Raw genomic sequence first — 54,803 nt, forward strand, 5'->3', positions numbered from 1 at the left:
GGCTTGAAGCCCTGTCACAACTGCGCCCGCGTGCCCGGCCCGCCGACCTCACCGAACAGGTGGAACGGGCGCAACTGGGCGGGCGCAGCCGCGCCGAACTGGCCAGCCTGCGCCCGCGCATCCGCCCGGCCTCGCTGAAGACCGAAGAACAGGAAAGCCAGCCTGCCACCGCACTGGCTGTTGCCACCTCTGTCACCCCGCGGGCGCGGCCGACGAATTTCTCCAATATCGTTGACCGGGCGCAGCGCAGCACCTCGGCAGTGGCCACCGCCGCAGCCGTGCCTGCCACCGTTACCCCGCGCCTGCCCAGCTCGGCCTCGGTGTCGCGGCAGGCCACCATCACCAATGCGATCAACCTGCGCCGCCTGAACCTGATCGGCGTCTATGGCACCTCTGCCGACCGTCGCGCACTGGTGCGCCTGCCGAGTGGCCGCTATCGCAAGGTCCAAGTCGGCGACCGTTTGGATGGTGGCCGTGTCGTCGCCATCGGCGATGCCCGGCTGCAATACCAGAAAAGCGGCCGCAACCACACGCTGGAAATGCCCGAGTAATACTGGCCTGCAGCCGGTTCTTTCCGCCGTTCCTCCCTGCCCCCCCACAAACTCCTCACGAAGGCATGCAAGAGCCAGTGTTGCGCTGACCACCTGGCATCATGTCCTCTACCGCACATTCACATGCGCTCCCGACATGAAAAAACCGGCTCCCAAACAGGAGCCGGTCCAATCACTCTTTACACAATCAGACCAGACCGCGAGACCACCAAAGGCAGCCCCGGATCCGCGCCAGATTACTCGGCGGCCTGGATTTCGCCGTTGTTGATCTGCTCCTGCTCGATGGATTCGAACAGCGCCTTGAAGTTGCCCTCGCCAAAGCCATCGTCGCCCTTGCGCTGGATGAATTCGAAGAAGATCGGGCCGATCACGGTCTTGGAGAAGATCTGCAGCAGGATCTTGGTCTCACCGCCATCCACGACGCCTTCGCCATCGATCAGGATACCGTGTTTTTTCATGCGCTCGATCGGCTCTTCGTGGCCCACGACGCGGTCATGGCTGAGGTCATAGTAGGTTTCCGGCGGGGCCGGCATGAAGTTGATGCCACGCTCGGAAATCTCGTCGGTGGAGTCGTAGATATTCTCGGTGCCCACGGCGATGTGCTGGATGCCTTCGCCCTTGTACTTTTTCAGGTAGGCGACGATCTGGCCGGTCTCGCCACGATCCTCGTTGATCGGGATACGGATACGGCCGCAAGGCGAGGTCAGCGCGCGGCTCAGAAGACCGGTGAATTTGCCTTCGATGTCGAAAAAGCGGATTTCCTTGAAGTTGAACAACTCGCCGTAGAACTTGAACCACTTGTCCATGTTGCCCTTGTAGACATTGTGGGTCAGGTGATCGAGATAATAGAACCCCACGCCGCGCGGCTTGGATTGTTTCAGCCACTCGAATTCCTCGTTGTAGGGCGAGGTCTCATAGTACTGGTCGATGAAGTAGATCAGCGAGCCGCCGATGCCCTTGATCGCGGGCACATCCATGGTCTTGTCATCGCCTTCATAAGGCTCGGCGCCCTTGGCAACAGCGTGATCAAATGCCTTTTGCGCATCCACAACGCGCCAGCCCATCGAAGGGGCGCAGGGGCCGTGCTCTTCGACGAACTTCTCGGCAAAGCTGCCCTTTTCGGCGTTCAGGATATAGGTGATATCGCCCTGCTGCCACAGTTCGATCCCCGGCTTGGTCTTGTGGCGCCCCACCAGCTCGTAGCCCATCTTGGTGAAAAGGTCGCGCAGCTCCTGCGGCTCCGGACTGGCGAATTCGACGAATTCAAAACCATCGGTGCCTGCGGGGTTCTCTTCGCTGATGACGGATTTCGGGGCATTATGCGGGAACGGACCCATGGGTGCTCCTCCTGATTGCGCGTTTCAATTCTGCCATAAAGATAGCGCGTTCGATACGCAGTGTTTGCGCATTCATTGGCCTCCTGCTAGGATTTCATGCGCACTTTCCGCATACTTTCCAGTCTTTCCGGAAATACCACGCATATGCTCGATTCTACCGACACCCGCCTTCTGGCCGCGTTGCAGAAGAACGCCCACCTCACGGCGCAGGAGCTGGGGGAGCTTTTGAACCTGTCACCCAGTCAGGCCGGACGGCGGCGGCAAAGGCTGGAGGCCGAAGGGTATATCCAGGGTTACGCGGCGCGGCTGGATGCGGCGAAACTGGGGCTGGCGGTGCAAGGATTTGTACAGGTGCATCTTGGCAGCCACGGCCCGGAACAATCGGCCAGCTTTGCCCGGCTGGTCAGCACCCGGGCCGAAATCACTTCAGCCTGGACCATGACCGGCGAGGCCGACTACCTGCTGAGGGTCTATTGCCGCGACCTTGAGGCGCTGAACACGCTGATCCACGATGTTCTGCTGACACACCCAGCCGTTGCACGGGTGCAAAGCCAGATCGTAATGGCTCAGTTAAAACGCGATGCGCCCCTGCCGACTTAACGATACGGGAAGATTCTCACGCTAAAGATGCATTGCGCATGCCTAAAGCTGGGAACACCTAATGTCATTTGTCGACCGCCGTATTGAAACCCGCCCGTCCAGCGGAGAAGCCCCGTTCAAATTGAACGAAGTGTTTTTCTCTCGCACCGATAAGCGCGGAGTTATTGAGGCCGGAAACTATATTTTCCGGCGGGTTGCCGATTACGATTGGCCTGAACTGATCGGCGCACCGCACAAGGTGATCCGCCACCCGGATATGCCACGTGGCGTGTTCAAGCTGTTCTGGGACACCATCAAGGCCGACAAAACCATCGGCGCCTATGTCAAGAACCTGGCCAAGGACGGCCTGTACTATTGGGTCTTCGCCGTCGTGGTGCCCCACAAGGATGGCTATCTCTCCGCCCGGATCAAGCCGACCAGCCCGGTCTTTGAGGAGGTGCAAACCATCTACGAGACGATGCGCCTGGCGGAAGAGCAGGAAGGCCTCTCCCCCGACGAAAGCGCCGAAATCATGATGGAATGGGTGCGCAGCAAAGGGTTTGAAGACTACGATCAATTCGCAGCCCATGCTCTGTGCGAGGAATTCAAGGCCCGCGATGCGGCCCTCGGGAACCCGGTGGACGAAACGCTGCTGGCGCTTGCCCGAATGCTCGACAACGCCCAGGTCCTGGTTGATCAGACCGAAGGTCTGGTCAAGGATTTCGACGCTATGCACACGATCCCCCACAATCTGCGGGTCATCGCATCGCGTATCGAGCCCGCCGGCGGTCCAGTCACCGTCCTGTCCCAGAACTACGGTTCCATGTCGCGCGAGATGTCCGATTGGTTCGCCGCCCATGTGATGGGCGAAAACAGCACCTTTGCCACCATCAAATCCACCGTCAACACCAGCCTGATGGTGCAATGCATCACCCGCATGCTGCAGGAGTGCGACCAACAGCTGAGCATGGAACGCCGCGCCCTGGGCGAGATCGATATGGCGCATGAGCGCGCCGTTCTGAAGCAGATCGTGAATGACCAGCTGGACCGCAAACGCGTCGGCCAGGAAGACGTCAACCGCGAAGCAGACAGAATCATGCACGCCTGCCAGGTCATGCACCGCCAGTTCCTTGGCCTCAGCTCGACCCGGGTGCTGTGCAAGATCGAAAGCGCGCGCCTCCCGGAATCGGGCGAAACCCTTTCGGACATCATCGACCAGCTTGGCGTCTTCCAGCGCCGGATTTCCGAGCGGCTGGAGCGGATCGAGAAACTGTCCGGCGACATCCGCATCCACGAGAAATAACACCATGCCCGGGCCTGTCGCGGAACAGGCGCAATAGGCCCGGCCTACATCCCCAAGTCGCCCTAACCCGTTGCCAAGGCGGCTGTCGCTTGCCATACCTTCGGCATGGACGCGTTTCTCTACCAAGCCTCGATTTACCTCGCCGCCGCCGTCATCGCGGTCCCCATCGCAGCGCGCTTGGGGCTCGGTTCGGTGCTGGGATACCTTGCAGCCGGCATCCTAATCGGACCAGTCTTCGGCTTTGTCGGCTCTGAAACCCAGGACCTGCAGCATTTTGCCGAATTTGGCGTCGTGATGATGCTGTTCCTGATCGGCCTGGAGCTTGAGCCGCGGGCACTCTGGGCCATGCGGCACAAGCTATTGGGTCTTGGCGGTTTGCAAGTCCTGTTCAGTACCCTGGCCCTGATGGGCGCTGCCATGGCCGCCGGGGAGCCTTGGCAGGTGAGCCTTGCAATCGGCCTCGCGCTATCGCTTTCCTCGACCGCGATCGTGCTGCAGACCCTGTCAGAAAAGGGCCTGATGCAGACCGGCGGCGGGCGGGCCAGCTTCTCGGTGCTGCTGACGCAGGATATCGCCGTCATTCCGATCCTTGCTTTCCTACCGCTGCTGGCGACCACCGGTGGCCCGCAAATCGGCTCCGACGGGTCGATCCAGCGCGCCGCCGAGGCCGGTCACAACGGTGGGCATGGCTCGCTGTCTCTGGTCGAAGGCATGCCCGGCTGGGCCGTGACCCTGATCACCATTGCCGCTGTTGCCTTTATCATCCTGGCCGGGATCTATCTGACCCGACCGCTGTTCCGCTTTATTCATGCCTCCAACCTGCGGGAAATGTATACCGCGCTGGCGCTGCTGATCGTTGTCGGGATCTCCTTCCTGATGACGCTGGTCGGCCTGTCCCCGGCGCTTGGTGCCTTTCTGGCCGGTGTGGTTCTGGCCAACTCCGAGTTCCGGCACGAGCTGGAAAGCGACCTCAACCCTTTCAAAGGACTGCTTCTGGGGTTGTTCTTCATCACCGTCGGCGCCGGGATCAACTACCGCCTGTTCCTCGCCAGCCCCGGCGATCTGATCGGCCTCGCGCTGCTGGTGATCGTCGCCAAGGGGCTGGTGCTCTATTTCGTCGGCCGCGCCTTCGGCCTGCGCCGCCGGGCACATTGGCTGTTCACGCTGGGGCTGGCGCAGGCAGGTGAATTCGGCTTCGTGCTGCTTGCCTTTTCCCGGCAGCTCAACGTTATCCCGCCCGCCCTGTCGGAAAAACTGTTACTGATCATCGCCCTGTCGATGCTGATCACGCCGCTGCTGTTCATTGCCTATGACCTGTTGTCCAAACGGTTGGGCGAGGCGCGGGTGGAGCATGCCCCGGATGAAATCGACGAGGAAGGCCCCGTGATCATTGCCGGCATCGGCCGATTTGGCCAAATCGTCAACCGGCTTGTCCGCGCCAGCGGCTTCAAGACGGTGCTGCTCGACAACGACATGGAAGCCGTTCAACTGATGCGCCGTTTCGGCGTCAAAAGCTTTCTTGGCGATCCGACCCGGCCCGAGCTGCTGAAGGCCGCCGGCATTGCAAAGGCCAAGATCCTTGTGGTCGCGCTGGATGATCCGGAGAACACCGTGAAACTGGTGGACTATGTGCGGCGCAACTACCCCGGTATCCACATCATCGCCCGGGCCTATGACCGGCATCACGTTTTCGATCTGTATCAGGCTGGTGCCAATGACATCGTGCGGGAAATGTTCGATAGCTCCCTGCGTGCCGGGCGTTACGTGCTGGAGCGGATTGGCCTCAGCGAATATGAGGCCGCGCAGGCCGAACAGACCTTCTATGCCCATGATCGCCTGACCATCCGCGAGCTGGCAAAGCACTGGGTCCCCGGCACTCCGGCCAGTGAAAACAAGGCCTATATCGCCCGTGCGCGCGAGCTGGAAAAAGATCTGGAGACGGCCCTCTTGGAACTGGCCGAGCAGAAGGACCAAAAGTCCTCCTGATCCCGGCCAGATGGGTTTTCAGAAGCGCGCTCAGCCGTCGGTAACGCCCGCCTCGGCAAAGGTCGCCATGCCGCTGTGGCAGGCGATGGCGCCTTTCAGGATCTGAATCGCCAGAGCCGCACCAGAGCCTTCGCCAAGGCGCAGTCCCAAGGTCAGCAGCGGCTCCTTGCCCAGCTTTTCAAGCAACATCACATGTGCGGCCTCTGCGCCCTTGTGGCCGGCCACCGCGTGATCGAGCGCGCCCTCATGCGTTTTCAGCAGGCAGGCTGCTGCGGAACAGCAGATATAGCCATCCAGGATCACCGGAATGCGCAGCATCCGGGCCGCCGCGATGGCACCGGCCATGGCGGCAATCTCACGCCCGCCAAGACATGCCAGCGCATCGAGACCATCCTTGATCTGGGGGCCGTGCAGGGCGACGCCCTCGGCCACCACCCGGCTCTTGTTGGCCAGCCCGGCATCATCGACGCCGGTGCCGCGCCCGGTCCAGTCGGCTGCAGCGCCGCCGAACAACGCGCAGGACAGGGCCGCCGCAGCGGTGGTGTTGCCGATGCCCATTTCGCCCACCACCAGCAGATCCGCCGTGGGGTCCACCGCCTCCCAACCCGCCTGCAAGGCGCTGAGCAGCTCAGCCTCGCTCATCGCGGGGGCCTTGGTGAAATCCTGCGTTGGCCGGTCAAGGTCCAGCGCATGCACATCCATGCGCGCTCCGGCGAATTCGGCGAGCTGATTGATCGCCGCCCCGCCATGTTCGAAATTCAGAACCATCTGGGCGGTCACCTCGGCCGGAAAGGCCGACACACCCTGCGCCGTCACGCCGTGATTACCGGCAAAGACGATCACCTGCGGCGCGGTAATGGCTGGTCGGTCGCTGCCGCGCCAGCCCGCATACCAGATCGCAAGATCCTCCAGCCGACCCAGTGCCCCGGGTGGTTTGGTCAGCTGCCCATTGCGCGCTTCGGCGCCCTGCGTTGCGGAGGCATCTGCTGCCGGTGCCGCACCAAGCTGGGCACGAAAGTCATCAAGAGAAGATATCTGGGGCAGCATGGATCAGCCTCGTTGCATAGGGTTACGGTACGCGGGTAAAGCGATTGGGCACCTGTTTAACCGCTCGCCCCCCCGCTGCAAGTCCCGCAAGAGGCCCGCAAATGCGAAAAACCGACATCCGCGCAGCCGACATTCCCCTGGCGCTGGTTTTGCTGACCCGCCTGCCCCTGCCGCACCTGTCGGCAGAGACGTTCAAACGGCAATCGGCAGCGGTCTGGGCCTTTCCGCTGGCGGGCGTCACTGTCGCCTTGCCCGCCGCGATTGCGGCCAGCCTGGCCCTCACGCTTGGCCTGCCGCCGTTGGTTGCCGCCGGGCTGGCGCTGGCAGTGCAGATCCTGCTCACCGGCGCCATGCACGAGGATGGCCTAGCCGACACCGCCGATGGGCTGTGGGGCGGGTTCGAGCCTGCGCGTCGGCTGGAGATCATGAAGGACAGCCAGATCGGCACCTATGGGGTGCTGGCGCTTATCCTCGGGCTGGGGCTGCGCTGGGTGGCGCTGGCCGCCCTTTTGGAGACCGCAGGCCCCTGGCCGCTGCTGGCGCTGGCCATGCTCAGCCGGGCTGCCATGCCGGTTCTGATGTACGCCCAGCCCCATGCGCGCGCCGATGGCCTGTCCCGCAGCGTCGGACGCCCCCGCGCCCTGCCCGTTGTGCTGGGCGGGGTTCTGGCACTGGGTCTGGCGCTGCCATTCATCGCCTTGTCGCAGCTCTTGGCCGTGGCCGTGATCATGGCGCTGGTCACGGCAGGTCTTGGCGCGCTGTCGCGGGCCAAGATCGGCGGTCAGACCGGCGATATTCTGGGCGCGACCCAGCAACTGTGCGAGCTTACGGGCCTGCTGGTCTTGCTGGCGCTCTGAGGGGTCACTCGACGCCGGTGGTCAGGATCTTCAGCTGTTCGCCGCAATGCTTGCAGTGGACCGCGTCGATATCGTGCCGCGTCAGGCCACAGGTAGGACAGGTATAACGCACCTTCTGCGGCTGAAAGATCGCCTGCGCCAGCCGCACGAACAGCGCCACCCCCACCACCATGACAAAGACCGAAAACATCTTGCCCGCCGGAGAGGCCATGGTGATATCGCCAAACCCGGTGGTGGTCAGCGTCGCAACGGTGAAATAGAGCGCATCCACATAGGGCGACTGGGTCTGGGTCTCATCGATAAAGAAGATCAGCACCGCCATGGCGGTGGCAAAGATGAACACGAAGAGGTTGACCCCGGCCAGAAGCGCATCCTCGTTACGGCGGAAGAATTCGCTGTCGCGGCGCAGGTCGCGGAGCAGATGGTAGGAATGGATAAGCCGCAGCGCCCGCAGGATCCGCAAAAAAGCCAGGCTGCCGGAGAACAACGGATCCAGCAGCAGGGTCACGATCACCGTCACATCGGCCAGCGTATAGATCTGCCACAGGAAGGCCTTGCGGTTACGGGCGATCCACAGCCGCGCCGCCAGATCCAGCCCGATGATAACGCCGAGCAGCTGGCTGATCGCGATCAGCATCGGGCCATGATCGACATGCGCCGTGGCAATGAAGAACAGGATCGACAGCGCATCAAAGATAATGATGCCATAGCGGAACCGCACCGCACCGGGCGAGGCGCCCTCGTAAAGGGTGTTGATGCGTTTCTTCAGGTTCTGCATGCCCGCTGTGCCCCTGCTCTACCCCAATCCCGGCTCAACAGAACATCCGGAAAAACAAAGGGCCGCGCAACCCGGCGCGGCCCTTTGTTTTTGCATGTGTCTTTCGGTGTCCGGCTGTTTCCGGCAGCCTCAGGCCGCAGCAGCGCGTGAGGTCAGAACCTCATCCACCTGTTTGGCGGCCGAGATTTCGTCACCATCGGCAACCGCAGCCACTTCGCGGGTCAGACGCTCCAGCGCCGCCTCGTACAGCTGACGCTCGGAATAGCTTTGTTCACGCTGATCGTCGGTGCGGTGCAGGTCGCGGACCACTTCGGCGATGGCGATCAGATCGCCGGAGTTGATCTTCTGTTCGTATTCCTGCGCGCGGCGGGACCACATGGCCCGCTTGACCTTGGCCTTGCCCTTGAGGGTCTTCATGGCCTGGTTGATCACATCGGGAGAGCTGAGCGAGCGCATGCCCACTTCGACCGCCTTGTTGGTCGGCACCCGCAGGGTCATCTTGTCCTTTTCAAAGGTGATTACGAAAAGCTCCAGCGCAAAGCCGGCCACTTCCTGCTCCTCGATCGAGATGATCTGGCCGACACCATGCGCCGGGTAAACCACATACTCATTGGGGCGGAATTCGAGCTTCTTCGATTTTGTCATACAGGTCTTTCCTCGCAATAAGCCGGATGCATGTTCCGGCACGACAACGACAAAGAGTGGTCACCGGCTCACTTACAGTGATCCGCGCGCCACGCGATAGTCGCAGAAAATCTGCCCGTAATGCATGAATGGGCATTCAAACAGTCGGACAACATCTCGTGTTCTGTTCATCTCAGAGACAGATCATACCACAAAATCGGGGTATTCGGAAGGCACCCTTACAACGCCGGGCAAACACCTGCGTGTTATAGGCGATTCGGACCTAATCTATGCGTTTCACACGCCGCCACACCCAAATGAGGCAAAAACCCGCGAATCGCGTGAAAACCAGAGGATCAACTGGCAGAGCTCAGCTGCTCAGCCGCCCTCGCCAGGAGCTTCGGAGAAGTATTTCTCCATCTTGCCCTCTTCGCCGTCGCGGTCTTCTGCGCCGGGCATCGGGTCTTTCTTGGAGACGATCACCGGCCACATCTCGGAATACTTGCGGTTGAACTCAACCCATTTGTCCATGTCCGGCTCGGTATCCGGGCGGATCGCGTCGGCGGGGCATTCTGGTTCACAGACACCGCAGTCAATGCATTCATCCGGGTGGATGACTAGCGTGTTCTCGCCTTCGTAGAAACAGTCTACAGGGCAGACCTCAACACAATCGGTGTATTTGCAGGCGATGCAGTTTTCCGTAACGACATAGGTCATAGTGCCAGGTCCCGTTTTCTGTTTGGCGTCTAGCTAATCCAGAGCGGCGCCATCTTCAAGATGTCAATGGATGTCGCCCCTGCGGGTAAGATCAAGCGCCCTGCGAGATTTCTTATCAGGGCGGCCCTTTCCCTCAAAGCGCGGATTGGCCGGAACGCTTTCCTGTTTTTCGGTCATGTCGAAATACAGGGTTTGTGCTTCAGGCGCCGGTCCGCGCCGTTCGCCGATTGCTTCGACACGGACAACCCGAATCTGCCGCCCCTGCGGAAAGGTCAGAACGTCACCCGGGGTGACGTTCTGAGCCGGTTTCGAGATCTTGTCGGCATTCAGGCGGACGTGACCGGCGCTGACCTGTTTCGCGGCCAGGCTACGGGTTTTGAAAAACCGCGCATGCCATAGCCATTTATCGATACGGATCTTTGCCGCGCCCTCCTGCATGGCCGGATCAGTCGCCCTGTTTCAGCCCCATCAGCGCCGCGGCGAAGGGGTTGTCGGGATCGATCTTCTTTTCCTTCTTCGGCGGGCGGGCCGAATAGGTCTTACCGCCCTGCTGCTGAGGACGTCCGCCTTTCTTGCCACCGGGTTTGCCGCCACCAGCGCCGCCTTTGGCACCGCGGGGTTTGCCCTTGCCGCCACCGGCATTGCCACGGGCGTCCTGGCCTTGCTGGCCACGGCGCTGACCGCGGTTGCCGCCCTGACGGGCACGACCGCCCCAGGTGAAAGTATAGAAGACCTCGACTTCAGGCGCCTCAACAGAGGCATCTGCCGCTTCGCCCACCGGGGTTTCATTCTCGGCGACCTCAGGCACGGGTTCTTCCGCTGCAGCATCCGAACCGGTTTCCGCAATCGGCGCCACGCCTTCGTCTGCGATGGCGGCAGCTTCAGGCACCACATCTGCGGCAGGCGCAGCGCCCTCACCCGCAGGCGTAGCGGCCGGGGTGTTTTCCGCGTCCGCCGCGGCATCCATGACAGGCTGACCTGCCGCGGGCGTGCCGGTTTCAGCGACAACTGCATCCGCCGGTTTGACCTTTTCGCGTTCGCCCTTTTCGGCGCGATAGCCAAGGCCCTGCATCAGGTCCGCGAATTGCTCCAGCGTCATACCGGTAATCGACAGCATGTCGGGCTTGGCTTCGAAACCGCCGCGGCTGTCTTCGGCGCGCAGCATGTCGGCCAGCCGTTCCAGCATATCGATGCGGATCATCCGCTCACCCGCTTCGCGGTAGCCGGACATTGTGTCATAGCCCTGCGGTGCGTCTTTCAGCGCGGGCACGGTCACCAGACCCGGAGGCGGTGCCTCGGGGAAGTCCTGCAGCCCGTTTGCCAGCGACCACAGCACCAGACGCAGACGAGTCGGCGCCGGTTTCAGCAGCAGCGGCATGAAGATGGTGAACTGGCCGAACCGCACACCGTGCTTGCGCAGCGCGCCACGGGCGTCCTGGTCCAGATCCTTGACCTCCTGCGCGACGGTGTGGCGGGGCAGCAGGCCCAGCGCCTCGACCATGCGGAAGGCAAAACCACGGGCCAGCCCGTTCAGTTCCTCGTCCTTTTGCAGGTTCAGCAGCGGTTCAAACAGCGACTGGACCTTGCGGGAGATGAAATGCTGCAGGCGGCGTTCGACCTTTTGCGCAACCTCGGTCCCGGCTGCATCGTCGACAAAGACCTGCACGCCAGGGGTCAGCGGATCTGCACCGGCGACCAATTTGCCGATGGCGCTATCGCCCCACATGAGGCCACCCTGTTCGGTAAAATCAATTTCGGTATCGGGCGCATTGTAGAACCGGTCTGCCCGCAGATGAAAATGCGGAGCGAGCGCCTGCAAAGACGCGGATTTCAACGCCTTCGCTTCAGCACCTTCTGCGCCCTTGTCAGGCGAGAACCGGAACCCTTCGAGCCGTCCGACGAATTCGCCTTCGACGGTCACTTCACCCTTGTCATTCACTTCGGCCAAAAGGGCCTCCTTCTGCTTGAGCCGGCGCAAGAGCACGGATGTGCGCCGGTCCACAAATTTTTCAGTCAGACGTTCGTGCAATGCGTCCGACAACCTGTCTTCTACAGCGCGAGTCTCATTCCGCCAATGGATTTCGTCACGCAGCCAGCCTTTCCTTTGTGCCACATAGGTCCATGTGCGGATAAATGCCAACCGTTTGGACAAGGCATCGATATTTCCGTCCGTCCGGTCGATCCGCTTGATCTGTCGGGCCAGCCAATCGTCGGGCACGACGCCGCCGCCATGCAGGTGATTGAAGATCCCCCGCAACAGCGACGCATGTTCGGCATGGCTTATACCACGGAAATCGGGAATCCGGCAGACATCCCACAACAGCCGCACCGAAGGCGCATTGGTAGTCCGGGCCAGAATATCGGGATCCTGCGACAATGCTTTCAGCGCGCCAAGGTCATCGGCCTCGCGCGCCTTCATCAGGAATTCATCCTGCGGCGCTGCCTCAAGCGAGCGGATCAACGCCTCGACAGTACCGAATTGCAGCGCGGAGGAGCGCCAGTTCAGCTTTTTCAGCGGCGTGAAACGGTGCTCCATGATCGCCTGCGCCGTGCCTTCGTCCAGAGGGCGGGCATCGCCGGTCACCCCGAAGGAACCGTGGCTCATGCCGCGCCCGGCGCGGCCTGCGATCTGGGCCAGCTCGTTTGCTGCCAGCGGCCGCATGCGGCGGCCATCGAATTTGGAGGTCGAGGCAAAGGCGACATGATCGATATCAAGGTTCAACCCCATGCCGATGGCATCGGTGGCCACCAGATAGTCGACCTCTCCATTCTGATAGAGCGCCACCTGCGCGTTACGGGTGCGCGGGGACAGCGCCCCCATCACCACCGCAGCGCCCCCCTTCTGGCGGCGGATCAGCTCGGCGATGGCATAAACGTTATCGACCGAGAAGCCGACAATAGCGGTGCGCGGCGGCATCCGGCTGATTTTCTTCGATCCGGCATAGACAAGATCGGACATCCGTTCCCGGCGCACGAATTCCACACCCGGCACCAGCGCTTGAATCGGCCCGCGCATGGTGTCGGCGCCCAGAAACAGCGTCTCATGGGTGCCCCGCGCCCGCAGCAGCCGGTCGGTAAAGACATGGCCTCGTTCCGGATCGGCGCAAAGCTGGATTTCGTCGATGGCGAGGAAGTCACAGCCCATCCCCTCTGGCATCGCCTCAACGGTGCAAATCCAGTATTGCGCGCGTGGCGGCACGATCCGCTCTTCTCCGGTCAGCAGCGCCACCACAGAAGGGCCGCGCGCCGCGACGATCTTGTCATAGACCTCGCGCGCAAGCAGCCGCAGCGGGAATCCCATGATCCCCGTCCGATACCCCAGCATCCTGTCGATTGCGTAATGGGTTTTGCCGGTGTTGGTCGGCCCCAAGACCGCCGTCACCCGTGATGCGTTTGCCATAGCACCGCCCCTGCCCCGGTCGGGGCCTAGAGTTCCTTGCCCTCGACCAAGGGCGCCAATCGGTCGAGCGCCTTGGTTACTTCCTGATGCGTCGGATGTATAGCCTTGGCGCGCAAATAGGCGGCATAGGCATTCTGGGGATCGCGGAACTGTTCAAAGATGGTGCCCAGCGCGTAGATCGCGTCGTAATTATTGGGGTTCAGCGCCAGCGCATGCTCCAGATCCGCCACCGAGGGACCATAAAGGCCGATGACGAAATAGGCGCGCGCCCGCTCGTACCAGCCACGCGCGAATCCCGGCGCGTGATCGGTCAGCGCGGTCAGATGCTCGATTGCCTCTTGCGTGTCGCCCCGCTCCAGCGCCCGGACGCCGCGCGTCAGCAGCAGATCCATCGCAGGCGAGCCGCTTTTGCGCCACAGCGCCTGCAGCTCACGATCGATGGCAGCGGCATCGGTGGGATCGGCCACCGACAGCTCTGCCAATAGCGCCGCCTCATCCGGGGCACCGGTTCCGACCTGTGCCAGAACCGCCGAAGGCAGGGAAAACGTGACTGTCAGCGCCGTTGCCGCCACGATAGCTTTGAGGTTCGGAACATTTGCAACCATGATGACCCTCAGTGTAACCCCGTGCATCGCATTTTCCAGTGCCGTAGACGAAAGCTTCACATAAAAGTGCGATGCCCCTGCAAATGAGCGAGGAAGACCCGATGAGCGACACCCTGACACAAGCCGCCGCCGCCCTGAACGAAAAACTCGACGCGGCCGGTTTTGACGGCAGCGCCAAGTTCGAAATCGCCGACATGGGCGCGATCGTGCTGGACAGCGACGGCGCCCGGATCAGCGACGAAGAAACCGATGTCACCATGTCCGCCGATGCCGAAACCTTTGAGGCGATCCTGTCGGGTGAACTCAACCCCACCAGCGCCTTCATGACCGGCAAGCTGAGCGTTGACGGCGACATGGGCACGGCGATGAAACTGGCCTCGGCCCTCGCCTGACCACACTAGCCTGAATGATGGAGACACGCCCGATGGATCTGACCCCTGCCCCGTATTTTCGCGATATCGCCGATGGTCCGGAAGGGGGAGAAGCCCATTGGGTGACCACCAAAGATGGCCTGCGCATCCGCGTGGGCCATTGGCTGCCCGACGGTCTGCCGCGCGAGGCGATCAAGGGCACGGTGCTGATCTTTCCCGGACGCACCGAATATATCGAAAAATACGGCCCTGCAGCCATCGACCTGGGTCGGCGCGGCTTTGCGACGCTGGCCGTGGACTGGCGCGGACAGGGGCTGGCCGACCGGATGCTGGACGACCGGCGTCTTGGCCATGTTCAGCATTTCCCCGACTTTCAGCAGGACGTCGCAGCAGTGGTGCAACTGGCGCAGCAGCTTGACCTGCCGAAGCCCTGGTTCCTGCTGGCTCACTCCATGGGCGGCGCCATCGGGCTGCGCGCCCTGATCGAAGGGTTGCCGGTCAAGGCCTGCGCCTTCACCGGGCCAATGTGGGGGATCCAGATCCCCGCCGCCATGCGCCCCGTCGCACGCATCTTAGGCGCTTTGGCGCCACATCTGGGTTTCAGCGCAATGCGCGCGCCCACCACGACCAAGGGGCATTACGTGCAATCCGCCCCCTACGAAGGCAACACTCTGACCAATGACGCGGATATGTACCGGTTCATGCAGGAACAGCTGGAGGCCCAGCCGGATCTGACACTGGGCGGACCAACCGTACATTGGCTGAGCGAAGGACTGCAGGAATGCGCCGCCCTGGCCCAGCGCCCCTCTCCGGCGCTACCCTGCATCACCTTCCTCGGCAGCGACGAGCAGATCGTAAATACTGACGCCATCAAGGACCGCATGCAGCGCTGGCCCGGCGGCGAGCTGGATCTGGTTCAGGGCGCCCAGCACGAGGTGGTGATGGAAGGTCCAGCCATCCGCCAGCACACCTTTGACCGCATGTGCGCCCTCTTTGACCAATACCGGGGCTGAACGCCCCCGGCTGATGGGCGGCGCCGCTGATCGCTTGTGATCCCCCGCGCCGCTGCTTAGATGTCAATCGAATGGCACGGCGCGGCTGTGCCTCATCTTTTCACATGACGCTTCAAGGAGGCCCCATGTTTCAACTGCCTTTCCCCGTTCGTGACGCCAATGCCGGTGGAGGCTCTGACGCCTTCGGCAATCTGCCCGAATGGGATCTGACCGATCTTTACACCGCTGATGACGCCCCCGAACTGGCACGCGATCTGGATTGGCTGGAGCAGGAATGCAGCGCCTTTGCCGCCGATTACGAAGGCAAGCTGGCCGATCTTGATGCGGCGGGTCTGCTGGACTGCGTTCTGCGCAACGAGAAAATCAACGCCATCGCCGGGCGCCTGATGTCCTATGCGGGCCTGCGTTATTACCAGCTGACCACCGATGCAGACCGCGCCAAATTCCTGTCGGATTGCCAGGAAAAGGTCACCGTCTTCACCACGCCGCTGGTCTTCTTCACGCTCGAGATCAACCGTATCGAAGATGACAAGCTGAAGGCGCTGTTCGCCGCCAATGCGGATCTTGCCCGTTATGAACCCGTCTTCCGCCGCATCCGCGCGATGAAGCCGTACCAGCTGTCGGATGAGTTGGAAAAATTCCTGCACGATCTGGGCGTGGTCGGCGACGCCTGGGAGAAGTTGTTTGATGAGACCATCGCCGGTCTGACCTTCACCGTAGACGGTGAAGAAATGAACATCGAAGGCACGCTGAACTTCCTGACCGACCAAGACCGCAGCAAACGCGAAGCCGCGGCACGAGAACTGGCGCGGGTCTTTGCCGAAAACATCAAGATCTTTGCCCGCGTCCACAACACGCAAGCCAAGGAAAAGGAAATCGTCGACCGCTGGCGCGGTATGCCCTCGGCGCAGATGGGCCGCCATCTGGCCAATGATGTCGAACCCGAAGTTGTCGAGGCCCTGCGCGAAGCCGTCGTGGCCGCCTACCCCAAGCTGTCGCACCGCTATTACGAGCTGAAGCGCAAATGGCTGGGTCTTGACCGTATGGAGATCTGGGACCGCAACGCGCCGCTGCCGATGGAAGTCTCCCGCACCGTCGGCTGGGACGAGGCCCGCGACATCGTGATGGAGGCCTATGGCGCCTTTGATCCGCGCATGGCCGAAATCGCCGATCCCTTCTTCAACAAGGGCTGGATTGACGCGGGCGTGAAACCCGGCAAGGCGCCGGGCGCCTTTGCCCACCCCACTGTCACCGATGTGCACCCCTATGTCATGCTGAACTACCTCGGCAAACCGCGCGATGTGATGACCCTCGCGCATGAGCTGGGCCATGGTGTGCATCAGGTGCTGGCCGCCGGTCAGGGCGAAATGCTCTCCTCCACCCCGCTGACCCTGGCGGAAACCGCGTCCGTGTTCGGCGAGATGCTGACCTTCCGCAAGATGCTGGAAAAGGCCAAGGACCAGAACGAGCGCCGCGTGCTGCTGGCGGGCAAGGTCGAGGACATGATCAACACGGTCGTGCGCCAGATCGCCTTTTATGATTTTGAGTGCAAACTGCACGAGGCGCGCCGCGGCGGAGAACTGACGCCCGATGACATTAACGCGCTCTGGATGTCGGTGCAGGCCGAATCCCTGGGCGAAGCCTTTGATTTCATGGAAGGGTACGAGACCTTCTGGGCCTATATCCCGCATTTCGTGCACTCGCCCTTCTACGTCTACGCCTATGCATTCGGCGACGGGCTGGTGAACGCGCTCTACTCGGTCTACGAGGAAAACCCCGAAGGCTTCCAGGAGAAGTATTTCGACATGCTGAAGGCGGGTGGTTCCAAGCACCACAAGGAGCTTCTGGCACCCTTCGGCCTTGATGCCTCGGATCCCAAGTTCTGGGACAAAGGCCTGTCGATGATTTCCGGCATGATCGACGAACTGGAGGCGATGGAGGATTGATCCATCGCGTCAGGCGGGTGCCCAGCGCCCGCCTGATCGTCCGCTGTGCGGACTGAGCTGCAATTTAAACTGGCGCTCTGAAGGACCGCAATATTTCCAAGCGCCCAAGCACATCGACGTAGGCAAGCGCAGGGACTAGAGGCTCCTGCTCAGTAATGCGAGCGCTGACAAGGTTGCCAGCCCAAGCGCACAAGGCCGTATCGCACCGCGCTCGAACCGCGCCGCTAGCGGTCTAGACCCCCACAATGCCACGGGAACCAGTGGCGCAAGAGAAATGGCGAATGCAAGCTGCGGCCACGAGAGGACATGTGCTATCGAGAGTGCGATGATCGCAACTAGGGTGCCAAAGCCATAGAATGCGTTTTGGGTTGCGGCAGCTCTTCGCGTCTCGACACCGGAGTAAAGGATTGCCATTGGCGGAGCACCAATGCCGGTAAGCGTCCCCATAACACCACTGACTCCCCCGGCAATGAAAAGTGAGCCCCTGGAGATCGGACATGTCAGGCCGAGTAGCGTAAGCATAACTGCAAACAGAACGACGAATCCCACGATAATCGCCAAACCATCTGTCCCTACGACAGTTGCGGCAATATACGCCGCAATCCCCGCCCCGAGGATGCGTCCAGCGAAGCCAGGTGGCAAGTCGCGCCACTGGACAGCATCTTTCGCGTTCAAGAAAGATCCCACCCCAATAAAGAAACCGACAAGAACAACCGTTCCGGGCAACCATTCGGGTGCCACTAAAGCCATGACAGGTGCTGCAAACATACCGTAGCCAGCACCCGATAAGCGTTGCACCAACGTTCCCACGAAAACCGTCAAAGCACAGATCATCCAAGGCCCTAAATCGGGCAACAAACTAGCTGGCATTTGATCTGTTCCATATCGAGGTTGAATTTTCTCGTGTCTATTTTGGAAAAGCTGCCGTTGATAGTCCCCGCAGCATCAAACCATTTGGGCTCAAAGAAGCCATCTGCCCCCGCGATCACTTCAACTGACTGTCCTTCGATCCGCGCCGGTTGATGCCGCCGCGCTGCGCCTTTGCTCCGTCGCGTTCTTCCTGACAATCGATGCATAGCTTCACACCCGGGCGGGCCAGGCGGCGTTTTTCGGGAATCTCTTCTTCACAATCCGCGCAATGGGTCAGACTTTCGCCGACGGGCTGTTGCTGCGCTTTCATCCGCGCCAGCTCATCGCTGATCGAGGCTTCGATCTGCTCGCTCACCGCGCCGTCGCGCGCCCATCCGCCTGCCATATCACGCCCTCCTGCGTCCTGATGCGAAGACCCGCAGCCTAGGCGCCCAAACCGCGCGGGGCAAGCCGGGCGGCTGCCCCGACGTTTTCCTTGCGCCCTGCCCTGTCCGCAGTAGCCTGCCAGCAGTTTCTTTGAGCAGATTTTGGGGAGGGTATTTCATGCGAAAACTTGCAAAATGGCTGGGACGGCTGGTGGTCCTGCTGGTCGTGGTGGTGATCGGCGTACTGATCTTTGTGCCGGGCTATATCGAAAATGGCCGCAACGTAGTGGCCGAGCACGATCCCTACCCCGTCAGCGACGAGGCGGCCGAGCTGCACAAGACGCTGCTGATCGGCGATCTGCATGCCGATCCCCTGCTGTGGAAACGCGACCTCACAAAGCGTGGCAACCGGGGTCAGGTCGACATCCCCCGCCTGATCGAAGGCAACGTGGCCTTGCAGGTTTTCACCGCCGTAACAAAATCCCCCGCCGGTCAGAACTATGACCACAATGAAACCGACGCGATGGACAATATTACCCTCTTGGCAGTGGCACAGATGTGGCCCATGCGCACCTGGGGCTCGCTGTATGAGCGCGCCGTCTATCAGGCGGAAAAACTGCACGGGTTTGAAGAAAAGTCGGACGGCAAACTGCATATCATCAAATCCGAAGCCGACCTTGATGCGCTGCTGGAGCGCAAGCTGTCGGGCGAGGCCGTGGTCGGCGGGATTCTTGGTATCGAAGGCGCGCATCCGCTGGAAGGAAACCTCGACAACCTGCAGGGCTTGCAGGATGCCGGGTACCGGCTGGTGGCCCTACAGCACTTTTTCGACAACGCGCTCGGCGGGTCGCTACATGGCGCCAGCAATGCCGGGCTGACAGATTTCGGACGCTCGGTCGTGCAGGCCGTGGTGGAGCGGGGGCTGATCCTTGATCTCGCCCATTCCAGCCCGCAAGTGGCGCGTGATGTTCTCGAGATGACCGATATTCCGCTGGTCGTCTCCCATGGCGGCATTCACAAGGCCTGCCCCGTCAAACGGAATTTTCAGGACGATCTGATGCGGGAGATCGCGGCCAAGGGCGGGGTCATCGGTATCGGCTACTGGAAGGATGCGATCTGCGATGACAGCCCTGCGGGCGTCGCCGCCGCGGTGAAGGCCGGGATCGAGGTCGTGGGAGAGGATCACGTCGCGCTGGGGTCGGATTTCGACGGCTCGGTCGAGACCACCTTCGACACCTCAGAACTTGCCGCCCTCACCCATGCCATGCTGGAGGCCGGGCTGACGCCGGAACAGATCCGCAAGGTCGCCGGGGAAAACATGCTGCGGGTGATCCGGGCCCGGCTGGACTGATCCACCGCTGCGCCGGAAAAAGACAACGTTGCATCGCGCCGCCCCCTCGCCGGGGCGGCGTTCCCCGTTCTGGCCTGCAGATCTATCTCGCGGATTTAGTCTGCTATCGCTCCTGCGGCAAAATCCCGACAAAACTTATCAAGTATTTGAATTTACACATTTTTCTTGACCACCCCTCCGCTATTGCCTATCGAGGTTTCAAGATCTGCAGCAAGCCAGAATCAACGGCAGCACGCAAAGCTAGCACTCCAGCGAGGACACCCTACCGGGTCCCAGCCAGACAGCCAGCATCGCCAGCCTCCTGATTTCCAGCCAGCCACACAACGCCAGCACTTCGCCAGCGCAGCTCGATCATCCTTGCCAGCCTTTCGCCAGCCGTTGATCAGGTCGCCCCCAAAGGTCTTTCAGCTTGCCAGCCAACGCGCCAGCCTTTCGCTGACTGGCCTATGCTTGGACGCTACAGGCATGTACTCGTCCAAAGCCTGCGCGTTTTGCCCCCAGATGCATCAGTCTATTCCCACACCGTCGCAACATTAACGGCCGCCCTGAACCAAAAAGCAGACGTCCTTGACTTAGCCTGAACAAGGCTTTTCATGTCCATCATGACCGATCTTTCAACCCAAACTCTGGATGAACTCAGCCTCGACGAGGCTGCCCGCCCCAAAGCACCGCTGGTGCCGGAAGCAACGGACGCACACCGTCACCAGGGGCGACAACTGGCAGCAATCCATCGTCATTACCTGATGGAGATAGCCCAGATCGCTGCGGTCCTGACCCGGATCGAGGCGCGGGACACCCCGCCTGAGCACCTGAAGCAGATCGTGCTTTCACTCGACATGGCTGAGAATTTCCGCGCGTTCGGATCGCTTTGCGGGCGCGAGTGCCAGGTGCTCAAGATGCACCACGATATCGAAGGCGCTGACATGTTCCCCCGGATCGAGGCTGCGGGCGGTGGAAAGTTCCGCGAAGTCATCGCCAAGTTGAAGGCAGAACACGAGGTGGTTCATGAGCTGATCATCCGCCTTGGTCGTGCAGCGCATACGCTGGCCGAAAATCCCAGCGATGCAAACTTCGCTCAGGCCGCCGCGACATTCAGAAAACTGGAAGAGGTTGTGCGTTCCCATTTTGGCTATGAGGAAACTGAACTGGCAGAGGCTATCGGGTATTATCTCGGGTCGATCTGACAGCGCCGCCAAGACGTCTCAGCAACGTCGGCATCCAATGCGTTTTCGCCCGCATCCCAATCCGTGACCGAAAGAAAAAAGGGCTGCCCGCAGGGCAACCCTTTTGCATTTCTTTGCCGTTCATTCGCAGCCTGTCTTCAGGCGCTGGTCAGCATACCTTTTTCCGACGCCAAAGCCCGCATCTTGTTTTGCAGCTTCTCAAACGCGCGCACCTCGATCTGGCGGATACGTTCGCGGCTGACGTCATACTGGGTGCTCAGCTCTTCCAGAGTCACCGGTTTGTCGGCAAGACGGCGCTGGGTCAGGATATCCTTTTCCCGGTCATTCAGCACATCAAGCGCCTGCGCCAGCAATTCGCGGCGCGCTTCCAGCTCGTCCCGTGCCTCGTAATCGCCCGCCTGGTCGGCATCTTCGTCTTCCAGCCAGTCCTGCCACTGCATGGTGCCCTCGCCCTCGCTGCCGACAGTGGCATTGAGCGACGCGTCGCCACCGGACATGCGGCGGTTCATCGAGATTACTTCGGCTTCGGTCACGCCCAGATCGGTCGCGATCTTCTTGACGTTTTCCGGACGCAGATCGCCCTCTTCCAGGGCGCCGATACGGGCCTTAGCCTTGCGCAGGTTGAAGAACAGTTTCTTCTGGCCCGAGGTGGTGCCCAGTTTCACAAGGCTCCAGGACCGCAGGATATACTCCTGGATCGAGGCGCGGATCCACCACATGGCATAGGTCGCCAGACGGAAACCTTTTTCAGGATCAAAGCGTTTCACCGCCTGCATCAGACCAACGTTCGCTTCCGAGATCACCTCGGCTTGGGGCAGACCGTAACCGCGGTATCCCATGGCGATCTTGGCCGCCAGACGCAGGTGGGAGGTGACCATCTTATGCGCCGCCTTGGTGTCCTGCTCTTCGACCCACCGCTTGGCCAGCATGTATTCTTCTTCCGGCTCCAGCAGCGGGAACTTCCGGATTTCCTGCATATAACGGTTCAGGCCACCTTCCGGTGTTGGTGCAGGCAGGTTCGCATAATTCGCCATTCGGTCTGTCCCTCCCAATGTTTAAGGACTTAACATCAGCGTTGTTGTAGGACGAATATGGGGAAGAGGTTCTTCCGTTTCAAGTCCTACCGATAATCACACCTTATACCGAACCTGCGATCACGGTCTGTAATCTTGATCACAGGCCCCTATCGGCGGCCCATAGATCACCCTTTTGCGCCGCGCAACGCCTCCAGAAGGTCCTGCATATCCTGCGGCAAGGGCGCCTCGAACCGCACCGTTTCGCCGCTGACCGGATGGGTAAAGCCCAGAACTGCCGCATGCAGTGCCTGCCGCGGAAAGGCCTGAACCGCCGCAAGCGCCTTTTCGCTCAGCGCCTTAACCGGCAGCTTGCGTTTGCCGCCATAGGTCGGATCACCGATCAGCCCATGACCTGCATGGGCCATATGCACCCGGATCTGATGGGTCCGGCCGGTTTCCAGCCAGCATTCGATCAGCGCCGCCACCGGCGGATTGCCAAAAGGCTCCACGATACGCGCCCGCGTCACCGCGTGGCGACCGCCCTGAAACAGCACCGCCTGACGCTGTCGGTCGGTCTTGTGGCGAGCCAACTGGGTGGTCAGCTTCAGGATGTTGCCGGTCTCGAAACTGGCGCCTTTGACACCGCGCAGTCGGGGATCGTTGGCATCGGGCACTCCATAGCAGACCGCGCGGTAATAGCGTTCGACCGTGTGACGTTCGAACTGCGCCGCAAGCCCCTGATGCGCAACATCGGATTTCGCCACCACCAGAAGACCCGAGGTTTCCTTGTCGATGCGATGCACGATACCGGGGCGCTTCACCCCACCGACACCAGACAGGTTATCGCCGCAATGATGCATCAGCGCGTTGACCAGTGTGCCCGAAGGCGTGCCCGGCGCCGGATGCACCACCATGCCCGCCGGTTTGTTGACGACGATCAGATCGTCATCCTCGAACACCACATCTAGCGGGATATCCTCGGGGCCAATATGGCTGTCACTGGCTTCCTCGACGGTAACCGAGATCACCGCGCCTGCCTCGACCCGCGCCTTGGGATCGCGCACCACTTGCCCGTCAACGGACAGCGCGCCCTCGTCAATCAGCCGCGCCAGACGGGTCCGCGATAGGGTTGCCTCCTCTGGCACATCACGCGAAACCGCTTTATCAAGCCGTTTAGGCGGATTTTCCGCGATAACGAATTCTATCCGGCGGCGCTCCATGACAGATCCTTCCAAACCCGAATTGCAAGAAGAGCCGCCGCAGCTGAAGTTCCTGCGCCGACTGGTGACCACGCTGACCGTGGTCATGATTGGCGGGCTTGTATTAGTAATCTCGCTGCTTGTCATCCGTCTGTCTGCAGACGGGCCCTCGCTTCCCGAAAGCATCACCCTGCCCGACGGCGTCACGGCCGAGGCTGTCACCTTTGGCACCGGCTGGGTGGCGGTGGTGACCCAGGATCAGCGGATCCTGATTCTGGATCCCGAAACCAGTGCAGTCCGGCAGGAAATCGAGCTGAAATAGCCCCCCCGGCACAGCAAGGCGGGCGGTCTGGATCAGGAACGCAGCAGCACCTTGTTCGATCCCAGCGCCTCGGCAATCTGCACATATTGCGAACGCCGCTCTTCTGCCGCTTCGGCGCTGCGCAACAGGACCGTCTGCGCCTGATCCAAAATGGCGCTGGCCTGCTGATTGACCTGCGCTGCCCGTGCCGGATTGACCGGCGTCAGCGGACGCGTGGTTCGGTCCGAGGGCGACGCCTTGCGCGACGCATAGGCATTCCCCTGCTTCCAATCCCGGTTATTGCGAGTCAGACGGTGAATGTCCCGCGCTGTATCCCGCAGAACCTGGCGGACCTCCTCGTAATCCGAATCCTCGGGGATTTCCGCTGAAACGCTTTCCAGACGCTCCGCAAGGCAATCCACCCGGTATTCCGCAGCGTCAATATCAGCGCAAAAGGCCTTGGCGGCGGAGAGGCTCGTCACCAACTGACGCAGGAACGCCGCTGATCCGAATTCACCCGCTGGAACGATAACCGTGTAAAGAACCGGCGCTGACTGCGCCAGAACCGGCCCCGCCGTCAGGGCCATCACTGCGGACGCCGCCGCGCATCTGCTTAGAAAACTCTGTGTCATGTCACTCGAACTCCGGATACCAATACCACATGCCCTAGCCACCATCCGGCGGCGGCCCCGCAAACGGGCCATCGGCAGAAATCATGTTGAAACTGTCCCATTCCCGCGCCGTCGTTGCAAGCGCGGCATAGGTCTGTAAGCTGTCAGGAGAGTATCGTAATGATTTTTCGGAGGCTTCCATGTTTTCCCCCCGCTCTCTGACCGCCCTAGCCGCCCTGATTCTTTTTACCGCCCCCGGACCGCTTGCAGCCCAGGGCGCAAGCGCAGCCCTCAACGAAGCAAAGAGCCGCGCCGCCTGCGGTGCAGGGGTTCCGGTCTCGGCGCAATACCTGCCGGGCGGGCTGCTCAAGGTCACCTGCCGCGCCTCCAACTCTCAAGCGGTTAGCGAAACGCTGCCCGAAGCGATGCAGGGTACCGGGCTAAGCCCCACCGCCGCAGCCGGAGTGATTCTGAGCAGTGTGATTCTTCTGGTCGTGACCGGTGATGACGAAACCGGCACCACCACGACGACAACCACCACGACCACGGGCGAATAACCGCGCCCGTACCGGTCAGGCGAGCCACAGCAGTGCTGCAACGGGTTCAGATGGATCAGACCAACGCTCACCTGCATGGCATGCGGGTGAGCTGCTGCCGCCAAGCCCTTGTAGCGCCTACAGGTGCTTGGGCGCGCCCATGCATGCGAACTAACCGATCGCAATCAATGCGTTATGTGGAAAAGGGAGAGAATGGTACCGCCTCCCTGGCTTGAACAGGGGACCTCTGGATCCACAATCCAGCGCTCTAACCAACTGAGCTAAGGCGGCACTGGGGGGCGATTTAGCCTAGGTACATACCGAGCGCAAGGGGGTTAAAGCACAGTTTTCCAGCTTTGTTCGATCAAATCCTGCCCGAAGGAAAGAACCGGTTTGCTGTCGGCCAGTTCCCAGCCGAATGCAGCATAAAGCGCGCAGGCCGCTTCGTGGCTTTCATGGGTCCACAGCGTCATATCCTGATAGCCCGCATCACGCGCGAACTGCATGCATTGGGTCAGCAGGCGCTTGCCGATGCCCTTGCCGCGCGCCTCGGGCGTCAGCAGGAACAGGCGCAGCTTGGCGGTGGTATCGCTCAGCCGCACGCAGAAGATCGAGCCAAGCCGCTGGCCGTTTTCCTCTGCGATCCAGCCGCGTTCCCTTTCCGGATCATGATCCGCGCAGAAATCCCGCAGGATCTCGGCCACCAGCGGGCCAAATGTGTCGTCGAACCCTTCGTCCTGCGTGTAAAGGGTCTGGTGCCGCTCCACCAGCCAGGGGCTGTCCTCAGCTTCGAATCGGCGCAAAGTCACTTTTTCCATGGCTTATCTGACCACGATGCCCGCTTGCCTTTCAACAGGCTCCGGGCTAGCAGGATGCCTCAGGCCGTTTATGCGCCGCAGAAGGTCACCCACAGGAGGTCACGATGGGCATCAACAGCGAACGCGATATCGAAGCAAACATGCAGATCGGCCCGACCGATATCGGCATGGTGCGCATTTTCATCGAAGCCGGCGATATTGAGATCCCGATGGATTTCGACCCCGAAGAAGCCGAGGAAATCGCCGACGAAATCCGCGCCGCCGCTCAGGCAGCCCGCAGCCTGTCGGACTGACCTTGGCCCCCGGACGGGCGGCTGTGTCCGTGCAGGCGCCCGCCAGATAACTGAAGCGGCGCGTCACATACCGCGCCTGAGTTCCCACCCGAGCGTGGAAACTTTACTGCTACGCAAGCCACTTAACGCCAAGTAGCTATGAAACCTCGCGACTAAACAAAAAAACGTTACTGCTTCCTTCAGCGCGATTAATTTCTTTTTGAGACTCCAGCGCGACCCTAAAGGCCATTCATTTGGATTTAGAGGGGCGCAGATTATGAACTCCATTTTCGGCATCAACAGCTTTACCGGCCTTTATGCTGGCACGAACACACCGGATTTGGCGGCGACTGCGGAAACCACAGCCACCGATTGGACCAAAGGGGCCAGCGCCAAAACCCTTCTGGAAGAAAGCCAGAAGGTGCAGCGCGCCGAACGCCTAGAGCAGCGCAAGGAAGCGGAGGCCAACATGAAACGCTTGGAGGACAATGCGCGCGCGATTGCCTTCGCGCTGAAAACCAAAGAAATGCAAAAGGCCCTCGCCACGCTGCAACAGGACAACAGCCAGAGCAGCCACCTCATGCTTTTGATGGTCACAGACGAGGGCGATATTCACGCCTTCTTTCCACCCCCTCCAAACACCTTCGGCGCCGGCTCTGGCAACGATGCCGTGTCCTACGCTGGCGGGGTGATCAAGGGCATCGAAACCGGTGATGGATCGGACGCCGTAGCCCTGACCGGCGATGTGGTCGAGGACGTGCATACCGACCGGCAAAACCGAGGCACCGAGTTGGTCGTTTACAAATCCGGCGGGGCGCGGATGACCACGTATTATGCCAATTATTCCGCCGCCGATTCCTTGGCGATCTCAGCACGGACGATACGCAAGATTTCGACCGGTGGCGGTAATGACGCGGTCGCTCTGAATGCGGAAACGATCACGGGACTCGATACCGGTACGGGCGATGACGCGCTCAGCATCTCGGCCCGCCACATCAATCAGGTGAACACCGGCGATGGCAATGACAGCCTGGCCATTCGCGCGGGGGTCGTGTCACGACTGGATACCGGATCGGGCGACGATGTTCTGACCCTTAACGCCACTGTTCTGGACGGCGTCAGAACCGGCGACGGCAATGATGTGGTCAATGTGGTGATGAATGATCAATCCGGGGACGGGCTGGACTTCCCGCGGTACGCCCGCCTGCACACAGGCAGCGGCGATGACACGCTATCCTTGGCAGCGCAGGGGCATGTCACATTTGGTGCCGGGACAGGCGACGATACGGTTCTGCTGTCAAAAGGCAGCTTTACCATGGCGCTGCAGGATGGCGCGGCCGAGGGCAATGACGTGGTCACCCTTTCGGACGGTGCAGATCTGGCCCTCATGGTCTCCAGCGAAAAAGCCGCCAGCGCCACCATCGTAAAGAAGGACGATGCCCTGCTCATCAATTTTGGCGATGGTAGCTCGGTCACAGTCAAAGGTCTGGCAAACGGAGGCACTGTCGCGCTGGCCCTGCCAAGCGGTCAGGTCGACAAGATCCTGAAACAAGAACAAGCGGTCGATCTGCGCATGTGAGGATCACATCTGCTACACTCTGGGGTCGAGAACGGCCTGCAGCCGCCGCGCAGCGTCCATCGCCAGCTTGTGCGTCATCTTCTTGCGCCGGGCTGCGGCCAACTTCTCTTCCGGCCCCATGCGGACAATCTCGCCGTAATAGGCATCGGCGATGATCAGACCGGTTTCATCCGGCAGGATCTCGACCGGGAACTCGGTGTCTACCGCCCAGAAGTAGCGATCACACCATTCCAGATAACCCTGCCATTTGCTGTCTGACTGGAAATCGGCGCGGCTGGATTTGCATTCGATCACCCAAAGCTCGCCCTTGGGTCCCAGCGCCATCAGATCAACGCGCAGGCCGCGCGTTGGCACGAATTCCTCGACCGAGACAAAGCCAAGCGAGCGCAAATACCGCGCCACCCCGCGCGCCAGCCGCTGACCAGGCTGAAACCGCTCCAGATCATTCTCATCCACCATGGCACCAGAAGTGAACAATTAGGGAACAAAATGCAAGCCCGAGGACGGTAAAGGCAAAAACTCTTACCACTTGCCCCTTGCCGCCGCAGCGCCCGCACACTACCTAGGGCCGTGGCGGGTTCTGCCCTTCTTGTGACAGGTAGCATTCCAGTGGCCTTAAGCAATTCCGAGGGAGCTGGCTCTGTTCGGATCCTGGTCCGTTTACCTGGCGCCCACCTGTACATACAGGTCCTCGGGAATCAAAACCGCACGGTTGCCTGGTGGTCCCGCCACTTTTCCTCACCTACGAACGCTGCTTGGGTCTGATCCGGCCCAGTGCAGGATGCATGCCGTCACAAGTACCTGCCGGTTAATTCGGCGCCCCGTCGGCCCATTTGCCCGTCCGTCAGACCACAGCGGCCGACCGCGCAGTTACCCCAGGAACAAAAAGGCGCCACTCCCGCTAAAGGAATGGCGCCCTTGATCTACACGAATTTTTCGCCAGACGGCCTCAGCTATCCATCTTCAATGCCGAGATGAAGGCTTCTTGCGGGATGTCGACCTTGCCGAACTGACGCATCTTCTTCTTACCCGCTTTCTGCTTGTCCAGCAGCTTGCGTTTGCGCGAGGCGTCGCCGCCATAGCATTTCGCGGTCACGTCCTTGCGCAGCGCCGACAGGGTCTCGCGCGCGATCACCTTGCCGCCGATGGCCGCCTGGATCGGGATCTTGAACATGTGGCGCGGGATCAGGTCCTTCAGCTTTTCGCACATGGCCCGGCCGCGCATCTCGGCGCGGTCCCGGTGCACCATCATCGACAGCGCATCCACTGGCTCGTCATTCACCAGCACCGACATCTTCACCAGGTTGTCCTCGCGGTAGCCCGTCAGGTGATAGTCAAAGGAGGCATAGCCCTTGGTCACCGATTTCAGCCGGTCATAGAAGTCAAAGACCACCTCGTTCAACGGCAAATCGTAGACCACCATGGCGCGGGTGCCGGCATAGGTCAGGTCTTCCTGAATGCCGCGGCGGTCCTGGCAGAGTTTCAGCACATCGCCGAGGTATTCATCCGGCACAAGGATCGTCGCCTTGATCCGCGGTTCCTCGATGTGATCCACCTTGGACATGTCAGGCATGTCGGCCGGGTTGTGCAGGTCGATCTTCTCGCCGTCCTTCATGTAGACGTGATAGATCACCGACGGCGCCGTGGTGATCAGCTCGATATTGTATTCCCGCTCGATCCGGTCGCGGATCACCTCAAGGTGCAACAGGCCCAGGAAACCGCAGCGGAAACCAAAGCCCAGCGCCGCCGAGGTCTCCATCTCAAAGCTGAAGGAGGCGTCGTTGAGAGCCAGCTTGTCGATGGCGTCGCGCAGGTCTTCGAATTCGGCGCTATCCACCGGGAAGAGACCGCAGAACACCACCGGCTGCGCCGGTTTGAAGCCCGGCAGAGCCACCTCGCAGCCGTTCCGGTCATTGGTGATGGTGTCGCCGACGCGGGTGTCGCGTACCTGCTTGATCGAGGCGGTCAGGAAGCCGATCTCACCCGGGCCGAGTTCATCCACCACCTGCATGGCAGGGCGGAAGACGCCGATCCGGTCCACATGGTGCAGGGTGTCGTTCGACATGAACTTGACCCGCATGCCTTTCTTTAGGACGCCGTCCATGATGCGCACCAGCACGATCACGCCCAGGTAAGCGTCGTACCAGCTGTCCACCAGCATGGCTTTGAGCGGCGCATCGCGGGTGCCTGCGGGAGCGGGCAGATGCTGTACGATCGCTTCCAGCGTTTCGTGAATGCCCTGCCCGGTTTTGGCCGAGACCTGAATGGCTTCGCTTGCGTCGATGCCAATCACATCCTCGATCTGCTCGGCCACGCGATCGCAATCGGATGCGGGCAGGTCGATCTTGTTCAGCACCGGGACGATCTCATGATCCGCATCGATCGCCTGATAGACATTGGCCAGCGTCTGCGCCTCGACCCCTTGGGTGCTGTCCACAACCAGCAGCGAGCCTTCAACCGCGCGCATGGAGCGGGAGACCTCATAGGCAAAGTCGACGTGACCGGGGGTGTCGATGAGGTTGAGCACATAGGTCTCGCCATCGTCGGCCTTGTAGTCGATCCGAACCGTGTTGGCCTTGATGGTGATGCCGCGCTCGCGCTCGATATCCATCGCGTCCAGAAGCTGCTCTTTCATATCGCGTGACTCCACCGTCCCGGTCTCCTGGATGAGCCGGTCAGCGAGGGTGGATTTGCCATGGTCGATATGGGCGACGATGGAGAAATTGCGGATCTTTGAGAGCTCTGTCATGGTCTGGGGATATGGTTCGGATTTTGAGTTTGGTCAAGCGCGCGCGTGAGGCCACCCAGCGATATTTTTAAGGGTGCATGGCAGGAGGGGCGCAATTGCCGCAGATTGAGACCAAAGCTACTCTAAACGAAATTCCCTTGAGCATAGGTCAAGCATGGGCCTGTTTCTCCATACTCGATTGCCTGCAAGACTTGGAAACTCTTTTCAACTCGCAGGATGAGGACTTTCCAAACAGAGACTTGCTTTGCATGCGTAGCATTATCGTCGCCTTGTCTTCATTTCAAAACAGAGACGACAACAGGCTCCCTATCAACCACTTCGTGATCGGAGAGCTAATTGAACCTGCTGCTACCATTGAGCAGCGTTTCACGCATGCATGCCGACACCTAGCACTTTCCCTTCTAAAAGAAGACCAAACCTACACAAACAAACACCTGAACAAAGCTCGCGATGGCCACGAGAATTCTGGCAAAATTCACGCTGCCCCCAAGACACATCTATCAATTTCTATCGAACTCGGTCGTGGTATCAGCGGGTCTGGCGCCACCTCTCGAAACTCGGCGAGCAGCGAAATTGAGAACTTTGCCCAGAGTTTTGATCATAAAAACGAGGGTCTCTTCCAAACGGCGTTTATTAATCTGATAACCGGACGCAAATGGCGCTCCAAGAACCCAGTCCTTCCTGAGAATGGGACTTGGTCCTTCTGGCGCGACTGGTACCAAGGATTCCTCGATGGACGTCCCCTCCACTGGGATCTTCAACGCCGCGTTGCCCTGATCGACGATGCCATCTGGGACCAAGGCCCCGAGGCCGTCGCGGAAGAGATCGAGCGGATCAAGGGCGAGTTCGCAGCGCAGCGCCCGCAGGAACCACGCTTCCCCGCCTATGAACCCAATGACCTCCGCCCCCTGATCCAGAACCGCATCATTGCAACAGCAAGCCTGCAGGGGCTGGCAGTGCAGATCTCTGGCGCGATTGAGCAGTATCACGCAGACACCGGCGCCAATGCCCTGCCCGAGGCGTTTTCCCCCTTGCAGGACATGCCCGCACTGATGAACGCGATTGCGCAAACGCTTGGGGACATTCAGCAGCCGGAAGATGTCAGTTCCGAAACGGAGCAAGCCCTGCGCACCGAGATCGGCAGGCTGAACGCCAAGGTCGCGGATCTTGAAGGAAAGCTCTCCGCGCTGAGCGCCGAGATCGAAAGCCTGTCCCGCTCCGAAAAAGGCAAAGTCTTCAGCCTTCTTAGGAACACGGCCCTACTCGGAGGTTTAATCAGCGGACTTTGGGCGATGTCTGGCGACGAGTTGGGCGCTCGCTCGCGCTATGAAAACATCGTGACCTACACAAATGACATTCGGGCGCTGCTCATGAAGGAAGGTCTGCCGCAGACGCAGGTTGAGACCTCCCTCCCCCCACAGACGCGACCTGACAAGGGTAACTAGTGGAGAAATCCCTAATTTTGCTGACTGGGGACGCTACTCGGACAAGGGCCGCGCCCGGTCTTGAGACCGGGCGCGGCTGTTTCAGGGTCCCGGCAAAATCCCGCGCATGATTTATGGATTATTAACCCCAATTGAAAGCCAGCCAAACCTGCGGCATAGTCGCGCCAGCCGCCTGCCAGCGGCCTCTCTCGAATGACCACTGGACAGGACATGACGATGCGTTTTGTGAGCTCTTTTCTCTGTGCCGCGGCCCTGACGACTGCGTTCAGCGTACCCTCTGTCGATGCAGGCGTCATCGAAAGGGCCTGTCGTCAGTCCGAACGCGGCTATGCAAAGGCCGGGCTGTGCAGCTGCATTCAGAAAGTCGCCAACAAGAGCCTGACCCGTTCGGAGCGCTCCAAGGTGTCGAAGTGGTTTGCCGATCCGCATCAGGCCCAGGTCGTACGCCAGTCCAGCCATCGCGGCGATGAACAGCTTTGGGAACGCTACAAGGAATTTGGCGCCAACGCCGCGCGCGTCTGCGGCTGATACAGCCCCTCTGAAAGGCGTCCATTCAGATCAGCGTTACGACGGTCACACCCCTCTCATGCCGCCGTGATGCGCTCCCGATTTTGCGCGACCCACGGCCCGGCGCAGATGCTGCAGTGCCGCACAGGGGAAATCCGCTCCAATACAACCCTTGACCCCGCATCTTTCTGTCGTTGAGAAAGAAGATGCATATTTGGAGCATATTCATGTTGACGAAGGGTGTTACCCTAAGAGGGCTGGAAGTCTTTGCCGCCCTGGCAAGAACCGGATCCGTGGCGCAGGCTGCGGAAATGACCGGGCTCAGCCAACCCGCAGTCAGCCAGCAATTGCGGAATCTGGAAAAGTCATTGTCCTGCGACCTGGTGGACCACAGCCGCCGCCCGATGGTGGTCACCCCGGCGGGACGCACATTTCTGGCCCGCACCGAGGCGGTGCTTGCAGAGCTGCGTCTGGCGCAAAGCGAGCTGACGGTTGTCGATCTCAGCCACCTGCCCGAACTGTCGATCGGTCTAATCGACGATTTCGACAATGATCTGACCCCGCGGTTGGTGACCATCCTTGCCGAGAGCCTGACCAAATGCCGGTTCAAGATGATCACCGCCTCCAGCCACGACATCATCCGCGCCATGGAAGAGCGCGAGCTGCACATCGCCGTAGCCGCCACCACCGGCGCCCTGCACGAAGGGCTGGTGGAACTGCCACTGGTGCAGGACCCCTTTATTCTGGTGGCCCCAAAGGGGTTCATCGGCTCCTCGGATACTGGCCTTCCGAAGGTCAGCGTGAGCGAGCTGAATACCCTGCCATTCCTGCGCTATGCACGGGACCAATTGATTTCACAGCAAATCGACGCCCATCTGACCCGTCAAAACCTTACCTTTGAAAGCCGGTTCGAGATTGGTTCCCACCTTGCCCTGATGGCCATGGTGGCGCGCCGAATCGGCTGGGCGATCACGACGCCGCTGGGGTATATGCGGGCGGTGCGGTTCCACGATCAGATCGAAGCCTACGCCCTGCCCTTTGGTGCCGCCGGTCGGACCATTTCCCTGTTCAGCGGCAACGACTGGGCGGATCAGGTCCCCCGCGACGTGGCCAAGACCATGCGGCACTTGATCCAGACACAGATGATCGATCCGGCGCTGGTCCGGCTTCCCTGGCTGGCAGGCGCGTTCAAGGTCATCGACAGCTAAGGCCGACGTCAGAGGGCGTGCCCTGCCTCCAGATGGGAGACCAGCCCACGCGCCGCCTGCTCGATCAGGTCGAGGCATCCGTCGAAATCCCGCGTATAATAGGGATCGGGCACATGATCCGCGCTGCTGCCCGCAGCAAAGTCGGTGAACAGCACCACGGGCGTGATCTGGTCTGCAGGCCTTTGCGCCTCGATATTGCGCAGATTGTCACCGTCCATCGCCACGATCAGATCAAAACGCGCAAAATCCTGCGGTTCGAACTGCCGCGCCCGCAAATCCGACAGATCCAGCCCTCGCGCCCGCGCCGCAGCCTGCATCGGCCCGTAGGGCGGCTCTCCCACGTGATAACCCGCCGTGCCCGCGCTATCCGTCTCGGCCTGCTTAAAAAGGTCGCGGAACACCCCTTCAGCTGCGGGCGAGCGGCAAATGTTTCCTAGGCAGACGAACAAAATGCGTTTAGTCATCGGGGCACACTCCTTTTGGCAAGACAGCAATAAGAGGCTTTGCGGCGATGGAAAAGAGTGCGGAGAAGATCGTCATCCTGACTGGCGCCGGCATTTCCGCCGAAAGTGGGCTCGGTACCTTTCGCGACGAAGACGGGCTCTGGGCCAAACACCGGATCGAAGATGTAGCAACGCCCGAAGGATTTGCCCGCGATCCCGATCTTGTGCACGCCTTCTACAATGCCCGCCGTGCCCAATCGGTCGATGCCAGCCCGAATGCCGCCCACACGGCCTTGGGTGAGCTGCAAAGGTCCTGGCCCGGTGAGGTTGTGATCATCACCCAGAATGTAGACGGGCTGCACGAACAGGGCGGCGCAGAAGATGTGCTGCATATGCACGGTACGCTTGACGGTGCCCTCTGCGCAGCCTGCGATCACCGCTGGCCCGCCCCCGCCAGCATGTCGCACACCGACCTCTGCCCCGCCTGCGCCCAGCCCCGCACGCGCCCCGATATCGTCTGGTTTGGCGAAATGCCCTATTTCATGGAAGCCATCTACGACCATCTGGCCGAAGCGGATATCTTCGCCTCAATCGGAACCTCCGGTCAGGTCTACCCGGCCGCTGCCTTTGTGCAGGAAGCGCAGATGGCGGGCGCCCATACGGTTGAACTCAATCTTGAGCCCTCGGCCGGCGCATCCAGCTTTGCCGAAAGCCGCCTGGGGCGCGCCAGCGAGATCGTGCCCCACTGGACCGGCGAGTTTCTGGCCCGCGCCTGAACCTCCAAAGAAAACGGCCAGCCCCCGGACAAGGACTGGCCGCAATGTCTCGGCGCGATTGGCGCTGATCAGTTGTTGTGCTTCATGCCGCCGTGACCGGGCTTGCGCTCCAGATCCACCGGCACCTCAACGTTGATTTCTCCGGCTTTTTCAAAGACCAGCGTCAACGGCACCACATCGCCGTGATGAAGGGTCTGGGTCAGCCCCAGAAACATGACGTGGTCGCCGCCCCGCTTCAGCATGTGCACCTCACCCGCCGGAATGGCAAAGCCTTCTTCCACATGCACCATCTTCATGACACCGTTGGCATCGCCCTGGTGGGTGTGCAGCTCGACCCGCTCTGCCACGTCAGAACGCGCATCGATCAGCCGGTCATCAGCGCCGGTATCGTTCATGATCTGCATGAAGGCCGCGCCGCTGGCGGACATCTTGGTCGATACGCGTGCATAGGCGTCCTCGACCATCATACCGCCCGCCATGGCGGCCCCGGCAAGGGTGACTGCGGCTGCGCTGGTGGCGACGAAAACGAAGGATTTAAAAGACATCTTGAGTCTCCTGTTGCAAAGTCTGTCTGATTTTCAGGGTAGGATAGATTGGAAATCAGGCAGAGATCGGCGGGCCACGCGCCAGGGCGTATTGCCCGCAGGAGACGGGGATCAGGACTGTGCGATCGGGTGTCAGATCCTGCAGAACCGGGCGCGCCGGGATTGGCAGCGCTTGCTGCACCGGCAGCCCAGCATCCAAGAGATGCATCACGCAGTCGGGACAATAATGCGGCGCCGGGACCGGCTGGCCGTCGCTGTCCACATAGATCGCCACCGGGCCGGTGCCCGTGCAGATCACGATCTGCCCCGAGGCATCCCGTGCCCCACGCATCGCGGCAGCGCTATGGGCGGTCAGCACCACAGCAAGGGACAGGAATATCCCGATATATATCCGCAAGCGTCGCATCATCAGTGGCAGATATGCCCCCGCACAGCGCCAACCGCAAGCGGCATTCGGTCACGCCAAGAATGGCAAAACGCCGCGCTGGGATATCCAGCGCGGCGTTTTACTAAATCAGATCGGTCTGAAGTGGATCAGGCCTCGGCAGCTTGTGCCTTGGCGATCTCTTTTTTCACTTTCAGAGCGGTTGCGGACAGCTCTTCGTCCTTGGCTTTTGCCAAGAATGCGTCCAGACCACCGCGGTGATCAACCGAGCGCAGGGCTGCGGCGGAAATCTTCAGCTTGACGCCACGGCCCAGAGTCTCGGACTGCAGGGTGACATCGTTCAGGTTCGGCAGAAACCGACGACGAGTGCGGTTCTTGGCGTGGCTGACATTGTTGCCAGTCATCGGGCCTTTTCCGGTCAGTTCGCAACGGCGCGACATAGGTTCATCCTTCGTATCTGGGGCGGCCTGCCGGACAAAACTCCGAATCTGCCGCCAAATCACAAGGGCGCGGCCATTGGCTGCGCCCGAAAACTGGTTGGATGCGTTTAGGAGGAATCGCTGACAGGGTCAAGCCATATGGCAGGGTTTTATCACCCACTCCGCCGGAAAGTGGCACAGCCCCGCCCAAACGGGACCAAACCCGGCCGCGCGCCTGGCTTGAAAGGTCCTCCTACCGCATCTGGTCAGCGGGTTTATTCCAGCCCCAACCCCTTCAGCATGTCCCGCGCGGCTGCGGCAGGGGTCTGCTCTCCCGCAGCGACCGCATCCGACAGTTCCGCCATCCGGCCCTGCGCCCAAGGCGTTTCCAGCCTTGCCAGCATGGCCTGGCGCACATCTTCGGCAAACCAGTAACGCGCCTGATCCGCCCGGGTTCGCGTCCAATGTCCCGTCTCGCGCCGCCAGCCCGACAGATGCTCGATATCGGCCCAAGCGGCCTCCAGCCCCTCCCGTGCCAGCGCCGAAACCATCATCGCCTTGGGAAAGCCTTCGGGATCCTGCGGACGCTTGCGCAGCAGCCGCAAAGCCCCGGCGTAATCGGCGCACGTGCGGGTAGCGGCGGGTTTCAGATCGCCGTCTGCCTTGTTGACCAGAATCATATCCGCCATTTCCATGATTCCGCGCTTGACACCCTGCAACTCATCGCCGCCCGCCGGGGCCAGCAAGAGCAGGAACAGATCCGACATCTGCGCCACCACGGTTTCGGATTGCCCCACCCCGACGGTTTCGATCAGTACCACGTCAAAACCCGCCGCCTCGCACAGGGACACCGCCTCCCGGGTGCGGCGGGCGACCCCGCCCAGCGTGGTCTGGCTGGGCGACGGGCGAATGAACGCAGATTTCTGGCGGCTGAGATGCTCCATCCGGGTCTTGTCGCCCAGAATGGAACCGCCCGAGCGGGTCGAGCTGGGATCGACCGCCAGCACCGCCACCCGCAGGCCGCGTTCGACCAGCATCATGCCGAAGGCCTCGATAAAGGTGGATTTGCCAACCCCGGGCGTGCCCGACAGGCCGATCCGCAAGGCCTGCCGATCCGCTTTGGCCAGCCGCTCCAGCAGCGCCAGCGCTTGCTCCCGGTGATCGTCGCGCCCGCTTTCGACCAGAGTAATCGCCCGCGCCAGCGCGCGCCGGTCGCCTTGCAAAATCTTGTCACTCAGCTGCGCAATATCCATGCCAAAGCCCCTGTTCCGCGCCCCTTGCAGGGCCTCTGTCCGAAAGTTCCGCCTACTTGACGCAGGCAGGCCCGGATTGTCCAGTGCCGAGGCAGGCGCATTCAGCCGCAGCCGCCGCGCCTCTGGACCCGGCACGGGTCTTTGGCGATAAGGCTGCCATGACACGCCTGCCCATTGATGACGCCCTGCCCGATCTGATCGCCGCCCTGCGCACGGGCGGCCGCGCCGTGCTGCAGGCCCCACCCGGCGCCGGCAAGACCACCAAGGTACCGCTTGCCATGCTCGAGGCCGGTCTCTGCAATGGGCGCATCATCATGCTGGAGCCACGCCGCCTGGCCGCCCGCGCCGCCGCGGAACGCATGGCCGAAACCCTGGGCGAACGCCCCGGCGAAACCGTGGGCTACCGCATCCGGGGCGAGGCGAAGGTCAGCAAATCCACCCGGATCGAGGTCGTCACCGAAGGCATTCTGACACGGATGCTGCAATCGGCCCCGGATCTGCCCGGCGTCGGAGCGGTGATCTTCGACGAATTCCACGAACGCTCGCTGAATGCTGATCTCGGCCTCGCGCTCTGTCTTGAGGTCGCGGGCGCCCTGCGCGACGATCTGATCCTGCTGGCGATGTCCGCAACGCTGGATGCCGCCCCCGTCAGCGCCCTGATGGAGGCACCGCTCATCACCTCCGAAGGGCGCAGTTTCCCGGTGGAGACCCGCTGGCTCGATACCCCGCTTGGCCCCAAGGCCCGCCGCACCGATGCGCTAGTGGATCTGGTTACCCGCGCCGAGGCAGAAACCCGCAAGGAAGGCGGCGGTATCCTCGTGTTCCTGCCCGGTGAAGGCGAAATCCGCCGTGCCGCTGCCGCGCTCGAAAGTCGACTGCCCGGGAATTGCACGGTGCATCCCCTGTTTGGCGCCCTGCCCTTTGCCCAGCAGCGCGCTGCCATCCAGCCCGCGAAATCAGGGCGCAAGGTGGTGCTGGCGACCTCGATCGCGGAAACCTCGCTCACCATCGATGGGGTCCGCGTGGTGGTCGACATGGGACAATCGCGCCGCGCCCGCTTTGATCCGGGGTCCGGCATGTCGCGGCTGGTCACCGAAAAGGTCACCCGCGCCGAAGCCACCCAGCGTCAGGGCCGCGCAGGACGCGTCAGCGAAGGCATCTGTTACCGCCTCTGGACCAAAGGCGAGGAAGGCGCGCTTGCCGCCTTCCCCCCGGCGGAAATCGCATCCGCCGATCTGGCCGGTCTGGCGCTGGAACTGGCGCTCTGGGGCGCTGGCGCCGGGGATCTCGCCTTTCTGACGCCACCGCCCGAGGGCGCCTTGCAGGAGGCCCGCAACCTTCTGACCCTCTTGGGCGCGCTGGATGCACAGGGCCGCATCACCACCCACGGCAAAGCGCTGTCGGCGCTGCCCCTGCATCCGCGCCTTGGCCATATGTTGCTACGTGCGGGCCCTGATCAGGCCGCCCCTGCGGCAACACTGGCCGCATTGTTGGCCGAGCGCGATCCTCTGCGCGGCGCCCCGTCTGACCTGATGCTGCGGCTGGAGGCGCTGAAGGATCCCAAGGCCTTCCAGCGCAAACGCCCCTATCAACTCGCCTTGCCAGTGGTGGAGCGGATCCGCGCAGAAGCCCGCAGGCTGCAGCAGCAACAGCGCAAGACCCGCTCTGACGCGTCGGTGGTATCAAATCTGTCAGCGGCCGGGCTGGCCGCGCTCGCCTATCCCGACCGCATCGGCCAGCGCCGCAAGGGCGATACGCCGCGCTATGTCCTGTCAGGGGGCAAGGGGGCGGTGCTGTCGCCCGAGGACACGCTGGCCGCCGCGCCTTTCCTCGTGGCGCTGGACACCGACGGCAACCCGCGCGAAGCAAAGATCCGCATGGCGGTGCAGATCGCCCTTGCCGATATTCGCGCGCTGTTTGCCGATCAGATCCGCTGGCAGGACAGTTGCGCCTGGTCCAAACGCGACCGCCGCGTCGTGGCCCGCAGCCAGGAGCGCCTCGGCAGTGTGGTTCTGGATGATCGCATCTGGAAGGACGTCCCGACCGAGGCCATCGCCGAAGCCATGCTCGACGGGGTGCGCGATCTGGGTTTGCGCCTCAGCGGTGCTGCCGCCCGGCTGCTGGCGCGGGTCGAGTTGCTGCGCGCCGATGGGCAGGATCTGCCGGATTTCTCCGACGATGGGCTGATGGCAACGCTGGACGACTGGCTACTGCCGATGCTGACCGGGGTGAAAACCGCGCAGGACTGGAAACAGTTCGACCCGCTGCCCGCCCTGCGGGCCGCCCTCAGCTGGGAGCAGACGCAGCTTCTGGACCGTGAAGCGCCAGGCCATTTCGTCACGCCGCTGGGCCGCAAGATCCCGATCGACTACGGGGAAGAAGTGCCGGAAATCGCAGTGCGATTGCAAGAGATGTTCGGCGTGACCCGCCATCCCGCCGTGGGCGGCGTGCCGCTGAAGGTGACGCTGCTGTCCCCCGCACAGCGCCCGATCCAGATCACCCGCGATCTGCCAGGGTTCTGGGCGGGGTCCTATGCGGACGTGCGCAAGGACATGCGCGCCCAATATCCCAAACATCCCTGGCCCGAAGATCCGACCGGTGCCGATCCAACCCTGCGGGCCAACCGGCGCAAATCCTGAGAGGTCCCAGGGTGAAAAAATCATCGCGCCGGAGCAGCGCGCCCCTGCGCGCTGCTATGCACAACGGCGGAGGCCGCATCTTTGATGCGGCAGATCGCGGGCGGGAGCCCCCCCTCTGCTAGAGCACCGGCCAGCTCAGTCCTTTGCCGCGTCGGCGCGCAGCGCAGGCAGGCCGATCCCGGTGGCTTCGAACCCGCCATCTGCGGCCAGAACCTGACCGGTGATGAAACTCGCCTTCTCTGACAGCAGGAAATTGATCGCCGCTGCGATCTCCTCTTCCTTGCCATACCGGTTCAGCGGCAGCGCATCATGATAGGCGGCGATGATCTCTGGGCTGTGTACCGCCATCGCCAGCTTGGTCGCCACCGGTCCCGGCGCCACCGCGTTGACGCGAATCCCGATCTCGCCCAGCTCTGCCGCCTGTTGCAGCGTCAGCTGCGCCAATGCCGCCTTGGAGGTACCATAGGCCACCCGCAGGGTGCTGGCGCGCAGGCCCGAAATCGAAGTGATATTCACCACCGCCCCGCCACCATCCGCAGCGAGCAGATCGGTAAAGGCCTGGGTCATCAGGAAGGGACCATCCAGATTGGTCTCCATCACCCGACGCCAGCGTTCAAAGGTGGTCTCGCGGATCGGGCCGAAATCGGCGACGCCCGCGTTGTTCACCAGCCCGTCGAGCCGCCCGAAGGCTGCCGTGATCTCCGCGACAGCCCGCTCCACATCCTCGGGGCGCGAAACATCCGCATTGATCAGGGTAAGGCCTGCCACCTCTTTCCCGGCCGCCTCCAGCGCTTCGCTGTCGCGGTCCAGGATCGCCACCTGCCACCCCTCAGCCAGCAGCCCCTTCGCCGTCGCCAGCCCGATCCCGCGTGCCCCGCCGGTCACTAATGCAGCTTTCATCCTTGTCCCCTCCCGCTTTCTTGCTCTGATGGCCTTGCAGCCGGTATCATGTCGAACCTTGGCGCGTCTTTGCCGCCTGCCCGGCTGTTGCGGAAAAAGTTCACAATTCAGAGACGAACTCAAGACACCATTGTAAATTCGCCTTTGGGACATATGTTGTGGTCAACCCCAAATTTACTACCATCTCCCCGTCCGGTTTCCGCCCCGGGGCAAAAGCATAACAAGAAACGAAAGCAGTTCAGGCATGACAACACTCCTCGCCAAGGCTTGGGAAGAGGTATTGCGCCCCCTTATTTTCCGCCCAAAGCGGATTCAGGTGGCAGCCCTGTGCTATCGTACCACCAAATCCGGAAAAGACGTGCTGATGATCACCAGCCGCGGCACCGGTCGCTGGATCATCCCCAAGGGCTGGCCCATCAAAGGCAAGAACGGCCCCGAATCCGCCCTGCAAGAGGCATGGGAAGAGGCCGGCGTTGCCGATGCCCGGATCACCTCTGCCCCGCAGGGCAGCTATCACTACGTCAAGGAACGCGACAACGGCACCCGGCAGCCAGTGGAAACGCTGGTCTATATCGCCGAGGTCCAGCGCATCAAGGATGACTACCCGGAATCCGATCAACGCAAGCGTGTCTGGATGCCCGCGCAAGACGCGGCAAACCTCGTCCGGGAACCAGATTTGCAGTCGATCCTGCGACAATTGTAACAGTTTTATGATGGAATCGTGACACCGGCCTTGCGCCAATGGTGACGCGACGCTACCCGGTGGCCGACTCTTTTCGGCACAGCCGTCTGGCTGGGCATTTGGCATGGGGAACGGCGACATGAGCGAAAAACCCGATAGCAAGCACTGGGAAACCCTCGACAGGGACCTCAACCGGATCTCTCAGCTGGAGCTGGCAACCGCCTATGTCTCCCGCCCCTTGGTCGGCCCCGGCATCTCGCTGGCCTTTATCGTGCTGGCTGGTGCAGCAGCTGCCGTTTTCCTCGGCGGCACGCCCGGCAATTTCATCGTCATCGCTGCTGCGATCTTTGGTGCATATATGGCGCTCAACATTGGCGCCAACGATGTAGCCAACAACATGGGACCGGCGGTGGGTGCCAACGCCCTCACCATGGGCGGCGCCATCCTGATCGCTGCCATCGCCGAAAGCGCCGGTGCCCTCCTCGCCGGGGGCGACGTGGTCTCCACAATCTCAAAGGGCATCATCGATCCCGCCACCGTGGCCACAGCGGATGTGTTCATATGGGCGATGATGGCCGCGCTGGTGTCCTCGGCGCTCTGGGTCAATCTGGCCACCTGGATCGGCGCGCCGGTCTCCACCACCCATTCGGTGGTCGGCGGCGTCATGGGCGCGGGCATTGCTGCCGCAGGCATGTCCGCGGTCAACTGGGCCACCATGGGCAAGATCGCGGCCAGCTGGGTCATCTCGCCGGTTCTGGGCGGCGTCATCGCGGCGCTGTTTCTGGCGGTGATCAAGGCCAAGGTGATCTATCAGGACGACAAGATCGCCGCCGCGCGCCGCTGGGTTCCGATCCTTGTCGCCATCATGGCCGGTGCCTTTGCCGCCTATCTGGCGCTGAAAGGTCTGAAACGGATCATCAAGATCGATCTGGAAATCGCCCTTTTGATCGGTCTTGGCTTTGCCGTGGCAAGCTATCTGATCACCAAGCCGCTGATCGCGCGCCAGTCCGTGGGACTTGAGAACCGCAACAAGTCGCTGAAAATCCTGTTCCGCATCCCGCTGGTGATCTCCGCCGCGCTGCTGTCCTTTGCCCATGGCGCCAACGATGTGGCCAATGCCGTGGGTCCGCTCGCGGCCATCGTGCATGCGGCAGAGTTCGGGGATTTCGCCGCCAAGGTGACGATTCCGACCTGGGTGATGGTCATTGGGGCCTTCGGCATTTCCTTTGGCCTGTTCCTGTTTGGCCCGAAACTGATCCGGATGGTCGGCAGCCAGATCACCAAGCTGAACCCGATGCGCGCCTATTGCGTGTCGCTTTCGGCGGCGATCACAGTGATCGTGGCCAGTTGGCTGGGCCTGCCGGTGTCCTCGACCCATATCGCGGTCGGCGCGGTCTTTGGCGTCGGCTTCTTCCGCGAATGGCACGCCGAGAACCGGTTGCGCAAATTCTCGCTGCAGCGTCCGGAGGAACTGCGCATCGCCCCCGAGGAACGCCGCCGCCGCAAGCTGGTGCGCCGCAGCCATTTCATGACCATCGTAGCCGCCTGGGTGATCACCGTGCCCGCCGCGGCACTGCTGTCCGGTGTTACCTTCTGGCTGCTGACGACGATCATTCGCTAAGCCTCAGCCAGGCACGAACTCGAAAAAAAACCCTCGCCGCTGGTCTGCGGCGAGGGGTTTTACATTGCAAAGGCTAGGTAACGGCTCAGACGCCGAGGCACCAACGCATCACTGCCTTTTGTGCGTGCAGGCGGTTCTCGGCCTCATCAAAGATCACCGACTGCGGACCATCCATCACGGCAGAGGTCACTTCCTCTTCACGGTGGGCCGGCAGGCAGTGCATGAACAGGGCGTCGTCCTTGGCATGGGCCATCAGCGCGTCATTCACCTGATAGGGGCGCAGCATGTTGTGGCGCCGCTCTTTCGAGGACTGGCTGTCATGCATGGAAACCCAGGTGTCCGCCACAACCAGATCGGCGCCTTCCACGGCCTTGACCGGGTCGCGTTCGATCACGACCTTCGATCCTGCCTTGCGCGCCAGACCGACGAATTCATCCTCGGGGTCCAGCTGCGCCGGGCCGGTAAAGGTCAGGTCAAACCCGAATTGTCCCGCCGCATGCAGGAAGGAGGCGCAGACATTGTTGCCGTCGCCGGTCCAGACCACCTTCTTGCCTTTGATCGGGCCGCGGTGCTCTTCATAGGTCAGGATATCGGCCATGATCTGACAGGGGTGCGTGCGGTCGGTCAGACCATTGATCACCGGCACATCGGCATATTCCGACATTTCGATTAGCACCGATTCATCAAAGGTTCGGATCATGATCAGATCCACATAGCGCGACAACACGCGGGCGGTGTCGGCGATGGTTTCACCGTGGCCCAGCTGCATGTCGTTGCCCGACAGAACCATGGTTTGCCCGCCCATCTGGCGCACGCCAACATCAAAGGAAACGCGGGTCCGGGTCGACGGCTTTTCAAAGATCAGCGCCACCATGCGCCCGTCCAGCGGCTGTTCGTCATCCGGGGCGCCTTTTGGGCGGCCCAGGCGCGCCTGTTTCATCGCGCCGGCTTGATCGATGATGCCCCTCAGAGCTGCTGCATCGGTTTTGTGGATATCAAGAAAATGGTTCATGTCTTGTCACTTTTTGTCAGGGTGAAGCCGGGGGCATATCCCCCGCCTTCGCAATTGATCTGAAGGGTCCGCTCAGGCCGCGGCGACTTGTTTGGCCGCCTTCTCAAGACGCTGAAGCGCCTCGGCGATATCCTCGTCGGTCAGGTTCAGGGGAGGCAGAAGGCGGATCACATTGTCAGCCGCCGGAACGGTGACGACCTCGTTATCATAGCCCGCGTTGACCACATCGATGTTCACCGCTTTGCATTTGAGCCCCAGCATCAGCCCCGATCCGCGCACCTCTTCGAAGACCTCGGGATGGCTGGCCACCAGCCCCTCCAGCTTCTGGCGCAGCAGGCCCGCCTTGCGGTTCACCTCGGCCAGGAACTCCGGATCGGCGACCGCATCCATCACCGCGCAGCCCACCGCGCAGCCCAGCGGGTTGCCGCCGTAGGTGGAGCCATGGGTGCCCGCGGTCATGCCGCTGGCCGCATCCTCGGTGGCGAGCACCGCGCCGAGCGGGAAGCCACCACCGATGCCCTTGGCCACCATCATGATGTCAGGAGTAATGCCCGCCCATTCATGGGCAAAGAGCTTGCCAGTCCGGCCCACGCCGCATTGCACCTCGTCAAGGATCAGCAGAATGCCGTGTTCGTCGCAAAGATCCCGCAGACCTTTCATGCAGCTATCGGGCAGCGGGCGAATGCCGCCCTCCCCCTGTACCGGTTCGATCAGGATCGCAGCGGTCTTGTCATTGATCGCCGCCGCCACCGCGTCGTGATCATTCCACGGCAAGTGCACAAAGCCCGGCAGCAGCGGACCAAAGCCCTTGGTCATCTTTTCCGAGCCCGCCGCCGCGATACCCGCAGAGGACCGGCCGTGGAAGGACCCTTCGAAGGTGATGATCTCGACCCGGTCGGGCTGGCCCTTGTCGTAGAAATACTTGCGCGCCATCTTCACCGCCAATTCGCAGCTTTCAGTGCCCGAATTGGTGAAGAAGACCGTATCGGCAAAGGTCGTTTCGACCAGCCTATCCGCCAGCGCCTGCTGTTGCGGGATCTGATAGAGGTTCGACACATGCCACAGGTTCTGCGCCTGGGTGGTCAGCGCCTCGACCAGGGCCGGATGGGCATGGCCCAGCGCATTCACCGCGATCCCGGCGCCCAGATCCAGGAATCGGCGCCCGTCGGCCTCGATCAGCCAGGCGCCTTCGCCTTTGACGAACTGAAGCGGAGCACGATTGTAGGTCGGCAGAACGGACGGGATCATCAGGATCATCCTTTTTGAAACATTGAGGCCAAAGCTGTGCATAGCCGGGCCGGAGGGTCAATACTGTAGTCGGAGGGGGTTTGTACCATCATCTCGGCACAGGGGATCAAAGGCGCCACAGGGGCACTGGCGCTGCGGTTTACGCAGTCCGGCGTCGGCGTCGAAGCGCAGAGATATGTGCACGTTTGATCATGGAATGGGTCCATAAGGGAGCTTTGCGCAAAAAGGAACCCCTTTTGTGCAGCCCACCTGAACAATTCGGCGGCGCCGCCAGTATTCGGCCTTCGGGCCCCGCGGTAACTTCACCGTTGACCGCGCTTTTTTCCCTTGCATGTCCGCGGGCACGGGCGCACCGATTGCGCATGAAAACTCCGACACCGCAAAAACCGATGCTGGCCGCCGCGCTGATCCTATTGGCAACCGCCTTTATCGCGGCGACAACGCTGATGGCGAAATCGCTGGGCACCGACGCTCTCGGGCCTGCGCTGCACCCGCTGCAGATCTCGCACGGGCGGTTTATCTTTGCCTTCGTGGTGATCTCCTCGGTGTTGGCGCTGGTGCGCCCCCGGCTGACCCGGCCGCACTGGGGGCTGCATATCGGACGTACCGCCTTTGGCTGGGGCGGTGTGACGCTGATGTTTGCCGCTGTTGCCTATATCCCACTGGCCAATGCCACGGCGATCACCTTTCTCAACCCGGTGTTCTGCATGCTGCTGGCGATCCCCCTTCTGGGCGAGCGCGTCGGCCCCTGGCGCTGGGGCGCGGCGGGGATCGCCTTTATCGGCGCGATGATCCTGCTCCGCCCGGCACCGGAAAGCTTTCAGCCAGCGGCCCTTCTGGCACTGGGCGCGGCAGCGGTGATGGGGCTGGAGCTGATTTTCATCAAGAAACTGTCGGGGCGCGAGGCGCCCTTGCAGATCCTGTGGTTCAACAACGGCATTGGTGTTCTGATCGCCAGCCTGGCGGTGCTGCCGGTCTGGCAGATGCCAACGCCGATGCAATGGGGCGCGCTGGCGGCACTGGGCGCGCTGATGGCCTGCGCGCAGGCCTGTTTCATCAACGGAATGGCGCGGGGGGATGCCTCTTTCGTGGCGCCCTTCAGCTATGCCACGCTGATCTTTGCCGCGTGCTACGACTTCCTCGGCTTTGGCGTGGTACCGGACGGGGTGACCGTTCTTGGCGCCTGCGTCATCCTGACAGGCGCCGCCATTCTGGCCTGGCGCGAGGGACGCCAGGCAAAACCGGCCTGAGGCCGCCCTTTATGCCTTCAGGCGATAACCCCGACGCAGCATCGACCAAGCCAGCAGGCTGATGGCGACCGTGGCGCCAACGCAAACCGTCGCGCCCAGCAGCGGCGAGCTGTCGGAGGTGCCGATCACCCCGTAGCGCACGCCATCAATCAGGTAGAACACCGGGTTGGCATGGGAAATCGCCTGCAGCACCGGCGGCAGCGACTCGACCGAATAGAAAGTGCCCGACAGAAAGGCCAGCGGCGTCACGATGAAGTTGGTGATCGCGGCCATCTGGTCGAACTTGTCCGCGAAAACACCGGCGACGATGCCCAGCCCGCCCAGGAACGCCGCGCCCATCACGATGAAGAACAGCGCGACCAGCGGATGCGCGGGCACGATCTGAAGCGCCAGCATCAGACCCAGCCCGATGGCCAGCGCCACCACCACACCTCGCGCGATGGCCCCGGCAAGGTAGCCCAGCAGCATCTCAAGCCCCGACAACGGCGGCATCAGCGTATCGACGATATTGCCCTGCACCTTGGAAATCACGATCGAGGAAGAGGTATTGGCAAAAGCGTTCTGGATCACAGTCATCATCATGATCCCCGGCGCCAGGAAGGTCAGGAAAGGCACCCCCATCACATCGCCACGCTTCGGACCGATCGCGATGTTGAAGATCATCAGGAACAGCGCCGCCGTCATCAGCGGCGCCAGCAGCGTCTGGGTCCAGACCACCGAGAAGCGCTTGATCTCGCGCATCGCCAGCGTCTGCAGCCCCAGCCAGTTCACCCGACCGAACCGGCGCTCTCCCATTCCGACCCGGTATTCTGTTTCCGTCTCTGCCATGGTGCTTTCCTCGTTCCAGTCTTATGCGTGCTCCGGCGTGCCGCCCGTGCCCCATCTGCATACCTGCTGCATCCGCAGGTGCAAGACGCCTTGTAACTCGGGCCGCAGTGATTAAAATAGGCGTTTATATCGGAACTCGATGGCGGCCGCAGGATTCTGGGGCCGCTTTCAGCTTGGAAAGGCAACATATGTCCTGGACAGACGAGCGCGTCGAATTGCTCAAGAAAATGTGGGGCGAAGGTCAGTCGGCCAGCCAGATCGCCAAGGAGCTGGGCGGGGTCACCCGCAACGCCGTGATTGGCAAGGTGCACCGCCTCGGCCTGTCCAACCGCGCAGCCGGTGGCGCCAAAGCCGCCGAGCCCAAGGAAAAACCGGCAGCTGCTGCCGCTGCCAAACCGGCGCCAAAGCCAAAGCCACAGCCAAAGACGGAACCGGCCCGTCCGGCAACTCCGCCGCCTGCGGCCGCTGCCAGCGCGCCTGAAACCAAGGCCGCCATTCCGGCCCGCAAGCAGATCATTCCGGCTGGTCAGCCGCTGCCGCCGCAGCCTTCTGCCAATGAGATCAGCCCCGAAGCCCTGGCCAAGGTCAACGAGATCGAAAAGAAGGCCAAGAAGCTGACGCTGATGGAGCTGACCGAACGCACCTGCAAATGGCCGGTGGGCGACCCCGCGACCGAGGATTTCTGGTTCTGCGGTCTGCCCGTTCAGCAAGGCAAACCCTATTGCGAAGCCCACGTCGGCGTCGCCTTCCAGCCGATGAGCGCCCGCCGCGACCGCAAACGGTAATCGGCTCCGGGCCCACTGCTCGCATTTTGGACCTTTTTTCCCAATCAAAAAAGCCCCGCCGTTCCCGTGCGGGGCTTTTTATTGTCACATGGAATTTCGTGGGGTGCCTGAAAAGGGGCAGCCCCGCTGCTGCTCAGTGCCCCTCAGGCGCAGAGGACTCGAAATTAGGGATAACCCGTTCCGAGGCTTCATCCGGCTCGATACCCGGCCAGTTACCTTCGGCGATGTTGATATTGCCGGGGATGTCCTCTTCCCAGAAGCCCACCACGTTCTTGGTGATGTTGAGGTACAGCTTGTCATCCACGATCCGCCACAGGTTCGGGTTGGCCGGCACCTTGCCGCCCTTGGATACCCCATAGGCGCAGTGCCCGTCATACTGCGGCGCGTAGTATTCCGGGTTCTTCAGGAACATCTCGCGGTTCTCTTCGCTGGCAAAGGCAAAGCGGGCACCGTTGTACTCGGCCACGATATCCGCACGGCCCGGCACTGCGGCAGGCTGCACCTCGCCCACCGGCACCTGGGTGAGGCTGCGATAGGCAACCACGTCATAGCCAGAGACCGCAAAACCGGTGCCGTCAATATATTGCTCCCCTGCAAAAGCAGAGCTTCCAATCGTCAGGGCCGCGATGGCAGCCAGTGCAAAACGTTTCATGTCTTGATCCTTTCCTCATTCGGCACCGATCCGGGACATGACGTGTCACAGGGGGTCCTGCTCCACCGGTCTGCCGATCCACTACAACTGCAACTACAATATCCGGCGCAGACCCTTTGCGAAGGGGCGCTCACACAGCTGTGTCTCTGCGTGACCGCAGGCCGCCCCCTGCACGGTTGCACGAAAAAGATCGCACCCACACCTTCCAGTCATTGGAATTTTTGACGAGTATCCTACGTCAGAGACGTCAATCCGAACCGGGCCGCGCCCCGCGCCGCCCGCCACCACATACAGAACAGGGCCCATCCACATGAGTGATACGAGCTATACCCCGCCGAAAGTCTGGACTTGGGAACAGGAAAGCGGCGGACGCTTCGCCTCGATCAACCGTCCCATCGCAGGCGCCACCCACGACAAGGAACTGCCGGTCGGCAAGCATCCCTTCCAGCTCTACTCGCTGGCCACCCCCAATGGCGTCAAGGTCACCGTGATGTTCGAAGAGCTGCTGGCCAAGGGCCACTCCGGCGCCGAATACGACGCCTGGCTGATCAACATCGGCGAAGGCGATCAATTCGGATCGGGCTTTGTCGACATCAACCCTAATTCGAAAATCCCCGCCCTGATGGACCGCAGCGGCGACACCCCGGTTCGAGTGTTTGAATCCGGCTCGATCCTAGTGCACCTGGCCGAGAAATTCGGCGAGTTCCTGCCCAAGTCCGGGCCGGAGCGCACCGAAGTGATGAACTGGCTGTTCTGGCAGATGGGCAGCGCGCCTTATCTGGGCGGCGGTTTTGGCCATTTCTACGCCTATGCGCCGGAAAAATGGCAATATCCGATCGACCGTTTCGCCATGGAAACCAAGCGTCAGCTAGACGTTCTGGAACGCCAGCTTGATGGCAACGCCTTCATCGCGGGGGATAACTACAGCATCGCAGACATGGCGATCTGGGCCTGGTATGGCCAGCTGGTGCTGGGCCGCCTGTACGATGCGGCAGAATTCCTAGACGTGGCGAGCTACACCAATGTGGTGCGCTGGGCCAAGGACATCGACGCGCGCCCCGCGGTCAGCCGTGGCCGCATGGTCAACCGCGCCTTTGGCGAATTGCACACCCAGCTGCGCGAGCGCCATGACGCCGGTGATTTCGACACCCGCACCCAAGACAAGCTGGAAACCGAGGACAGCTGAGACTGACAGTCAGCGGACGTGGGCGCCCTGCCCCGTCCGCCCCTGCATGAAAGGCACGGCGGGTCGCCGCCGTGCCACGCGAACTGATTATTTCAAACGCGGTGGTTTGTCCGGATCGCTGCCGGGCGCGACTGGCTGATAGACCTGCGGCGCCTCTGGCTGCGGCAGATCAAACCGCAGCCCTACCCGTGACAGGCTGGCCGCAGCCGTATCGGACGCCTGGAAAAACCCGACATCCAGCGCCCCAGCCTCGATCCCGGAAAAGGTCAACGCCTCGCCCACCGCCTTGGCCAGGGCATCCCGCGCGGCGTCCTTGGCATCGACAAAGCCCAGCAGATGCCCCTGCCCGCCACCCTGGTAGCGCACTGCCACCAGATAGGCCGATTGCGCCAGCCCAGCCGCAGTCGCCAGTTTGGTATCCAGCGCCGTCAGCAGAAGATCCGGAAGACCGGCGGGCGGCAGGAAGCTTTCGATGGCCGCCTCTACCTGATCCGGCGCATGACCCAGAGTTTCTTCAAGCCAGCCAATCGCCTCGGCCGGGATCAGCATGGCAGAGGGGGCGACCTCAAGATTGACGCCCAGACCGATCCCCTGCCCCGACAGCATCTGCACGATCCCCCGCCCGGCCAGCGCCGCATAGGGCACCGCGCGCCCGGCAAACTGGGCGAGCCGCTCTTCGCGGTCGAAGACCAGGACGAAGCGCCCCTCGGGCGTGTCGAACAGGGCCGGCTCCAGCTTGTCGTTCTCGACTTCCTTTTCCAGCATCAGAAAGAGTTCGGCATCCGATAGCCGTTCGTAGAACCGCAGACGCGCGGCATCCGACGCGGGCTCTGCCTCCATCTGTGCGTGGGCCTGATCCAGCGGCGTTGGCATTGTCATCACAAAAGCTCCTTGACCCGGTGCCGCAGCGCGGGCAGCAGATCTGTTTCAAACCAGGGGTGGCGTTTCAGCCATGCGGTATTGCGCCAGGACGGATGAGGCAAGGGAAAGACGCGCGGCGCATGCGCGCGCCAATCGGCAACCGTATCGCTAACCCGGGCCTTTTTCCCCAGATGATGCTGCTGCGCATAGCCTCCCACAAGCACCGTCAGCTCAACCTCGGGAAGGACGGACATCACCCTGTGCTGCCAGGTGCGAGCGCATTCCGGCGGCGGCGGCAGATCCGCCTTTTTCGCGTTATACCCCGGAAAACAAAAGGCCATCGGGACGATGGCGATCTGGTCCCGGTCATAGAAAACATCCTCGGAAATCCCCAGCCACTGGCGCAACCGGTCGCCGGAGGCATCCGTATAGGGGCGTCCGCTGTCATGGACCCGCAGACCCGGCGCCTGTCCCGCGATCAGGATCCGTGCTGAGGGGCGGAACCAGACCACCGGGCGCGGCGCATGCCGCGTGGCCGTGGCGGCAAACCGTTGCGCACAAAGGCGGCAACCGGAAATCTCCTGCGTCAGCGCCGCGCAGTCATGGAAACTTTGCCTCATCATCGTTTCCCTTTTGGAAACAAAATCGCTATAGAATGGCCCAAATTGTCCTCGCCCAGATGCATCGACCGCTTGCTGCCCTGCCCATGGACGAAGAGTAAAGCAGCGGTTCAGAATTTATGTCACAATTTGACATAACAAAGCCCGATTTCACGCGTAGGACGTTAATATAATTCAGGTAACCAAACCTGATCAAATCGCCGCGATCAGAACCGTGGCACAGTGCAGCGGTCCTTTTTAAGGGCCATCCGAGGCAAGAGGCCGGACAACGGACCAGACAGGCAAGACCGGAACAAGCCATGCTTGAGTTTGAAAATGTCAGCAAGTCCTTCTGGACCGGCACCCAGCGCAAGGTGATCCTTGACCGGGTGTCTTTTCGCGTGGAGCTGGGTAAATCCATGGGCATCCTGGCCCCGAACGGCACCGGCAAGACCACTCTGATCAACATGATGGCGGGCCTTGAGAAACCAGACGAGGGCGAAATCCGACGAGGCTGCAAGATTTCCTTTCCGCTGGGTTTCATGGGCGGCGTCATCAACCGCCTGTCCGGCATGGAAAACAGCCGTTACATCGCCAAACTCTATGGGCTGGACCCGGATTATGTCGAAGCCTACTGCCGCTGGCTTTGCGGGCTTGGCGAATACTTCGACCAACCCCTTGGCACCTATTCCTCGGGCATGCGGGCACGGTTCAGTTTTTCGCTGATGCTGGCGCTGGATTTCGATATCTATCTGATCGACGAAGGCATGCCCAGCACGACCGATGTGGAATTCAACCGCAAGGCCGGCTCGATCCTGCAGGAACGCCTGCAGACAACCACCATCGTGATCGTGTCCCACCAGCCTAAAACGCTGGAAAAATTCGCCCGCTCCGCAGCCGTTCTGATGGACGGGCAATTGCATATGTTTGAAACCTTGGAAGAGGCAAAGCAGCTCTATGACTACCAAACCCAAGGCTAAGAAATTCCGCATCCGCCGCACATCGAGCGGCGCCGCCGCTGCGGCTGCAGCGCGCCCTGTCGAGGCCCCAGGCCCCGACAGCAGCGCCAAAGCCGCAGGAGCAACAACGCAGGCTAGCGCGTCTGAGGTCAAATCCACTCAGGCCACGGCTTCAGCAGGGCAAAAAGACGCGAAACCCAGCGCCGCGACCGGGCAGGCAATGTCCGGCCAGGTCAGCAGCGCGCGTGAGACCAAGACCTCCACGGATATCGACGAGATCCGCCGTGAAGGGCTGACCGGCCGTCAGCTGCGCATGGCACGGCGCGTGGCGCAGCAGCACAATCTGCCGGTTACCTCGGATTTCGAAGCCGTCCGCCTGCTCCGCCTGAAAGGGATTGATCCCTTCAAGCGTTCCAACATGCTGGAACTGGTGGTCCCACAGAACAAGGCCCGGCCAGAGGGCGCTCCGGACCCCGGCGCGATCCAGCTGCCGCAGACCGTGCCCGCCGCCAAGACGACCCTACCCTCGACCGAGCTGAGCCCGGCAGAGCGTCGCAACAAAGAAATCCAGGAAATCCAGCGAGATATCGCCAAGCGGCGGCGGCGCAAGCTGTGGCTGCTCTTGGGGCGGCTCAGCTTTTTCGTGATGCTGCCGACGCTGATCACCGGATACTATTTCTATGCCGTGGCAACGCCGATGTATTCGGCCAAATCCGAATTTCTGGTGCTCAAGGCCGACAGCGCCGGGTCGATGAGCGGTCTGCTTTCGGGAACGCAATTTGCCACCAGCCAGGATTCCACTGCGGTACAAAGCTTTCTGCAATCAAAGGAAGCCATGCTGCGGCTGGATGAAGAAGTCGGCTTCAAGGCGCATTTCACCCAGGACTGGATCGACCCGATTCAACGTCTGGACCCAGCCGCAAGCAACGAACAGGCTTACAAGATCTACTCGCGCAACGTCAAAATCGGCTATGATCCGACCGAGGGCGTGATCCGGATGGAAGTCACCGCGGCTGATCCGGTGGTCTCTGCGGAATTCTCGGACCGGCTGATCTCCTACGCGCAGGAAAAGGTAAACCACCTATCCGAACAGAAACGCTCCGATCAGGTGGGCGAGGCAGAGGCCGCGCTCGAACTGGCGGAGACGAAACGCCGTCAGGCTCAGGAACATCTGGTGCGGCTGCAACAAAAAGGCGCGGTTCTAGATCCCGAAGGCGTGATCCTGTCACTGCGTTCGCAGATTTCCACCTTTGAGGTGCAGCTGCAGGAGAAGGAGCTGGAACTGGCCGCCCTGATGGACAACACCCGCCCCAACCAGGCCAAGGTGGCCGGTGCAGAGGCTGATATCTCCCGTCTGGAGGCGTTGATTCAGCGGCTCAACGACCGGATGACCGATGCCGCTGCTGGCGAAAACTCGCTCGCCAGCCTCAGTGTGCAGATCCAGATGGCTCAGGCTGATCTCGCAACCCGCGATCTGATGCTGCAATCGGCCTTGCAGCAAGTGGAAACCACCCGCATGGAGGCCAACCGTCAGGTCCGTTACCTGACTACCGCGGTTGAACCGGTTCCCAGCGAGGAACCCTCCTATCCGCGAAAGTTCGAAAATACGATTTTGGCTTTCCTGATCTTTTCCGGTATTTACCTGATGTGCTCGCTTACAGCATCCATTCTCCGGGAACAGGTATCCTCTTAACGCTATGAAACACATCAAAATCGCCGGGCTGACGATCAGCAATGACTGTCCTCTGACAGTGATTGCCGGTCCTTGCCAGCTGGAAACCGCCGACCACGCCCGCATGATCGCAGGCAAAATGAAAGAGGCCTGCGCGGCCGCCGGGGCGCAATATGTGTTCAAGGCCTCCTACGACAAGGCCAACCGGACCTCTTTGTCCGGCAAGCGCGGCCTTGGTCTTGACGAGGGGCTGAAGGTTCTCGGCGATATCCGCCGTGAATTCGACGTGCCGGTGCTGACCGATGTGCATACCGAGGAACAATGCGCCGTAGCCGCCGAAGCCGTGGATATCCTGCAGATCCCCGCCTTCCTGTGCCGCCAGACCGATATGCTGCTGGCAGCGGGCAAGACCGGCAAGGCCGTCAACATCAAGAAGGGGCAGTTTCTAGCGCCCTGGGACATGGCCAATGTGGTAGCCAAGGTGGAAAGCACCGGCAATGAGAACATCCTGCTGACTGAACGGGGCGCCTCCTTTGGTTACAACGCGCTGGTGGCGGATATGCGCTCGCTACCGATCATGGCGCAGACCGGCTATCCCGTGGTGATGGATGCCACCCACGCGGTGCAGCAACCCGGTGGACAGGGCGGCTCTTCGGGTGGCAAGCGTGAATTCGCGCCTGTCATGGCCCGGGCTGCCGTTTCCCTGGGCATCGGTGCGGTTTTCATCGAGACCCACGAAGATCCCGATAGCGCCCCCTCGGATGGCCCCAATATGATCTATCTCGACCAGATGCCGAAACTGATCGAGACGTTGATGGCCTTTGACCAGCTCGCCAAGGCAAACCCGATTTCGATTTGATGCCCGAAAGTGAATTTAATGACTAAACCGATCTCCCCCGTCACCCCGAACACCTGGTCCTTCCTGCGCGATCCGATGATCACGCCGACCGGTTTTCGCGAATA

At 61.6% G+C, this 54,803-nt stretch carries 57 protein-coding genes and 1 tRNA gene (2 of these 58 running past the window's edge); 28 read left to right on the plus strand and 30 right to left on the minus strand.

The features are described 5' to 3' along the window. On the plus strand, positions 1–551 hold the 3' portion of the coding sequence (locus SM765_RS10260; protein ID WP_368981501.1) for a hypothetical protein. 2,221 nt of this gene lie to the left of the window's left edge; 551 of the gene's 2,772 nt are visible here — the last part of the coding sequence; its start codon lies beyond the left edge, outside the window; it ends in the stop codon at positions 549–551. Between the two features lie 236 nt (positions 552–787). Here SM765_RS10260 and hppD read toward each other — a convergent pair whose 3' ends face one another. Beyond that, the gene (hppD, locus tag SM765_RS10265) at positions 788–1,888 is read right to left on the minus strand and encodes a 4-hydroxyphenylpyruvate dioxygenase (RefSeq protein WP_274830076.1); all 1,101 of its coding nucleotides are present in this window, start codon (positions 1,886–1,888) and stop codon (positions 788–790) included. Between the two features lie 144 nt (positions 1,889–2,032). Between hppD and SM765_RS10270 the strand changes: the two genes are divergently transcribed. The 3 genes from SM765_RS10270 (at position 2,033) to SM765_RS10280 (ending at position 5,756) form a co-directional block, all read left to right on the plus strand. Next, on the plus strand, positions 2,033–2,488 hold the full coding sequence (locus SM765_RS10270; protein WP_065272987.1) for an Lrp/AsnC family transcriptional regulator: 456 nt from the start codon (positions 2,033–2,035) through the stop codon (positions 2,486–2,488). 61 nt (positions 2,489–2,549) lie between these two features. Then, the gene (locus SM765_RS10275) at positions 2,550–3,770 is read left to right on the plus strand and encodes a PAS domain-containing protein (protein ID WP_065272986.1); all 1,221 of its coding nucleotides are present in this window, start codon (positions 2,550–2,552) and stop codon (positions 3,768–3,770) included. 105 nt (positions 3,771–3,875) lie between these two features. Continuing rightward, positions 3,876–5,756, plus strand: coding sequence for a monovalent cation:proton antiporter-2 (CPA2) family protein (locus SM765_RS10280; protein WP_274837754.1), 1,881 nt, complete (start codon positions 3,876–3,878; stop codon positions 5,754–5,756). Between the two features lie 30 nt (positions 5,757–5,786). On the opposite strand, the gene cobT is transcribed toward SM765_RS10280, so the two are convergent. Then, positions 5,787–6,803: a nicotinate-nucleotide--dimethylbenzimidazole phosphoribosyltransferase gene (cobT, locus tag SM765_RS10285; RefSeq protein ID WP_274837755.1), complete on the minus strand. Its 1,017-nt coding sequence runs from the start codon at positions 6,801–6,803 to the stop codon at positions 5,787–5,789. A 101-nt stretch (positions 6,804–6,904) separates the two neighbouring features. On the opposite strand from cobT, the gene cobS reads away from it, so the two are divergent. Beyond that, positions 6,905–7,660 carry an adenosylcobinamide-GDP ribazoletransferase gene (gene cobS / locus SM765_RS10290; RefSeq protein ID WP_274835005.1) on the plus strand — a complete coding sequence of 252 codons (756 nt, stop codon included), beginning with the start codon at positions 6,905–6,907 and terminating at the stop codon, positions 7,658–7,660. Between the two features lie 4 nt (positions 7,661–7,664). On the opposite strand, the gene SM765_RS10295 is transcribed toward cobS, so the two are convergent. The 6 genes from SM765_RS10295 to SM765_RS10320 form a co-directional block, all read right to left on the minus strand. Further along, the gene (locus SM765_RS10295; protein ID WP_274830080.1) at positions 7,665–8,438 is read right to left on the minus strand and encodes an ion channel; all 774 of its coding nucleotides are present in this window, start codon (positions 8,436–8,438) and stop codon (positions 7,665–7,667) included. A gap of 129 nt (positions 8,439–8,567) precedes the next feature. Continuing rightward, the gene (locus SM765_RS10300; RefSeq protein WP_065272981.1) at positions 8,568–9,083 is read right to left on the minus strand and encodes a CarD family transcriptional regulator; all 516 of its coding nucleotides are present in this window, start codon (positions 9,081–9,083) and stop codon (positions 8,568–8,570) included. 357 nt (positions 9,084–9,440) lie between these two features. Further along, a complete protein-coding gene (fdxA, locus tag SM765_RS10305) occupies positions 9,441–9,779 on the minus strand; it encodes a ferredoxin FdxA (protein ID WP_065272980.1) in 339 nt (112 codons plus the stop codon). Positions 9,780–9,842: 63 nt separating this feature from the next. Then, positions 9,843–10,217, minus strand: a complete 375-nt coding sequence (locus SM765_RS10310; RefSeq protein ID WP_065272979.1) for an RNA-binding S4 domain-containing protein — start codon at positions 10,215–10,217, stop codon at positions 9,843–9,845. 7 nt (positions 10,218–10,224) lie between these two features. Continuing rightward, complete coding sequence (locus SM765_RS10315; RefSeq protein ID WP_274837756.1) at positions 10,225–13,179, minus strand: helicase-related protein; 2,955 nt, start codon at positions 13,177–13,179, stop codon at positions 10,225–10,227. 26 nt (positions 13,180–13,205) lie between these two features. After that, positions 13,206–13,784, minus strand: a complete 579-nt coding sequence (locus SM765_RS10320; protein ID WP_274830229.1) for a tetratricopeptide repeat protein — start codon at positions 13,782–13,784, stop codon at positions 13,206–13,208. Between the two features lie 101 nt (positions 13,785–13,885). Here SM765_RS10320 and SM765_RS10325 point away from each other — a divergent pair, with 101 nt between their 5' ends. The 3 genes from SM765_RS10325 to SM765_RS10335 all read left to right on the plus strand — a co-directional run bounded on the left by SM765_RS10325 (position 13,886) and on the right by SM765_RS10335 (position 17,114). Continuing rightward, positions 13,886–14,176 carry an SCP2 sterol-binding domain-containing protein gene (locus tag SM765_RS10325; protein WP_274837856.1) on the plus strand — a complete coding sequence of 97 codons (291 nt, stop codon included), beginning with the start codon at positions 13,886–13,888 and terminating at the stop codon, positions 14,174–14,176. Between the two features lie 17 nt (positions 14,177–14,193). Further along, entirely contained in the window at positions 14,194–15,168 is a 975-nt protein-coding gene (locus SM765_RS10330; RefSeq protein WP_065273774.1) for an alpha/beta fold hydrolase, read from the plus strand. A 125-nt stretch (positions 15,169–15,293) separates the two neighbouring features. Next, entirely contained in the window at positions 15,294–17,114 is a 1,821-nt protein-coding gene (locus SM765_RS10335) for a M3 family oligoendopeptidase (protein WP_065272976.1), read from the plus strand. 135 nt (positions 17,115–17,249) lie between these two features. Here SM765_RS10335 and SM765_RS10340 read toward each other — a convergent pair whose 3' ends face one another. Both SM765_RS10340 and SM765_RS10345 read right to left on the minus strand, forming a co-directional pair. Beyond that, positions 17,250–17,984 carry a TSUP family transporter gene (locus SM765_RS10340; RefSeq protein ID WP_342455887.1) on the minus strand — a complete coding sequence of 245 codons (735 nt, stop codon included), beginning with the start codon at positions 17,982–17,984 and terminating at the stop codon, positions 17,250–17,252. A gap of 115 nt (positions 17,985–18,099) precedes the next feature. Further along, positions 18,100–18,369, minus strand: coding sequence for a DksA/TraR family C4-type zinc finger protein (locus SM765_RS10345; protein WP_274830083.1), 270 nt, complete (start codon positions 18,367–18,369; stop codon positions 18,100–18,102). A gap of 158 nt (positions 18,370–18,527) precedes the next feature. Here SM765_RS10345 and SM765_RS10350 point away from each other — a divergent pair, with 158 nt between their 5' ends. Both SM765_RS10350 and SM765_RS10355 read left to right on the plus strand, forming a co-directional pair. Then, positions 18,528–19,700 (plus strand): dipeptidase, encoded by a 1,173-nt coding sequence (locus tag SM765_RS10350; protein ID WP_274837757.1) that lies wholly within the window; start codon positions 18,528–18,530, stop codon positions 19,698–19,700. Between the two features lie 602 nt (positions 19,701–20,302). After that, complete coding sequence (locus tag SM765_RS10355; protein ID WP_274837758.1) at positions 20,303–20,884, plus strand: hemerythrin domain-containing protein; 582 nt, start codon at positions 20,303–20,305, stop codon at positions 20,882–20,884. Between the two features lie 137 nt (positions 20,885–21,021). Here SM765_RS10355 and rpoH read toward each other — a convergent pair whose 3' ends face one another. Next, on the minus strand, positions 21,022–21,918 hold the full coding sequence (gene rpoH, locus SM765_RS10360) for an RNA polymerase sigma factor RpoH (RefSeq protein ID WP_065272972.1): 897 nt from the start codon (positions 21,916–21,918) through the stop codon (positions 21,022–21,024). A gap of 167 nt (positions 21,919–22,085) precedes the next feature. Beyond that, positions 22,086–23,120 (minus strand): RluA family pseudouridine synthase, encoded by a 1,035-nt coding sequence (locus SM765_RS10365; RefSeq protein ID WP_274832965.1) that lies wholly within the window; start codon positions 23,118–23,120, stop codon positions 22,086–22,088. On the opposite strand from SM765_RS10365, the gene SM765_RS10370 reads away from it, so the two are divergent. Beyond that, on the plus strand, positions 23,119–23,421 hold the full coding sequence (locus SM765_RS10370) for a DUF6476 family protein (RefSeq protein WP_274835010.1): 303 nt from the start codon (positions 23,119–23,121) through the stop codon (positions 23,419–23,421). The two genes, SM765_RS10365 and SM765_RS10370, sit on opposite strands and share 2 nt — an antisense overlap. A 32-nt stretch (positions 23,422–23,453) precedes the next feature. Here SM765_RS10370 and SM765_RS10375 read toward each other — a convergent pair whose 3' ends face one another. Next, positions 23,454–24,032 (minus strand): hypothetical protein, encoded by a 579-nt coding sequence (locus tag SM765_RS10375; protein WP_274835011.1) that lies wholly within the window; start codon positions 24,030–24,032, stop codon positions 23,454–23,456. Positions 24,033–24,066: 34 nt separating this feature from the next. After that, complete coding sequence (locus tag SM765_RS10380) at positions 24,067–24,213, minus strand: hypothetical protein (protein ID WP_274835012.1); 147 nt, start codon at positions 24,211–24,213, stop codon at positions 24,067–24,069. Here SM765_RS10380 and SM765_RS10385 point away from each other — a divergent pair. Next, the gene (locus tag SM765_RS10385; RefSeq protein WP_274835013.1) at positions 24,212–24,568 is read left to right on the plus strand and encodes a hypothetical protein; all 357 of its coding nucleotides are present in this window, start codon (positions 24,212–24,214) and stop codon (positions 24,566–24,568) included. The genes SM765_RS10380 and SM765_RS10385 overlap by 2 nt on opposite strands. 193 nt (positions 24,569–24,761) lie before the next feature. Here SM765_RS10385 and SM765_RS10390 read toward each other — a convergent pair. Further along, positions 24,762–24,838 (minus strand) — tRNA-His (locus SM765_RS10390). A gap of 44 nt (positions 24,839–24,882) precedes the next feature. Beyond that, positions 24,883–25,365, minus strand: coding sequence for a GNAT family N-acetyltransferase (locus SM765_RS10395; protein WP_274835014.1), 483 nt, complete (start codon positions 25,363–25,365; stop codon positions 24,883–24,885). A gap of 104 nt (positions 25,366–25,469) precedes the next feature. On the opposite strand from SM765_RS10395, the gene SM765_RS10400 reads away from it, so the two are divergent. Further along, positions 25,470–25,658: a DUF6324 family protein gene (locus tag SM765_RS10400; RefSeq protein WP_065272966.1), complete on the plus strand. Its 189-nt coding sequence runs from the start codon at positions 25,470–25,472 to the stop codon at positions 25,656–25,658. A 256-nt stretch (positions 25,659–25,914) separates the two neighbouring features. Next, positions 25,915–27,216 (plus strand): hypothetical protein, encoded by a 1,302-nt coding sequence (locus tag SM765_RS10405; RefSeq protein ID WP_368981502.1) that lies wholly within the window; start codon positions 25,915–25,917, stop codon positions 27,214–27,216. Between the two features lie 12 nt (positions 27,217–27,228). Here the strand turns inward: SM765_RS10405 and SM765_RS10410 are convergent, their stop codons facing one another. After that, positions 27,229–27,675 carry an MmcB family DNA repair protein gene (locus tag SM765_RS10410; protein ID WP_274835016.1) on the minus strand — a complete coding sequence of 149 codons (447 nt, stop codon included), beginning with the start codon at positions 27,673–27,675 and terminating at the stop codon, positions 27,229–27,231. A gap of 490 nt (positions 27,676–28,165) precedes the next feature. Continuing rightward, positions 28,166–29,965 carry a translation elongation factor 4 gene (lepA, locus tag SM765_RS10415; RefSeq protein WP_065272964.1) on the minus strand — a complete coding sequence of 600 codons (1,800 nt, stop codon included), beginning with the start codon at positions 29,963–29,965 and terminating at the stop codon, positions 28,166–28,168. A gap of 95 nt (positions 29,966–30,060) precedes the next feature. Here lepA and SM765_RS10420 point away from each other — a divergent pair, with 95 nt between their 5' ends. The 3 genes from SM765_RS10420 to SM765_RS10430 all read left to right on the plus strand — a co-directional run bounded on the left by SM765_RS10420 (position 30,061) and on the right by SM765_RS10430 (position 33,125). After that, on the plus strand, positions 30,061–31,410 hold the full coding sequence (locus tag SM765_RS10420) for a hypothetical protein (RefSeq protein ID WP_274835017.1): 1,350 nt from the start codon (positions 30,061–30,063) through the stop codon (positions 31,408–31,410). 216 nt (positions 31,411–31,626) lie between these two features. Beyond that, the gene (locus tag SM765_RS10425; RefSeq protein ID WP_065273772.1) at positions 31,627–31,938 is read left to right on the plus strand and encodes a hypothetical protein; all 312 of its coding nucleotides are present in this window, start codon (positions 31,627–31,629) and stop codon (positions 31,936–31,938) included. Between the two features lie 206 nt (positions 31,939–32,144). Further along, positions 32,145–33,125, plus strand: coding sequence for a LysR family transcriptional regulator (locus SM765_RS10430; RefSeq protein ID WP_065272963.1), 981 nt, complete (start codon positions 32,145–32,147; stop codon positions 33,123–33,125). A gap of 8 nt (positions 33,126–33,133) precedes the next feature. Here the strand turns inward: SM765_RS10430 and SM765_RS10435 are convergent, their stop codons facing one another. Beyond that, positions 33,134–33,589, minus strand: a complete 456-nt coding sequence (locus tag SM765_RS10435; protein ID WP_065272962.1) for a low molecular weight protein-tyrosine-phosphatase — start codon at positions 33,587–33,589, stop codon at positions 33,134–33,136. Between the two features lie 47 nt (positions 33,590–33,636). On the opposite strand from SM765_RS10435, the gene SM765_RS10440 reads away from it, so the two are divergent. Beyond that, positions 33,637–34,344, plus strand: coding sequence for an NAD-dependent deacylase (locus SM765_RS10440; protein ID WP_274837760.1), 708 nt, complete (start codon positions 33,637–33,639; stop codon positions 34,342–34,344). A 68-nt stretch (positions 34,345–34,412) separates the two neighbouring features. On the opposite strand, the gene SM765_RS10445 is transcribed toward SM765_RS10440, so the two are convergent. From SM765_RS10445 to meaB, 4 genes are all read right to left on the minus strand, one after another. Beyond that, positions 34,413–34,889, minus strand: coding sequence for a copper chaperone PCu(A)C (locus SM765_RS10445; RefSeq protein ID WP_274837761.1), 477 nt, complete (start codon positions 34,887–34,889; stop codon positions 34,413–34,415). Positions 34,890–34,944: 55 nt separating this feature from the next. Next, positions 34,945–35,295 carry a hypothetical protein gene (locus SM765_RS10450; protein WP_065273771.1) on the minus strand — a complete coding sequence of 117 codons (351 nt, stop codon included), beginning with the start codon at positions 35,293–35,295 and terminating at the stop codon, positions 34,945–34,947. A 128-nt stretch (positions 35,296–35,423) separates the two neighbouring features. After that, on the minus strand, positions 35,424–35,714 hold the full coding sequence (gene rpmB / locus SM765_RS10455) for a 50S ribosomal protein L28 (protein ID WP_065272959.1): 291 nt from the start codon (positions 35,712–35,714) through the stop codon (positions 35,424–35,426). A gap of 254 nt (positions 35,715–35,968) precedes the next feature. Then, a complete protein-coding gene (gene meaB, locus SM765_RS10460) occupies positions 35,969–36,946 on the minus strand; it encodes a methylmalonyl Co-A mutase-associated GTPase MeaB (protein ID WP_274837762.1) in 978 nt (325 codons plus the stop codon). A gap of 158 nt (positions 36,947–37,104) precedes the next feature. On the opposite strand from meaB, the gene hrpB reads away from it, so the two are divergent. After that, the gene (hrpB, locus tag SM765_RS10465; protein WP_274837763.1) at positions 37,105–39,585 is read left to right on the plus strand and encodes an ATP-dependent helicase HrpB; all 2,481 of its coding nucleotides are present in this window, start codon (positions 37,105–37,107) and stop codon (positions 39,583–39,585) included. A 135-nt stretch (positions 39,586–39,720) separates the two neighbouring features. Here hrpB and SM765_RS10470 read toward each other — a convergent pair whose 3' ends face one another. After that, positions 39,721–40,485 (minus strand): SDR family NAD(P)-dependent oxidoreductase, encoded by a 765-nt coding sequence (locus SM765_RS10470; protein ID WP_065272957.1) that lies wholly within the window; start codon positions 40,483–40,485, stop codon positions 39,721–39,723. Positions 40,486–40,729: 244 nt separating this feature from the next. Between SM765_RS10470 and SM765_RS10475 the strand changes: the two genes are divergently transcribed. Beyond that, positions 40,730–41,188: an NUDIX hydrolase gene (locus SM765_RS10475; RefSeq protein ID WP_065272956.1), complete on the plus strand. Its 459-nt coding sequence runs from the start codon at positions 40,730–40,732 to the stop codon at positions 41,186–41,188. A 118-nt stretch (positions 41,189–41,306) separates the two neighbouring features. After that, complete coding sequence (locus SM765_RS10480) at positions 41,307–42,788, plus strand: inorganic phosphate transporter (RefSeq protein ID WP_274837764.1); 1,482 nt, start codon at positions 41,307–41,309, stop codon at positions 42,786–42,788. An 85-nt stretch (positions 42,789–42,873) separates the two neighbouring features. On the opposite strand, the gene argF is transcribed toward SM765_RS10480, so the two are convergent. Both argF and SM765_RS10490 read right to left on the minus strand, forming a co-directional pair. Continuing rightward, positions 42,874–43,800 carry an ornithine carbamoyltransferase gene (argF, locus tag SM765_RS10485; RefSeq protein WP_065272955.1) on the minus strand — a complete coding sequence of 309 codons (927 nt, stop codon included), beginning with the start codon at positions 43,798–43,800 and terminating at the stop codon, positions 42,874–42,876. Between the two features lie 72 nt (positions 43,801–43,872). Then, entirely contained in the window at positions 43,873–45,048 is a 1,176-nt protein-coding gene (locus SM765_RS10490; protein ID WP_274837765.1) for an aspartate aminotransferase family protein, read from the minus strand. Positions 45,049–45,410: 362 nt separating this feature from the next. Here SM765_RS10490 and SM765_RS10495 point away from each other — a divergent pair, with 362 nt between their 5' ends. Next, entirely contained in the window at positions 45,411–46,298 is an 888-nt protein-coding gene (locus SM765_RS10495; RefSeq protein ID WP_274837766.1) for a DMT family transporter, read from the plus strand. A 9-nt stretch (positions 46,299–46,307) separates the two neighbouring features. Here SM765_RS10495 and SM765_RS10500 read toward each other — a convergent pair whose 3' ends face one another. Next, positions 46,308–47,126, minus strand: coding sequence for an ABC transporter permease (locus tag SM765_RS10500; RefSeq protein WP_274830102.1), 819 nt, complete (start codon positions 47,124–47,126; stop codon positions 46,308–46,310). 188 nt (positions 47,127–47,314) lie between these two features. On the opposite strand from SM765_RS10500, the gene SM765_RS10505 reads away from it, so the two are divergent. Beyond that, complete coding sequence (locus SM765_RS10505; protein WP_065272952.1) at positions 47,315–47,911, plus strand: GcrA family cell cycle regulator; 597 nt, start codon at positions 47,315–47,317, stop codon at positions 47,909–47,911. A gap of 133 nt (positions 47,912–48,044) precedes the next feature. On the opposite strand, the gene SM765_RS10510 is transcribed toward SM765_RS10505, so the two are convergent. Further along, a complete protein-coding gene (locus SM765_RS10510; protein ID WP_274830103.1) occupies positions 48,045–48,563 on the minus strand; it encodes a YHS domain-containing (seleno)protein in 519 nt (172 codons plus the stop codon). A gap of 310 nt (positions 48,564–48,873) precedes the next feature. Here SM765_RS10510 and yghU point away from each other — a divergent pair, with 310 nt between their 5' ends. Beyond that, positions 48,874–49,749 (plus strand): glutathione-dependent disulfide-bond oxidoreductase, encoded by an 876-nt coding sequence (gene yghU / locus SM765_RS10515; RefSeq protein WP_065272950.1) that lies wholly within the window; start codon positions 48,874–48,876, stop codon positions 49,747–49,749. 87 nt (positions 49,750–49,836) lie between these two features. Here yghU and SM765_RS10520 read toward each other — a convergent pair whose 3' ends face one another. Next, entirely contained in the window at positions 49,837–50,628 is a 792-nt protein-coding gene (locus tag SM765_RS10520) for an SseB family protein (RefSeq protein ID WP_274830104.1), read from the minus strand. Continuing rightward, positions 50,628–51,230: a uracil-DNA glycosylase family protein gene (locus SM765_RS10525; protein ID WP_274835025.1), complete on the minus strand. Its 603-nt coding sequence runs from the start codon at positions 51,228–51,230 to the stop codon at positions 50,628–50,630. Before SM765_RS10525 ends, SM765_RS10520 begins: the two co-directional genes overlap by 1 nt. A 299-nt stretch (positions 51,231–51,529) precedes the next feature. Between SM765_RS10525 and SM765_RS10530 the strand changes: the two genes are divergently transcribed. The 4 genes in view from SM765_RS10530 to SM765_RS10545 are tightly spaced (at most 18 nt apart) and all read left to right on the plus strand, a layout consistent with a single transcriptional unit that may run on beyond the window. Continuing rightward, the gene (locus SM765_RS10530) at positions 51,530–52,189 is read left to right on the plus strand and encodes an ABC transporter ATP-binding protein (RefSeq protein ID WP_065272948.1); all 660 of its coding nucleotides are present in this window, start codon (positions 51,530–51,532) and stop codon (positions 52,187–52,189) included. Further along, entirely contained in the window at positions 52,167–53,861 is a 1,695-nt protein-coding gene (locus SM765_RS10535) for a KpsE/RkpR family capsule polysaccharide export protein (protein ID WP_065272947.1), read from the plus strand. The genes SM765_RS10530 and SM765_RS10535 overlap by 23 nt, the downstream gene beginning before the upstream one ends. A gap of 4 nt (positions 53,862–53,865) precedes the next feature. Next, entirely contained in the window at positions 53,866–54,699 is an 834-nt protein-coding gene (gene kdsA, locus SM765_RS10540) for a 3-deoxy-8-phosphooctulonate synthase (protein WP_274837767.1), read from the plus strand. Positions 54,700–54,717: 18 nt separating this feature from the next. Next, positions 54,718–54,803, plus strand: partial view of a phosphomannomutase/phosphoglucomutase gene (locus tag SM765_RS10545; RefSeq protein WP_274837768.1) — the beginning only. 1,411 nt of this gene lie beyond the right edge of the window; the window shows 86 of its 1,497 coding nt (coding positions 1–86); the start codon lies at positions 54,718–54,720; its stop codon lies off the right edge, out of view.

The sequence above is a fragment of the Pseudophaeobacter sp. 1A09344 genome (assembly GCF_041008745.1).
Classification (GTDB): Bacteria; Pseudomonadota; Alphaproteobacteria; order Rhodobacterales; family Rhodobacteraceae; genus Phycobacter; species Phycobacter gallaeciensis_A.

Excerpts from the sequence above, each read along its gene's own strand:
- cobS (WP_274835005.1), top strand. The coding sequence starts at position 6,905 with ATGCGAAAAACCGACATCCGCGCAGCCGACATTCCCCTGGCGCTGGTT.
- SM765_RS10530 (WP_065272948.1), top strand. The coding sequence starts at position 51,530 with ATGCTTGAGTTTGAAAATGTCAGCAAGTCCTTCTGGACCGGCACCCAG.
- SM765_RS10500 (WP_274830102.1), bottom strand. The coding sequence starts at position 47,126 with ATGGCAGAGACGGAAACAGAATACCGGGTCGGAATGGGAGAGCGCCGG.
- SM765_RS10480 (WP_274837764.1), top strand. The coding sequence starts at position 41,307 with ATGAGCGAAAAACCCGATAGCAAGCACTGGGAAACCCTCGACAGGGAC.
- kdsA (WP_274837767.1), top strand. The coding sequence starts at position 53,866 with ATGAAACACATCAAAATCGCCGGGCTGACGATCAGCAATGACTGTCCT.
- SM765_RS10520 (WP_274830104.1), bottom strand. The coding sequence starts at position 50,628 with ATGACAATGCCAACGCCGCTGGATCAGGCCCACGCACAGATGGAGGCA.
- SM765_RS10445 (WP_274837761.1), bottom strand. The coding sequence starts at position 34,889 with ATGTCTTTTAAATCCTTCGTTTTCGTCGCCACCAGCGCAGCCGCAGTC.
- SM765_RS10440 (WP_274837760.1), top strand. The coding sequence starts at position 33,637 with ATGGAAAAGAGTGCGGAGAAGATCGTCATCCTGACTGGCGCCGGCATT.
- SM765_RS10375 (WP_274835011.1), bottom strand. The coding sequence starts at position 24,032 with ATGACACAGAGTTTTCTAAGCAGATGCGCGGCGGCGTCCGCAGTGATG.
- SM765_RS10345 (WP_274830083.1), bottom strand. The coding sequence starts at position 18,369 with ATGGCAGGCGGATGGGCGCGCGACGGCGCGGTGAGCGAGCAGATCGAA.
- SM765_RS10270 (WP_065272987.1), top strand. The coding sequence starts at position 2,033 with ATGCTCGATTCTACCGACACCCGCCTTCTGGCCGCGTTGCAGAAGAAC.
- fdxA (WP_065272980.1), bottom strand. The coding sequence starts at position 9,779 with ATGACCTATGTCGTTACGGAAAACTGCATCGCCTGCAAATACACCGAT.
- SM765_RS10400 (WP_065272966.1), top strand. The coding sequence starts at position 25,470 with ATGGGCATCAACAGCGAACGCGATATCGAAGCAAACATGCAGATCGGC.
- SM765_RS10385 (WP_274835013.1), top strand. The coding sequence starts at position 24,212 with ATGTTTTCCCCCCGCTCTCTGACCGCCCTAGCCGCCCTGATTCTTTTT.
- SM765_RS10405 (WP_368981502.1), top strand. The coding sequence starts at position 25,915 with ATGAACTCCATTTTCGGCATCAACAGCTTTACCGGCCTTTATGCTGGC.
- SM765_RS10350 (WP_274837757.1), top strand. The coding sequence starts at position 18,528 with ATGCGAAAACTTGCAAAATGGCTGGGACGGCTGGTGGTCCTGCTGGTC.
- cobT (WP_274837755.1), bottom strand. The coding sequence starts at position 6,803 with ATGCTGCCCCAGATATCTTCTCTTGATGACTTTCGTGCCCAGCTTGGT.
- SM765_RS10325 (WP_274837856.1), top strand. The coding sequence starts at position 13,886 with ATGAGCGACACCCTGACACAAGCCGCCGCCGCCCTGAACGAAAAACTC.
- SM765_RS10410 (WP_274835016.1), bottom strand. The coding sequence starts at position 27,675 with ATGGTGGATGAGAATGATCTGGAGCGGTTTCAGCCTGGTCAGCGGCTG.
- SM765_RS10320 (WP_274830229.1), bottom strand. The coding sequence starts at position 13,784 with ATGGTTGCAAATGTTCCGAACCTCAAAGCTATCGTGGCGGCAACGGCG.
- SM765_RS10435 (WP_065272962.1), bottom strand. The coding sequence starts at position 33,589 with ATGACTAAACGCATTTTGTTCGTCTGCCTAGGAAACATTTGCCGCTCG.
- SM765_RS10355 (WP_274837758.1), top strand. The coding sequence starts at position 20,303 with ATGACCGATCTTTCAACCCAAACTCTGGATGAACTCAGCCTCGACGAG.
- SM765_RS10330 (WP_065273774.1), top strand. The coding sequence starts at position 14,194 with ATGGAGACACGCCCGATGGATCTGACCCCTGCCCCGTATTTTCGCGAT.
- SM765_RS10310 (WP_065272979.1), bottom strand. The coding sequence starts at position 10,217 with ATGCAGGAGGGCGCGGCAAAGATCCGTATCGATAAATGGCTATGGCAT.
- SM765_RS10425 (WP_065273772.1), top strand. The coding sequence starts at position 31,627 with ATGCGTTTTGTGAGCTCTTTTCTCTGTGCCGCGGCCCTGACGACTGCG.
- rpoH (WP_065272972.1), bottom strand. The coding sequence starts at position 21,918 with ATGGCGAATTATGCGAACCTGCCTGCACCAACACCGGAAGGTGGCCTG.
- SM765_RS10315 (WP_274837756.1), bottom strand. The coding sequence starts at position 13,179 with ATGGCAAACGCATCACGGGTGACGGCGGTCTTGGGGCCGACCAACACC.
- hppD (WP_274830076.1), bottom strand. The coding sequence starts at position 1,888 with ATGGGTCCGTTCCCGCATAATGCCCCGAAATCCGTCATCAGCGAAGAG.
- SM765_RS10525 (WP_274835025.1), bottom strand. The coding sequence starts at position 51,230 with ATGAGGCAAAGTTTCCATGACTGCGCGGCGCTGACGCAGGAGATTTCC.
- argF (WP_065272955.1), bottom strand. The coding sequence starts at position 43,800 with ATGAACCATTTTCTTGATATCCACAAAACCGATGCAGCAGCTCTGAGG.
- SM765_RS10300 (WP_065272981.1), bottom strand. The coding sequence starts at position 9,083 with ATGACAAAATCGAAGAAGCTCGAATTCCGCCCCAATGAGTATGTGGTT.
- SM765_RS10510 (WP_274830103.1), bottom strand. The coding sequence starts at position 48,563 with ATGAAACGTTTTGCACTGGCTGCCATCGCGGCCCTGACGATTGGAAGC.
- SM765_RS10475 (WP_065272956.1), top strand. The coding sequence starts at position 40,730 with ATGACAACACTCCTCGCCAAGGCTTGGGAAGAGGTATTGCGCCCCCTT.
- rpmB (WP_065272959.1), bottom strand. The coding sequence starts at position 35,714 with ATGTCGCGCCGTTGCGAACTGACCGGAAAAGGCCCGATGACTGGCAAC.
- SM765_RS10495 (WP_274837766.1), top strand. The coding sequence starts at position 45,411 with ATGAAAACTCCGACACCGCAAAAACCGATGCTGGCCGCCGCGCTGATC.
- SM765_RS10380 (WP_274835012.1), bottom strand. The coding sequence starts at position 24,213 with ATGGAAGCCTCCGAAAAATCATTACGATACTCTCCTGACAGCTTACAG.
- hrpB (WP_274837763.1), top strand. The coding sequence starts at position 37,105 with ATGACACGCCTGCCCATTGATGACGCCCTGCCCGATCTGATCGCCGCC.
- SM765_RS10365 (WP_274832965.1), bottom strand. The coding sequence starts at position 23,120 with ATGGAGCGCCGCCGGATAGAATTCGTTATCGCGGAAAATCCGCCTAAA.
- SM765_RS10340 (WP_342455887.1), bottom strand. The coding sequence starts at position 17,984 with ATGCCAGCTAGTTTGTTGCCCGATTTAGGGCCTTGGATGATCTGTGCT.
- SM765_RS10505 (WP_065272952.1), top strand. The coding sequence starts at position 47,315 with ATGTCCTGGACAGACGAGCGCGTCGAATTGCTCAAGAAAATGTGGGGC.
- SM765_RS10295 (WP_274830080.1), bottom strand. The coding sequence starts at position 8,438 with ATGCAGAACCTGAAGAAACGCATCAACACCCTTTACGAGGGCGCCTCG.
- SM765_RS10370 (WP_274835010.1), top strand. The coding sequence starts at position 23,119 with ATGACAGATCCTTCCAAACCCGAATTGCAAGAAGAGCCGCCGCAGCTG.
- SM765_RS10490 (WP_274837765.1), bottom strand. The coding sequence starts at position 45,048 with ATGATCCCGTCCGTTCTGCCGACCTACAATCGTGCTCCGCTTCAGTTC.
- SM765_RS10430 (WP_065272963.1), top strand. The coding sequence starts at position 32,145 with ATGTTGACGAAGGGTGTTACCCTAAGAGGGCTGGAAGTCTTTGCCGCC.
- SM765_RS10275 (WP_065272986.1), top strand. The coding sequence starts at position 2,550 with ATGTCATTTGTCGACCGCCGTATTGAAACCCGCCCGTCCAGCGGAGAA.
- lepA (WP_065272964.1), bottom strand. The coding sequence starts at position 29,965 with ATGACAGAGCTCTCAAAGATCCGCAATTTCTCCATCGTCGCCCATATC.
- SM765_RS10395 (WP_274835014.1), bottom strand. The coding sequence starts at position 25,365 with ATGGAAAAAGTGACTTTGCGCCGATTCGAAGCTGAGGACAGCCCCTGG.
- SM765_RS10335 (WP_065272976.1), top strand. The coding sequence starts at position 15,294 with ATGTTTCAACTGCCTTTCCCCGTTCGTGACGCCAATGCCGGTGGAGGC.
- SM765_RS10470 (WP_065272957.1), bottom strand. The coding sequence starts at position 40,485 with ATGAAAGCTGCATTAGTGACCGGCGGGGCACGCGGGATCGGGCTGGCG.
- yghU (WP_065272950.1), top strand. The coding sequence starts at position 48,874 with ATGAGTGATACGAGCTATACCCCGCCGAAAGTCTGGACTTGGGAACAG.
- SM765_RS10535 (WP_065272947.1), top strand. The coding sequence starts at position 52,167 with ATGACTACCAAACCCAAGGCTAAGAAATTCCGCATCCGCCGCACATCG.
- meaB (WP_274837762.1), bottom strand. The coding sequence starts at position 36,946 with ATGGATATTGCGCAGCTGAGTGACAAGATTTTGCAAGGCGACCGGCGC.
- SM765_RS10280 (WP_274837754.1), top strand. The coding sequence starts at position 3,876 with ATGGACGCGTTTCTCTACCAAGCCTCGATTTACCTCGCCGCCGCCGTC.
- SM765_RS10450 (WP_065273771.1), bottom strand. The coding sequence starts at position 35,295 with ATGCGACGCTTGCGGATATATATCGGGATATTCCTGTCCCTTGCTGTG.